57 protein-coding genes, 4 tRNA genes and 1 pseudogene (2 of these 62 cut by a window edge) are annotated in these 56,908 nt (G+C 66.3%); 39 read left to right on the top strand and 23 right to left on the bottom strand.

What is annotated here, in order from left to right:
* From I1A62_RS13830 to I1A62_RS13790, 9 genes are all read left to right on the top strand, one after another.
* Positions 1–429, top strand: the end of a protein-coding gene (locus I1A62_RS13830; protein ID WP_219458916.1) for a P1 family peptidase. The gene continues 642 nt to the left of window position 1, outside the view; the window shows 429 of its 1,071 coding nt (coding positions 643–1,071); its start codon lies off the left edge, out of view; the stop codon is at positions 427–429.
* Positions 430–527: 98 nt separating this feature from the next.
* Positions 528–947, top strand: coding sequence for a Mov34/MPN/PAD-1 family protein (locus tag I1A62_RS13825; RefSeq protein ID WP_225928631.1), 420 nt, complete (start codon positions 528–530; stop codon positions 945–947).
* Between the two features lie 61 nt (positions 948–1,008).
* The gene (locus I1A62_RS13820; protein WP_124390068.1) at positions 1,009–1,281 is read left to right on the top strand and encodes a MoaD family protein; all 273 of its coding nucleotides are present in this window, start codon (positions 1,009–1,011) and stop codon (positions 1,279–1,281) included.
* Between the two features lie 8 nt (positions 1,282–1,289).
* Positions 1,290–2,252, top strand: coding sequence for a PLP-dependent cysteine synthase family protein (locus tag I1A62_RS13815; RefSeq protein ID WP_124390069.1), 963 nt, complete (start codon positions 1,290–1,292; stop codon positions 2,250–2,252).
* Positions 2,253–2,271: 19 nt separating this feature from the next.
* Entirely contained in the window at positions 2,272–2,946 is a 675-nt protein-coding gene (locus tag I1A62_RS13810; RefSeq protein WP_124390070.1) for a rhomboid family intramembrane serine protease, read from the top strand.
* 342 nt (positions 2,947–3,288) lie between these two features.
* Positions 3,289–4,239 (top strand): PLP-dependent cysteine synthase family protein, encoded by a 951-nt coding sequence (locus I1A62_RS13805; protein ID WP_219458915.1) that lies wholly within the window; start codon positions 3,289–3,291, stop codon positions 4,237–4,239.
* Between the two features lie 122 nt (positions 4,240–4,361).
* Complete coding sequence (locus tag I1A62_RS13800) at positions 4,362–5,120, top strand: cyclic nucleotide-degrading phosphodiesterase (protein ID WP_206010574.1); 759 nt, start codon at positions 4,362–4,364, stop codon at positions 5,118–5,120.
* Positions 5,121–5,163: 43 nt separating this feature from the next.
* Positions 5,164–5,952, top strand: a complete 789-nt coding sequence (gene rph, locus I1A62_RS13795) for a ribonuclease PH (RefSeq protein WP_072947017.1) — start codon at positions 5,164–5,166, stop codon at positions 5,950–5,952.
* A gap of 4 nt (positions 5,953–5,956) precedes the next feature.
* Positions 5,957–6,574 (top strand): non-canonical purine NTP pyrophosphatase, encoded by a 618-nt coding sequence (locus tag I1A62_RS13790; RefSeq protein ID WP_124390073.1) that lies wholly within the window; start codon positions 5,957–5,959, stop codon positions 6,572–6,574.
* Positions 6,575–6,664: 90 nt separating this feature from the next.
* On the opposite strand, the gene I1A62_RS13785 is transcribed toward I1A62_RS13790, so the two are convergent.
* The 5 genes from I1A62_RS13785 to I1A62_RS13765 form a co-directional block, all read right to left on the bottom strand.
* The gene (locus I1A62_RS13785) at positions 6,665–7,030 is read right to left on the bottom strand and encodes a DUF3817 domain-containing protein (protein ID WP_124390074.1); all 366 of its coding nucleotides are present in this window, start codon (positions 7,028–7,030) and stop codon (positions 6,665–6,667) included.
* Complete coding sequence (locus tag I1A62_RS13780) at positions 7,027–7,428, bottom strand: transcriptional regulator (protein ID WP_124390075.1); 402 nt, start codon at positions 7,426–7,428, stop codon at positions 7,027–7,029. The genes I1A62_RS13785 and I1A62_RS13780 overlap by 4 nt, the downstream gene beginning before the upstream one ends.
* Positions 7,429–7,557: 129 nt before the next feature.
* Positions 7,558–7,642, bottom strand: a tRNA-Leu gene (locus I1A62_RS13775).
* Positions 7,643–7,689: 47 nt separating this feature from the next.
* Positions 7,690–8,172, bottom strand: a complete 483-nt coding sequence (locus tag I1A62_RS13770) for an HNH endonuclease (RefSeq protein WP_219458914.1) — start codon at positions 8,170–8,172, stop codon at positions 7,690–7,692.
* Positions 8,169–8,828, bottom strand: a complete 660-nt coding sequence (locus I1A62_RS13765; protein WP_219458913.1) for a hypothetical protein — start codon at positions 8,826–8,828, stop codon at positions 8,169–8,171. The genes I1A62_RS13770 and I1A62_RS13765 overlap by 4 nt, the downstream gene beginning before the upstream one ends.
* A gap of 456 nt (positions 8,829–9,284) precedes the next feature.
* On the opposite strand from I1A62_RS13765, the gene I1A62_RS13760 reads away from it, so the two are divergent.
* Together I1A62_RS13760 and I1A62_RS13755 are read left to right on the top strand one after the other, a co-directional pair.
* Positions 9,285–18,608: a type I polyketide synthase gene (locus I1A62_RS13760; RefSeq protein ID WP_219458912.1), complete on the top strand. Its 9,324-nt coding sequence runs from the start codon at positions 9,285–9,287 to the stop codon at positions 18,606–18,608.
* A 9-nt stretch (positions 18,609–18,617) separates the two neighbouring features.
* The gene (locus tag I1A62_RS13755) at positions 18,618–19,010 is read left to right on the top strand and encodes a holo-ACP synthase (RefSeq protein ID WP_009474123.1); all 393 of its coding nucleotides are present in this window, start codon (positions 18,618–18,620) and stop codon (positions 19,008–19,010) included.
* A 68-nt stretch (positions 19,011–19,078) separates the two neighbouring features.
* Here the strand turns inward: I1A62_RS13755 and I1A62_RS13750 are convergent, their stop codons facing one another.
* Both I1A62_RS13750 and bcp read right to left on the bottom strand, forming a co-directional pair.
* On the bottom strand, positions 19,079–19,768 hold the full coding sequence (locus I1A62_RS13750; protein WP_124390079.1) for a TetR family transcriptional regulator: 690 nt from the start codon (positions 19,766–19,768) through the stop codon (positions 19,079–19,081).
* Positions 19,769–19,919: 151 nt separating this feature from the next.
* Positions 19,920–20,393 carry a thioredoxin-dependent thiol peroxidase gene (gene bcp, locus I1A62_RS13745; protein WP_095864958.1) on the bottom strand — a complete coding sequence of 158 codons (474 nt, stop codon included), beginning with the start codon at positions 20,391–20,393 and terminating at the stop codon, positions 19,920–19,922.
* Between the two features lie 161 nt (positions 20,394–20,554).
* Between bcp and I1A62_RS13740 the strand changes: the two genes are divergently transcribed.
* A complete protein-coding gene (locus I1A62_RS13740; RefSeq protein ID WP_037236402.1) occupies positions 20,555–20,776 on the top strand; it encodes a DUF3618 domain-containing protein in 222 nt (73 codons plus the stop codon).
* Between the two features lie 157 nt (positions 20,777–20,933).
* Here the strand turns inward: I1A62_RS13740 and I1A62_RS13735 are convergent.
* Positions 20,934–21,006, bottom strand: a tRNA-Lys gene (locus I1A62_RS13735).
* Between the two features lie 289 nt (positions 21,007–21,295).
* Between I1A62_RS13735 and I1A62_RS13730 the strand changes: the two genes are divergently transcribed.
* Positions 21,296–22,534, top strand: coding sequence for an Ig-like domain-containing protein (locus I1A62_RS13730; protein ID WP_124390080.1), 1,239 nt, complete (start codon positions 21,296–21,298; stop codon positions 22,532–22,534).
* A 61-nt stretch (positions 22,535–22,595) separates the two neighbouring features.
* On the opposite strand, the gene I1A62_RS13725 is transcribed toward I1A62_RS13730, so the two are convergent.
* A tRNA-His gene (locus tag I1A62_RS13725) sits at positions 22,596–22,671 on the bottom strand.
* 86 nt (positions 22,672–22,757) lie between these two features.
* A complete protein-coding gene (orn, locus tag I1A62_RS13720) occupies positions 22,758–23,357 on the bottom strand; it encodes an oligoribonuclease (protein ID WP_219461191.1) in 600 nt (199 codons plus the stop codon).
* A gap of 85 nt (positions 23,358–23,442) precedes the next feature.
* Here orn and I1A62_RS13715 point away from each other — a divergent pair, with 85 nt between their 5' ends.
* Positions 23,443–25,179: a helicase HerA-like domain-containing protein gene (locus tag I1A62_RS13715; RefSeq protein ID WP_219458911.1), complete on the top strand. Its 1,737-nt coding sequence runs from the start codon at positions 23,443–23,445 to the stop codon at positions 25,177–25,179.
* On the opposite strand, the gene cmrA is transcribed toward I1A62_RS13715, so the two are convergent.
* From cmrA to I1A62_RS13700, 3 genes are read right to left on the bottom strand one after another with little or no spacing between them, the layout of a single operon-like run.
* Complete coding sequence (gene cmrA, locus I1A62_RS13710; RefSeq protein WP_219458910.1) at positions 25,180–25,983, bottom strand: mycolate reductase; 804 nt, start codon at positions 25,981–25,983, stop codon at positions 25,180–25,182.
* Positions 25,984–26,001: 18 nt separating this feature from the next.
* Positions 26,002–28,026 carry an NADPH-dependent 2,4-dienoyl-CoA reductase gene (locus tag I1A62_RS13705; RefSeq protein ID WP_219458909.1) on the bottom strand — a complete coding sequence of 675 codons (2,025 nt, stop codon included), beginning with the start codon at positions 28,024–28,026 and terminating at the stop codon, positions 26,002–26,004.
* A 13-nt stretch (positions 28,027–28,039) separates the two neighbouring features.
* A complete protein-coding gene (locus tag I1A62_RS13700) occupies positions 28,040–28,573 on the bottom strand; it encodes a PadR family transcriptional regulator (protein WP_124390084.1) in 534 nt (177 codons plus the stop codon).
* A gap of 125 nt (positions 28,574–28,698) precedes the next feature.
* Here I1A62_RS13700 and I1A62_RS13695 point away from each other — a divergent pair, with 125 nt between their 5' ends.
* The gene (locus tag I1A62_RS13695) at positions 28,699–30,024 is read left to right on the top strand and encodes an MFS transporter (RefSeq protein ID WP_219458908.1); all 1,326 of its coding nucleotides are present in this window, start codon (positions 28,699–28,701) and stop codon (positions 30,022–30,024) included.
* On the opposite strand, the gene I1A62_RS13690 is transcribed toward I1A62_RS13695, so the two are convergent.
* The 3 genes from I1A62_RS13690 to I1A62_RS13680 form a co-directional block, all read right to left on the bottom strand.
* The gene (locus I1A62_RS13690; RefSeq protein ID WP_219458907.1) at positions 30,021–30,599 is read right to left on the bottom strand and encodes a DUF4203 domain-containing protein; all 579 of its coding nucleotides are present in this window, start codon (positions 30,597–30,599) and stop codon (positions 30,021–30,023) included. The genes I1A62_RS13695 and I1A62_RS13690 overlap by 4 nt on opposite strands.
* A 77-nt stretch (positions 30,600–30,676) precedes the next feature.
* Entirely contained in the window at positions 30,677–31,528 is an 852-nt protein-coding gene (locus tag I1A62_RS13685) for an alpha/beta fold hydrolase (protein WP_219458906.1), read from the bottom strand.
* Positions 31,529–31,554: 26 nt separating this feature from the next.
* Positions 31,555–32,262: a TetR family transcriptional regulator gene (locus tag I1A62_RS13680; RefSeq protein ID WP_219458905.1), complete on the bottom strand. Its 708-nt coding sequence runs from the start codon at positions 32,260–32,262 to the stop codon at positions 31,555–31,557.
* Between the two features lie 118 nt (positions 32,263–32,380).
* Between I1A62_RS13680 and I1A62_RS13675 the strand changes: the two genes are divergently transcribed.
* From I1A62_RS13675 to I1A62_RS13660, 4 genes are all read left to right on the top strand, one after another.
* A complete protein-coding gene (locus I1A62_RS13675; RefSeq protein WP_124390089.1) occupies positions 32,381–33,490 on the top strand; it encodes a ferredoxin reductase in 1,110 nt (369 codons plus the stop codon).
* A 32-nt stretch (positions 33,491–33,522) separates the two neighbouring features.
* Entirely contained in the window at positions 33,523–34,695 is a 1,173-nt protein-coding gene (locus tag I1A62_RS13670) for an acyl-CoA desaturase (protein ID WP_219458904.1), read from the top strand.
* A gap of 12 nt (positions 34,696–34,707) precedes the next feature.
* Positions 34,708–34,917 carry a hypothetical protein gene (locus tag I1A62_RS13665; RefSeq protein ID WP_218270211.1) on the top strand — a complete coding sequence of 70 codons (210 nt, stop codon included), beginning with the start codon at positions 34,708–34,710 and terminating at the stop codon, positions 34,915–34,917.
* A 139-nt stretch (positions 34,918–35,056) separates the two neighbouring features.
* Positions 35,057–35,269, top strand: a complete 213-nt coding sequence (locus I1A62_RS13660) for a hypothetical protein (RefSeq protein WP_257890795.1) — start codon at positions 35,057–35,059, stop codon at positions 35,267–35,269.
* A 64-nt stretch (positions 35,270–35,333) separates the two neighbouring features.
* Here the strand turns inward: I1A62_RS13660 and gdhA are convergent, their stop codons facing one another.
* The gene (gdhA, locus tag I1A62_RS13655; RefSeq protein WP_124390092.1) at positions 35,334–36,677 is read right to left on the bottom strand and encodes an NADP-specific glutamate dehydrogenase; all 1,344 of its coding nucleotides are present in this window, start codon (positions 36,675–36,677) and stop codon (positions 35,334–35,336) included.
* A 101-nt stretch (positions 36,678–36,778) separates the two neighbouring features.
* Positions 36,779–37,282: a helix-turn-helix domain-containing protein gene (locus tag I1A62_RS13650; RefSeq protein ID WP_219458902.1), complete on the bottom strand. Its 504-nt coding sequence runs from the start codon at positions 37,280–37,282 to the stop codon at positions 36,779–36,781.
* 88 nt (positions 37,283–37,370) lie between these two features.
* On the opposite strand from I1A62_RS13650, the gene I1A62_RS13645 reads away from it, so the two are divergent.
* The 3 genes from I1A62_RS13645 to I1A62_RS13635 all read left to right on the top strand — a co-directional run bounded on the left by I1A62_RS13645 (position 37,371) and on the right by I1A62_RS13635 (position 39,706).
* Positions 37,371–38,087 carry an SDR family oxidoreductase gene (locus tag I1A62_RS13645; protein WP_219458901.1) on the top strand — a complete coding sequence of 239 codons (717 nt, stop codon included), beginning with the start codon at positions 37,371–37,373 and terminating at the stop codon, positions 38,085–38,087.
* Positions 38,087–38,650: a PaaI family thioesterase gene (locus tag I1A62_RS13640; RefSeq protein WP_219458900.1), complete on the top strand. Its 564-nt coding sequence runs from the start codon at positions 38,087–38,089 to the stop codon at positions 38,648–38,650. Before I1A62_RS13645 ends, I1A62_RS13640 begins: the two co-directional genes overlap by 1 nt.
* Positions 38,651–38,881: 231 nt before the next feature.
* Complete coding sequence (locus I1A62_RS13635; RefSeq protein WP_124390096.1) at positions 38,882–39,706, top strand: alpha/beta fold hydrolase; 825 nt, start codon at positions 38,882–38,884, stop codon at positions 39,704–39,706.
* Between the two features lie 86 nt (positions 39,707–39,792).
* Here I1A62_RS13635 and I1A62_RS13630 read toward each other — a convergent pair.
* Positions 39,793–39,865, bottom strand: a tRNA-Arg gene (locus tag I1A62_RS13630).
* Positions 39,866–39,922: 57 nt separating this feature from the next.
* Positions 39,923–40,301, bottom strand: a pseudogene (locus I1A62_RS13625) (DUF4345 family protein).
* A 104-nt stretch (positions 40,302–40,405) separates the two neighbouring features.
* Here I1A62_RS13625 and I1A62_RS13620 point away from each other — a divergent pair.
* The 3 genes from I1A62_RS13620 to I1A62_RS13610 all read left to right on the top strand — a co-directional run bounded on the left by I1A62_RS13620 (position 40,406) and on the right by I1A62_RS13610 (position 44,450).
* A complete protein-coding gene (locus I1A62_RS13620) occupies positions 40,406–42,436 on the top strand; it encodes a cytochrome c oxidase assembly protein (protein ID WP_124390098.1) in 2,031 nt (676 codons plus the stop codon).
* A gap of 167 nt (positions 42,437–42,603) precedes the next feature.
* Positions 42,604–43,032 (top strand): single-stranded DNA-binding protein, encoded by a 429-nt coding sequence (locus tag I1A62_RS13615; RefSeq protein WP_124390099.1) that lies wholly within the window; start codon positions 42,604–42,606, stop codon positions 43,030–43,032.
* A gap of 335 nt (positions 43,033–43,367) precedes the next feature.
* On the top strand, positions 43,368–44,450 hold the full coding sequence (locus I1A62_RS13610) for a site-specific integrase (protein ID WP_219458899.1): 1,083 nt from the start codon (positions 43,368–43,370) through the stop codon (positions 44,448–44,450).
* Positions 44,451–44,454: 4 nt separating this feature from the next.
* Here the strand turns inward: I1A62_RS13610 and I1A62_RS13605 are convergent, their stop codons facing one another.
* Entirely contained in the window at positions 44,455–44,619 is a 165-nt protein-coding gene (locus I1A62_RS13605) for a hypothetical protein (RefSeq protein ID WP_219458898.1), read from the bottom strand.
* Between the two features lie 32 nt (positions 44,620–44,651).
* Here I1A62_RS13605 and I1A62_RS13600 point away from each other — a divergent pair, with 32 nt between their 5' ends.
* The 11 genes from I1A62_RS13600 (at position 44,652) to I1A62_RS13550 (ending at position 53,066) form a co-directional block, all read left to right on the top strand.
* Positions 44,652–44,927, top strand: coding sequence for a hypothetical protein (locus I1A62_RS13600; protein WP_219458897.1), 276 nt, complete (start codon positions 44,652–44,654; stop codon positions 44,925–44,927).
* A gap of 37 nt (positions 44,928–44,964) precedes the next feature.
* Positions 44,965–45,120: a helix-turn-helix domain-containing protein gene (locus I1A62_RS13595; protein WP_219458896.1), complete on the top strand. Its 156-nt coding sequence runs from the start codon at positions 44,965–44,967 to the stop codon at positions 45,118–45,120.
* 293 nt (positions 45,121–45,413) lie between these two features.
* Entirely contained in the window at positions 45,414–45,617 is a 204-nt protein-coding gene (locus I1A62_RS13590) for a helix-turn-helix domain-containing protein (protein ID WP_219458895.1), read from the top strand.
* A gap of 90 nt (positions 45,618–45,707) precedes the next feature.
* Positions 45,708–46,868: an AAA family ATPase gene (locus I1A62_RS13585; protein ID WP_219458894.1), complete on the top strand. Its 1,161-nt coding sequence runs from the start codon at positions 45,708–45,710 to the stop codon at positions 46,866–46,868.
* 854 nt (positions 46,869–47,722) lie between these two features.
* On the top strand, positions 47,723–47,986 hold the full coding sequence (locus I1A62_RS13580) for a hypothetical protein (RefSeq protein WP_219458893.1): 264 nt from the start codon (positions 47,723–47,725) through the stop codon (positions 47,984–47,986).
* Positions 47,986–48,147 (top strand): hypothetical protein, encoded by a 162-nt coding sequence (locus I1A62_RS13575; RefSeq protein ID WP_219458892.1) that lies wholly within the window; start codon positions 47,986–47,988, stop codon positions 48,145–48,147. The genes I1A62_RS13580 and I1A62_RS13575 overlap by 1 nt, the downstream gene beginning before the upstream one ends.
* A gap of 194 nt (positions 48,148–48,341) precedes the next feature.
* A complete protein-coding gene (locus I1A62_RS13570; RefSeq protein WP_219458891.1) occupies positions 48,342–49,166 on the top strand; it encodes a hypothetical protein in 825 nt (274 codons plus the stop codon).
* On the top strand, positions 49,163–49,558 hold the full coding sequence (locus tag I1A62_RS13565; RefSeq protein WP_219458890.1) for a hypothetical protein: 396 nt from the start codon (positions 49,163–49,165) through the stop codon (positions 49,556–49,558). Before I1A62_RS13570 ends, I1A62_RS13565 begins: the two co-directional genes overlap by 4 nt.
* 129 nt (positions 49,559–49,687) lie before the next feature.
* Positions 49,688–50,311 carry an HNH endonuclease gene (locus I1A62_RS13560; RefSeq protein ID WP_219458889.1) on the top strand — a complete coding sequence of 208 codons (624 nt, stop codon included), beginning with the start codon at positions 49,688–49,690 and terminating at the stop codon, positions 50,309–50,311.
* A gap of 1,811 nt (positions 50,312–52,122) precedes the next feature.
* Positions 52,123–52,698, top strand: a complete 576-nt coding sequence (locus tag I1A62_RS13555) for a Panacea domain-containing protein (RefSeq protein WP_219458888.1) — start codon at positions 52,123–52,125, stop codon at positions 52,696–52,698.
* A 23-nt stretch (positions 52,699–52,721) separates the two neighbouring features.
* A complete protein-coding gene (locus I1A62_RS13550) occupies positions 52,722–53,066 on the top strand; it encodes a type II toxin-antitoxin system death-on-curing family toxin (protein WP_219458887.1) in 345 nt (114 codons plus the stop codon).
* Between the two features lie 62 nt (positions 53,067–53,128).
* On the opposite strand, the gene I1A62_RS13545 is transcribed toward I1A62_RS13550, so the two are convergent.
* On the bottom strand, positions 53,129–53,317 hold the full coding sequence (locus I1A62_RS13545; protein WP_219458886.1) for a hypothetical protein: 189 nt from the start codon (positions 53,315–53,317) through the stop codon (positions 53,129–53,131).
* 395 nt (positions 53,318–53,712) lie between these two features.
* Positions 53,713–53,913, bottom strand: a complete 201-nt coding sequence (locus I1A62_RS13540; RefSeq protein ID WP_219458885.1) for a hypothetical protein — start codon at positions 53,911–53,913, stop codon at positions 53,713–53,715.
* Between the two features lie 313 nt (positions 53,914–54,226).
* Here I1A62_RS13540 and ettA point away from each other — a divergent pair, with 313 nt between their 5' ends.
* The 3 genes from ettA to I1A62_RS13525 form a co-directional block, all read left to right on the top strand.
* Entirely contained in the window at positions 54,227–55,906 is a 1,680-nt protein-coding gene (gene ettA, locus I1A62_RS13535; protein WP_072947065.1) for an energy-dependent translational throttle protein EttA, read from the top strand.
* A 4-nt stretch (positions 55,907–55,910) separates the two neighbouring features.
* Complete coding sequence (locus I1A62_RS13530) at positions 55,911–56,333, top strand: thioesterase family protein (RefSeq protein ID WP_012688336.1); 423 nt, start codon at positions 55,911–55,913, stop codon at positions 56,331–56,333.
* A gap of 108 nt (positions 56,334–56,441) precedes the next feature.
* Positions 56,442–56,908, top strand: the start of a protein-coding gene (locus I1A62_RS13525; protein ID WP_124390100.1) for an NAD-glutamate dehydrogenase. 4,435 nt of this gene lie beyond the right edge of the window; the window shows 467 of its 4,902 coding nt (coding positions 1–467); the start codon lies at positions 56,442–56,444; its stop codon lies beyond the right edge, outside the window.

Raw genomic sequence — 56,908 nt, 5'->3', positions numbered from 1 at the left:
GTGGGCGCAGCCGCGTTCGGGCTCCGACCCCCGGTCGCCGCCGAGGTGTCGGCGGCGCGCGAGCTGATGGCCAAGAGCACCGTGCTCAACACGACCATCGGGGTCGTCGCGACCGACGCCGCCCTCGGCAAGGCGGCGATGCGCCGCGTCGCCGTGGCCGGACACGACGGGCTCGCCCGCGCGATCCGGCCCGCGCATTCGCCGCTAGACGGCGACACGATCTTCGCGCTCGCCACCGGCATCCACCCGGTGCACCACACGGCCGGCGTGCCCGACGCGTTCCCGCCCGATCTGCCCGTCGTCGACGCCGTCTGCACGGCGGCCGCCGAAGTGGTCGAGAAGGCCATCGTCGACGCCGTCCTCAGCGCCACTCCGGTCGCGGGAATTCCCACGTACCGCGAGCTGTTCCCCTCGGCACTGCGTTCCTGACGCGGTCTGTTCGGTGGCCGAGTCGACGGTCCGCACCTAGGATGGCGCTCACGGAGGTGGATGACGTGCTGGTGATTCGATCGGACTTCGTCGAGGCGATGGTCGCACACGCGCGGGCCGACCACCCGGACGAAGCGTGCGGGGTCATCGCCGGGCCCGAGGGCTCCGACCGCCCCGAACGGCACATCCCGATGATCAACGCCGAACGTTCGCCGACGTTCTACCGATTCGACTCCGGTGAGCAGCTGAAGGTGTGGCGGGCGATGGACGACGCCGACGAGGTGCCCGTCGTGATCTACCACTCGCACACCGCCACCGAGGCGTATCCCAGCCGGACCGACATCTCCTTCGCATCCGAACCGGACGCCCACTACGTGCTCATCTCCACCCGCGACCCCGACGCCCACGAACTGCGCAGCTACCGCATCGTCGACGGCGTCGTCACCGAGGAACCCGTCGACGTGGTGCAGAGCTACAAGTTCGCCCACACCTCGGTGGCGGACGTCCCCGACAAGTGACGACGCCGTCCCTCGCGACGGTCCCGCGGCAGAGAGACACCCACATCCCGAGGAGCCGACCATGGCTGTCACAGTTTCGATCCCCACCATCCTCCGTTCCCACACCGGCGGCGAAAAGCGAGTGGAGGCAACAGGTCCCACACTTTCCGCCGTCATCGACGACCTCGACGACAAGTACGGCGGCATCAAGGACCGCCTGATCGACGGCGGCCGGCTGCACCGGTTCGTCAACGTGTACGTCAACGACGAGGACGTCCGATTCTCGGGTGGACTCGACACCGAGGTGGCCGACGGGGATTCCGTGACCATCCTGCCCGCCGTCGCCGGAGGCTGATCGCGGCCGTGGCGCGGTTCGATTCGCTCATCGACACCCTCGGCGACACACCCCTCGTCGGGCTGCCGCGCCTGTCGCCGAGCTGGACCGGCACCTCGCCGGTCCGCCTGTGGGCGAAACTCGAGGACCGCAACCCCACCGGTTCGGTGAAGGACCGGCCCGCCCTCCGCATGATCGAACAGGCCGAGAACGACGGCACCCTGACACCCGGCGCCACGATCCTGGAACCGACCAGCGGGAACACCGGCATCTCCCTGGCGATGGCCGCGAAACTCAAGGGCTACCACCTCATCTGTGTGATGCCCGAGAACACGTCCGTCGAACGCAGGCAACTGCTCACGATGTTCGGCGCCGAGATCATCGACTCACCGGCGCGTGGCGGCTCGAATCAGGCTGTGGCCCTGGCCAAGGAGCTGTCCGCGGAGCACCCCGACTGGGTGATGCTGTACCAGTACGGCAATCCCGCGAACGCGCTGGCGCACTACGAGACGACGGGGCCGGAGATCCTGCGGGACCTGCCCGAGATCACCCACTTCGTGGCCGGGCTCGGCACCACCGGAACCCTCATGGGCGTGGGACGCTACCTCCGCGAACACGTCGACGGCATCGAGATCGTCGCGGCGGAACCCCGCTACGGGGAACTCGTGTACGGCCTCCGCAACATCGACGAGGGCTTCGTCCCCGAACTGTACGACGAGTCCGTCCTCACCTCGCGGTTCTCCGTCGGCCCCGCCGACGCGGTCCGCCGCACCCGGCAACTGATCGACAACGAAGGCATCTTCGCGGGCATTTCCACCGGCGCGATCCTCCACGCCGCGCTGGGAGTCGCGCGCAAGGCGGTCAAGGCCGAACGCGCGGCGGACATCGCGTTCATCGTCGCCGACGGCGGATGGAAATATCTGTCGACCGGCGCCTACGGCGGTACGGTCGAGGAAGCGGAAGAAGCACTGGAAGGGCAGCTGTGGGCATGACGACAAGGGTGTGCGGATCATGACTTCGCCGTTCGACTCCTCGCGATTCGGCCCGCCGGCGCCGAGGGGTGGCGCGTCGCCGGCACCCGCGCGCAAGTCGAAGCCGCTGTGGCTGCAGTCCGCGATCCTCGTCGGCACGTTCACGATGCTGCTGTACGTCATCGAGATCGCCGACGTGGCGTCCGACGAGCGACTCGAAGACAACGGCGTCCAGCCGCGCACGATCGACGGGCTGTGGGGAATTCTGTTCGCCCCGGTCCTCCACGACGACTGGGCGCACCTGTTCGCGAACACCGTCCCACTGCTGGTCCTCGGGTTCCTCGTGCTGCTGTCGGGCATCGCCCGCGGACTCGCCGCCACCGGGATCGTCTGGGTGGTCGGCGGTCTGGGCACCTGGTTGACCGGCGGATCCTATTCCAACCACATCGGCGCCTCCGTCCTGATCTTCGGCTGGCTCGCCTACCTGCTGGTCCGGGGAGTCTTCGCACGCAACCTCGGCCAGATCCTCGTCGGCGTGGTGGTGTTCGTCGTGTACGGAAGTCTGCTGTGGGGTGTGCTGCCGAGCGCGCCCGGTGTGTCCTGGCAGGGGCATCTGTTCGGCGCCGTCGGCGGTGTCCTCGCCGCGTGGCTGCTCTCCGCCGACGCCAGGAAGCAGCGGGCCCGGAAAGCGGTAGGGCCGCAACCGTTCGGATAGTGGCCGGCCACGGCGAACACGTGGTCTACCGGCGTGTACGCCGCATCCGGCGGCCGGGCGAATGGCCTGCTGGTACGCTCCTCGCGAGATCCGGGCACACCAAAACTGCGTAGTTCAGGCCATCGACAGTGTCGTCGCGGAGGGCCGGTCGAGGGGTTCGAACTTGCGGATTCGCGCACACACGCCGTGTTGCCGAGATCCGGACGTCCCCATGGCAGGCCTCCGTCGCCGCACCCCACCGCACCCTCAGGAGTTGATCATGGCTGTCACAGATTCGACCCCCGACGTCGACAGCGAGTGTCCGTCCGCACGCCGTGTAGTCACGGAAGGCTGATCACTGACGTGGCAAGGTTCGATTCGTACATCGACACTCTCGGGAACACTCCACTCGTCGGCCTGCCCCGGCTGTCGCCACGCTGGAACGGCAGCAACCCGGTGCGGTTGTGGGCCAAGCTCGAGGATCACAATCCCACCGGTTCGATCAAGGATCGCCCGGCGCTGCGCATGATCGAGCAGGCCGAACGGGACGGCCGTCTGACCCCGGGGTCGACGATTCTCGAATCGACCAGCGGAAACACCGGCATCTCCCTGGCCATGGCCGCAAAACTGAAGGGCTATCAGCTGATCTGCGTGATGCCCGAGAACACGTCGATGGAACGCCGCCAGCTCCTGACGATGTTCGGCGCCCGGATCATCGACTCCCCGGCCGCCGGTGGTTCCAACGAGGCCGTCGCCGTCGCGATGCGACTGTCGAGCGAGAATCCGGACTGGGTGCTGCTCTACCAGTACGGCAACCCGGCCAACGCGATGGCGCATTACGAGACGACCGGGCCGGAGATCCTGCGGGACCTGCCCGAGATCACCCATTTCGTGGCGGGGCTCGGCACTACCGGAACCCTCATGGGAACGGGTCGGTTCCTCCGCGAACACGTCGACGGCGTCGAGATCGTGGCCGCGGAACCGCGCTTCGGCGAGATGGTCTGCGGTCTCCGCAACATCGAAGAAGGATTCGTACCGGAGTTGTACGACGAGTCGGTACTCACCCGTCGATTCCGGGTGCGTCACGCCGAGGCGATCCAGCGCACCCGCGAGTTGATCGACGTCGAGGGAATCTTCGCAGGCACGTCCACCGGCGCCAATCTCCATGCCGCACTCGATGTGGCGTGGTCCGCCGTCGAGTCGGGGCAGCGCGCCGACATCGCCTTCGTGGTCGCCGACGGCGGATGGAAATACCTCTCGACCGGGACCTACGACCCACAGGTCCAGGTCCTCGAAGAGGCCTGGGAACGGTAACGAGGCCGGATTCACGGTAGATCAGCATGGTCAGGTCACATTTCCCCATCGGTTGTGAGGTCGACGCGCCAATTCCGTCGGAAGCTTTTTCCGAAACGGGTCGTCGTGGCAGCATGGCGGGTATGCGCATTACCGTCCTGGGATGTTCAGGGAGCGTCTCCGGACCAGACTCACCTGCATCGGGTTATCTGTTGACCGCGCCGGACACACCGCCGCTCGTACTCGACTTCGGACCCGGTGTCCTCGGTGCGCTCCAACGGTTCGCCGATCCCGGCGAGGTGTCCGTCCTCCTCAGCCACCTGCACGCCGACCACTGCCTGGACCTCCCCGGACTGCTCGTCTGGCGTCGCTACCATCCGAATCCGCCGACGGGACGCGCCCTCGTCTACGGTCCGTCCGACACCGCCCGCCGGATCGGTGTCGCGTCCGCGGAGTGCGGCGGCGATATCGACGACATCTCCGACACGATCGATCTGCACCACTGGGCCGACGGTGAACAGGTCACGATCGGCGATCTCACTGTCACGGCGCGGCGAGTCAACCACCCGCCCGAGGCGTACGGATTCCGCCTGACCAACGGCGCCGGACGGACCCTCGTCTACACCGGCGACACCGGCATGTGCGAGGAAGTGATCGAACTCGCCCGCGACGCCGACGTGCTGCTCGCCGAGGCGTCGTGGACGCACAGCCCGGACCGGCCCGAAGGAATCCACCTCTCGGGCACCGAGGCCGGCCAGGTCGCACACCGCGCCGGTGTCGCCGAACTGCTGCTGACCCACATCCCGCCGTGGACGTCCCGCGAGGACGTCATCGCCGAGGCCAAGGCCGAATTCTCCGGTCCCGTGCACGCAGTGTCCGCGGGCGGCGTCTACACCGTCTGACGCCGTGTCCGCGCCCCACCCGGGGACGACTAGGCTCTCCGCTGTGACCACACGAGAAGACGGCAGGGCGGACGACGAACTCCGCGAGGTCAAGATCACCCGAGGCTTCACCACTCATCCCGCGGGATCGGTGCTGGTGGAATTCGGAAACACCCGGGTGATGTGCACTGCCAGCGTCGAGGACGGCGTTCCCCGCTGGCGTCAGGGCTCCGGGCTCGGCTGGCTGACCGCCGAATACGCCATGCTGCCCGCCGCCACCCACACCCGCAGCGGCCGAGAGTCCGTCAAGGGCAAGGTCGGGGGACGCACCCAGGAGATCAGCAGGCTCGTCGGACGCTCCCTCCGCGCCTGCATCGATCTGGCCGCCATCGGTGAGAACACCATCGCCCTCGACTGCGATGTCCTGCAGGCCGACGGCGGAACCCGCACCGCCGCCATCACCGGCGCCTACGTGGCACTCGTCGACGCGGTGACCTACCTCCGTGCCGCCGGCCGCCTCGCCGACCCGCAGCCCATCTCCTGCGGCATCGCCGCGGTGAGTGTGGGCGTCGTCGACGGCCGTGTGCGCCTCGACCTGCCGTACGAGGAGGACTCGCGCGCCGAGGTCGACATGAACGTGGTGGCCACCGACACCGGCACCCTCGTCGAGATCCAGGGCACCGGCGAAGGCGCGACCTTCCCGCGGAGCACGCTCGACAAACTGCTGGATTCCGCACTCGCAGGCTGCGAGCAGCTGTTCGAGATCCAGAAGGCGGCACTCGAACTGCCCTATCCCGGTGAGCTTCCCGAGCCGAAGGTCCCGGAGACGTCGAAGAAGAAGTTCGGGAGCTAGACCGGTGCCGGAAACCACACGGGTGCTGGTGGCGAGCCGCAACGCGAAGAAGCTCCGGGAACTGCATCGCGTGCTCGCGGCGGCCGGCGTCGACGGGATCGAACTGGTCGGCCTCGACGCCGTGCCCGAATACCCCGAGGCCCCCGAAACCGGTGCGACGTTCGAGGAGAACGCTCTCGCGAAAGCACGCGACGGCGCCGCCGCCACCGGATTGCCCTGCGTCGCAGACGATTCCGGAATCGAGGTGGACGCCCTGAACGGTATGCCCGGAATCCTGTCCGCCCGCTGGTCGGGCACGCACGGGAACGATCCCGCGAACACCGCACTGGTCCTGGCTCAGCTCGCCGACGTGCCCGAAGACCGCAGGGGAGCGGCGTTCGTCTCGGCGTGTGCGCTCGTGGTACCCGGCGGCGCGGAAACGGTGGTCCGAGGCGAATGGCGGGGCAGCGTCGCCGGTCAGCCGGTCGGCGACGGCGGATTCGGCTACGACCCGGTGTTCGTGCCCGAAGGGGACACCCGATCGGCCGCTCAGCTCTCACCCGAGGAGAAGGATGCCTCCTCGCATCGAGGGCGGGCGCTCGTTCAACTCGTCCCCGCCCTGGCGGCGCTCACCGGGCGCTGATACCGACAGACACCGCTCGACCGGCTGACCTACGTGATCGCGATGATCACCGGTCAGCCGGTCGTCATGTGACGGAGCCGAGCGGTTCGATCAGAGTTCGAAGTCGCGGCGGACCTGCTTGGTCCGCTGATGCTCCACGTAGAACGACAGGAACGGGATGGTGCCCGCGAGGAGCGTTCCGACCGTCCGGCCCGCGGGCCAGCGCACCTTGACCGCCAGGTCCAGGGTCACCAGCAGGTAGACGAAGTACACCCAGCCGTGAACCACCGCGATCCACGTCGGCAGGTCGTCGACCTTGAAGATGTACTTGGCCACGACCTCCGCGGTGAGGACCAGCAGCCACACACCGGTGGCGTAGGCGAGAACTCGGTAGCGCAGCAGCGCGGGAGCAACTTTCTTCTGCTTCGCGGTATCTGCGACCGAACCGGCAGTCGTCTCGTCTTGGCCCGTGCTCACGTGGTGCTCCTATCGGTCTCGCGAGCGGACAGCTCGGCGAGGTACTGGTTGTACTGCGAAATCTGCAGGCTTTCGAGGTCGTCCGGATCGTCGTCCTCGGCTGCAGCGGGGCGAGGGGGCAGGACGTCCGCAGGAATTTCCCGCAGTTCGGCGGGCGCGTCCGGGACATCGGTCGTGTCTGCCGGCTCGGCGTCCTCGAGCTGCACGAATCGCCGGTAGGCGTAGACCAGGAACGCTGCGAACAGTGGCCACTGGAACGCATACCCGAGATTCTGGCCCGTTCCGCCCACCGCCTCGAACCGTTGCCACTGCCACCAGCCGAGTGCGAGGCACCCGACAGCCCCGACGACCACCAACAGGATCAGCGCGGGGCGGCGTTGCTTACGGTTACCGGACACGTAACGACGGTACCTGAATCGCGGAATGCGCTGCTAGGAGAGGTTACCGCTATGGCGGCGGTCACAGGCTCGCCCGCGAATGTCGAGCCGGCCGGGCATACGGCCACCGAATCGGCCGAAGCCGAGAAGTGCGCGAGGGGGGACTCGAACCCCCACGTCCTTTCGGACACCAGGACCTAAACCTGACGCGGCTGCCAAATTACGCCACTCGCGCGCGAAGGACAGACTACGCCATGAGTGCGACACTCCGACGCGCGCACGTCAGCCGGTGCGTTCGCCTCCGTTCCCGATATTTCGCCCCGCCCACGTTGCAGTCTGGCTGTGGCAGTTGGGGCACAGGAATCGAACTTCCTCCAACCGGGAATCGGACGGGTCACCCCGTATGTGGTCCACGTGCAGGATCAGTGGGAGTCCGCACCAATCATCACCGAGTCCGCAGAGAACGCATTTGTACTCGACGCCAGCCTCGATCAGCGCGCGGCGCAACAGATGTGGCTTCACGCGTGCGCTTCCCGGTGGTCGTTCCACGAGAATCTCCTCCCACGACATGCGGTTGCGCGCAGGCTTGCCCTTGGTGTGCGCCTGGCCGGTGAAGTGCGTCGTGTCGATCCCGAGCTTCTTGATCTGACGACTCAGGTGGGTTTGCATTCCTCCGGACTGGCGCCGGCCGAGGTAGCGAATTACGCCGGCGTAACTCGTCGACTCCGCGACCGCCTGTTCGAGGACTTCCCGCGTGTACTTCACCTCGCACCTGCCGCGCGTTGCTGCCGGCGCTGGTATCGCCAGATGGCGTGGGTGAAGGTCGTGGCGGTGACCTCGAGGCGCGCTGCCGCGGCGGCGACGAGGTCTTCCGCCTGTGTTGTGGTTGCGGGTGATTCGAGATCGAGTGCCTCGGCGATGAAGTCACACACCACTGCGCGGGACGCGGTTGTGGGCACGCAGAGTTGCATGGCGAAGCATTCCCAGGTGGCGGCTCCGAATCCGGGCACGGCGACGACGGCGCTCCGCTGCGCGTCGTCGTCGCGGAGATCTGCGGACGTGGTGCAGCCCAGTTCGGTGAGCGAGCGTGCCGCCGTGGCGACGGCCTCGGCCTTGGTGGTGTAGTTCCCCGGTACCCGCTGCCGGTTGTTCAGGACCGTCAGGAGGCCTTCGGGTTCGTCGGCGTACGCGGCGAGTGCGGTGAGGTCGTCGAGTGGTGCGGCGCGGTGATCGCGCCAACGGGCGATGACGGCGCGGACCCCGGTGGTAGGCATGCCGTACGTCGCGCGGGCGGAGAAGGCCGCGTCGAGCAGAGCGGCTTCGATCTCCTGCGGCCAGCCCTCCGTCCAGTGCGGCCACGACTCTCGCGGCAGTTCGGCGTCGATGTGATCGAGTAGGGCGCGGATGTGGGCTGTGCTCATTTCTTCCCCCCGGAGAATGGCTGTCGGGTGTTCCTGGAATCGAACATTAGTGCGAGGGTCCGACAGGTTCGGTTTCTTCGTGCTCCGGGGCCGGTTTCGAGGACGCATACCTGCATGAACCTGGGACTTCGTCAAGGTGGTAACGAATTGATAACGATTAATGTGAGGCTTTCCTCAGGTTCTTGGACGTCCTTGCACCGCCCACGTGCAGCGGAGACGTGATCTACCCGTCGGTCACTTCGCGGTAGGTCTGTGAGGGACATCACGCGATATTTCTCCGATGCACGGCTGTGACACCCCGGCGGCTCGTGAACGTGAGGAAATCCTCATGATTCTGTGTCAACCTTGAGCAGCCCGGAAGAGCTGATCAGAGCCGATACAGCAGGCACACGATGCCGAGGGCAGCAGACAGCAATCCCCACCTCCCCCCAGAGGGGAACAGGAGAGGACATACGCGTGACGATTGACGACACGACACCCGCAGGAAACGGAAGCAACTCGAAGGGTTCGCGGCGCATCGGCGTAGACCGGGACGACACTCGGTCGTCGAGCAAGGGCACCCTGGTGGATCGTCTGCTCGGAGGTGAGCCGTACGCGCTCGCCTTCGGTGGTCAGGGCGCACCCTGGCTGAGCTCGCTCGAGGAACTGAGCCGCGACAACGGACTCGAGCCGGCACTCACCACCCTCGTCAACGACGCGGCCGACTACCTCGCCCCCGTGGCGCAGGAGCTGCTCGTCGTGCGCCCGGTCGGATTCGACCCCATCGCATGGATCCTCGAGCAGGAACTCGCCGACGAAGAGGACGACGCCCAGGCGTCCGGACCTTCCGCGGCAGCGCTGACCTCGGCGGCGGTGTCCCTCCCCGGCGTCTTCCTCACCCAGATCGCAGCGCTGCGTGCGCTGGCGGCTCAGGGCCTCGATCCCGCGGTTACGGCTCCCGTGTCGGTGATCGGCCACTCCCAGGGACTCCTCGCCGCGGAGGCCGTCGCCTCCTCGGGTCGGAAGGACGGCGAACTCCTCGCCCTCGCTCAGCTCATCGGTGCGGCCGCCGGTCTGGTCGGCCGTCGCCGCGGAGTGATCTCCGCCGCCGACTCCACCCCGATGCTTGCTGTCTCCAACGTCGATCCGGAACGGCTCCGTCAGATCGTCGAGGAGCTCGCCGAAGGCCTCGAGCCCGAACGCGCAGCGGTCCTCGGCATCCGCAACGCCCGTCGCCGCGTCGTTCTGTCCGGCCCGCCCGCCCAGCTGGCACGCGTCCAGCAGCGGTGCGAGCAGATCGAGGCCGACGAGGCTCGTGAGCGCGACGCCAAGAAGCGTGGCGGCTCCATCTTCGCGCCCGTCTTCGAGCCCCTCGCGGTCGAGATCGGCTTCCACCACCCCGCACTCGCGGAGACGATCGACATCGTCGGCCAGTGGGCCGTGCGCTGCGGTCTCGACGAGGAGAAGGCCCGCGCCCTCACGAGCGCCTGCCTCGTCGACCCCGTCGACTGGGTCGAGGCCGTCGACGGCACCATCGAAGCCGGTGCCGCATGGATCCTCGATCTCGGACCCGGTGACCTCCTCACCCGCATGACGTCGGCCAGTGTCCGCGGCCAGGGCGTCGGCATCGTCGCCGCCGCGACCCGTGGCGGTCACCGCAACCTGCTCACCCCGGGCGCGACCCCCGAGGTTCCCGCCGCCTGGACCGAGTTCCTCCCGAAGCCGGTGTCGCTGCCGGGCGGACGCATCGGCGTCGAGACCGCCTTCACGAAGCTGACCGGTCGTTCGCCGATCCTGCTCGCGGGCATGACCCCGACCACGGTCGACCCGAAGATCGTCGCCGCGGCCGCCAACGCAGGCCACTGGGCCGAGCTCGCCGGCGGTGGCCAGGTCACCGAGCAGATTTTCGCCGACAACGTCGAGAAGCTCACCGGGCTGCTCGAGCCGGGCCGCGCCGTGCAGTTCAACTCGATGTTCCTCGACCCCTACCTGTGGAAGCTCCACGTCGGTGGCAAGCGCCTCGTCCCGAAGGCCCGCGCCGCGGGTGCTCCCTTCGACGGCGTCGTCGTCACCGCAGGCATCCCCGAGCTCGAGGACGCCGTCTCGATCATCGAGGACCTCGTCGAGGGCGGATTCAGCTACGTCGCGTTCAAGCCGGGCACGGTCGCGCAGATCCGCTCCGTCATCCGCATCGCCAACGAGGTTCCCTCGTTCCCCGTCATCGCCCACATCGAGGGCGGCCGCGCCGGTGGCCACCACTCGTGGGAAGACCTGGACGACCTGCTCCTCGACACCTACGCCGAGCTGCGTACCCGGCCGAACCTGGTCCTGTGCGTCGGTGGCGGCATCGGCACGCCCGAACAGGCTGCCGACTACCTGACCGGCCGCTGGTCCGTCGCGCACGGCTTCCCGGCGATGCCGCTGGACGGCATCCTGGTCGGCACCGCCGCCATGGCCACCCTCGAGGCGACCACGTCTCCCGAGGTCAAGCAGCTCCTCGTCGACACCCCCGGTACCCCGGCGTGGGTCGGTGCGGGCACCGCCGAGGGCGGCATGGCCTCCGGCCGTAGCCAGCTCGGCGCCGACATCCACGAGATCGACAACGCCGCGTCCCGCACCGGCCGCCTGCTCGACGAGGTCGCCGGCGACGCCGACGCCGTCGCCGAGCGTCGCGACGAGATCATCGAGGCCCTGAACGTCACGGCCAAGCCGTTCTTCGGCGACGTCGCGACGATGACGTACGAGCAGTGGCTGCGCCGCTACCTCGAGCTGGCCGTCGGCATCGACGCGGCGAAGGCATTCGACTGCGGCACCGATCTCCAGGACGCCATCATCGAGGCCTCCGAGAGCCCGTGGCTCGACATCACCTGGCGTGCGCGCTTCGGTGAGATGCTGCAGCGCACCGAGTCGCGTCTGCACCCGGTCGACCGCGGACCCATCCCCACCCTGTTCGCCGACGAGGCAATTCTCGAGCGTCCCGAGGCGGCCATCTGCGCCCTGCAGGCTCAGTACCCCGACTACGCGACCACGGTTCTGCACCCCGCGGACGTCTCGTTCTTCGTCTCGCTGTGCAAGACCCCCGGCAAGCCGGTGAACTTCGTTCCCGTCGTCGACGGTGACGTCCGCCGCTGGTGGCGTTCCGACTCGCTGTGGCAGGCGCACGATCCCCGCTACACCGCGGACCAGGTCTGCGTCATCCCCGGCACCGTCGCCGTCGCAGGCATCACGCGCGCCGACGAGCCCGTCGGCGAACTGCTGGACCGCTTCGAGAAGGCCACCTACGACGAGCTGGTCACCGCCGGTGCCGAGCCGCAGTCGCTGCTCGCACGTCGTCACGCGGACATCGCCCGCGGCCTCCTCGACACCGTTCTGTCGGCTCCCGACATCCAGTGGGCCTCGCGCCTGACCCTGAACCCGGTTCGCCGGCTCGGTGACCTCGACAAGTGGTCGGTCGAGTCCGACACCCGCGCGGTCCACGAGACCACCGGTGCCGAGCTGTCCGTGATCGAGGACCGTCAGGTGCTCCTCACCGTCCCGCTGGTCGCAGGCAAGTCGGTCGAGATCACCATCACCGTTCCCGCGTCCGTCGCCGACGGTGGCGCCCCCGTGGTCACCGAGGCCGACGCCGAGAAGTCCATGACGGCTCTCCTCGCGGTCGCGGCCGGCCAGGAACTGCCCGCCGTCAAGAACGGTGTCGCACGGCTCAACCTGGCGTGGACGCCCGACCTGATCGCGGACCACGCCGGTGTCACCGGTTCGGGTCTGCCCACGACGCTGAGCGTGAGCGGTAAGGCCGTTCCGGACGTCGTCGTCGGCGCCTGCTGGCCGGCCGTGTTCGCCGTCCTCGGTGCCGCCAAGACCGAAGACTCGCTCTCCGTCATCGAGGGCATGCTCGACCTGGTCCACCTGGACCACGGCGTCGACTTCGTCGGCGAACTGCCGTCGGAAACCAGCATTCTCGTCGTCAAGGCCGAGGTCGCCTCGGTTCTCGACACCGACCTGGGCCGCGTCGTCGAGGTCAAGGTCGAGGTCGGCGCCATGCTCGGCGAGGGCCTGGACGCGCCTGCCGTCGTCACCCTGTCGGAGCGCTTCGCGATCCGCGGCCGCACCGGCAAGGGCGAACTGTCCGACCCGGCCCGCGCCGGTGGCTCGCTCAGTGACGCTGCTGTCGACACCCCGCGTCGTCGTCGCCGCGACACCAAGATCGTCGCTCCCCGCAACATGGGCTCCTTCGCCCAGGTGTCAGGTGACCACAACCCGATCCACACCTCCGACAACGCGGCACTGCTCGCCGGCCTCGGCAGCCCGATCGTGCACGGCATGTGGCTCTCCGCCGCCGCCCAGCAGGTCGTCACCGCCGTGGACCCCGCCGAGACCAAGACGCCGCCGCGTCGCCTGACCGCGTGGACCGCGCGCTTCCTCGGCATGGTCCGCCCCGGCGCCGAGATCGACGTCCGCGTCGACCGCATCGCCACGGACCGTGGTGCGGAGATCGTCGAGGTCGGCTGCCGCATCGACGGTGACCTCGTGATGGTCGCCACGGGTCGCACCGCCGCCCCGAAGACCGTCTACGCGTTCCCCGGACAGGGCATCCAGCGTCCGGGCATGGGCCTCGACGCCCGCGCCCGCTCCAAGGCTGCCCGCGAGATCTGGGACCGCGCCGACAAGCACACCCGCAAGGCCCTCGGCTTCTCGATCCTCGCCGTGGTCCGCGACAACCCGACGGTCGTCAAGGCGCGTGGCATCGAGCACAAGCACCCGGACGGTGTCCTGCACCTGACCCAGTTCACCCAGGTCGCGATGGCGACTCTCGGTGTGGCTCAGGTCGCCGAGCTCCGTGAGTCCGGCGCATTCGTCGAGGGTGCCCTGCTCGCAGGCCACTCGGTCGGTGAGTACAACGCTCTCGCCGCCGTCGCCGGTGTGCTGCCTCTGGAAGCCGTTCTCGAGGTGGTCTTCCAGCGTGGCTCCGCGATGCACGCACTCGTTCCCCGCGACGAGGCCGGCCGCTCCGACTACCGGATGGCCGCCATCCGCCCGTCGCAGATCGGTCTGGCCGACGACGACGTCGAGGCGTTCGTCGCCGGTGTCGCCGAGGAGACCGGTGAGTTCATGCAGATCGTGAACCTGAACCTGCGTGGCTCGCAGTACGCCATCGCGGGCACGGTCGCCGGGCTCAACGCGCTGGAGACGCAGATCGACATCCGCCGCGAAGCCTTCGGTGGCAAGCGCGCGTACATCATGGTCCCGGGCATCGACGTCCCGTTCCACTCGACGGTGCTGCGTGGCGGCGTCGACGACTTCCGTGGACGTCTCGAGGAACTGCTGCCGCAGGACATCGACCCGGCCATCCTGATCGGGCGCTACATCCCGAACCTGGTCCCGAAGCCGTTCTCCCTGGAGAAGGAGTTCGTGCAGGAGATCGCCGACCTGGTGCCGTCGAAGCCCCTCGACAAGGTGCTGAAGGACTTCGCCTCCTGGGCGAAGAAGCCGGTTGAGCTCACCCGCGTGGTCCTCACCGAGCTCCTGGCCTGGCAGTTCGCCAGCCCGGTGCGCTGGATCGAGACGCAGGACCTGCTGTTCGCCGACGAGTCCGAGGGTGGACTGGGTGTCGAGCGGTTCGTCGAGATCGGTCTGGGCTCCGTCCCGACCGTCGCGAACCTCGCGTCGCAGACCCTCAAGCTGCCGGGCCGCTTCGGCTACCCGGTCGAGGTCCTCAACATCGAGCGTGAAGCAGCGATCGTGTACTCCACCGACGTCGATCCGGCGCCGGTCGAGGACGACGAGCCGGCAGCACCCGCAGCTGCTGCTCCCGCCGCATCGGCTGCACCCGCCGCGGCTCCGGCCCCGGCAGCAGCACCGTCCGGTGGACCGCGTCCCGACGACATCGCGTTCAAGGCCGCCGACGCCACCAAGGTTCTGATCAGCCTGTGGACGAAGCTCCGCCCCGACCAGGTCGGCCCCGTCGACACGATCGAGGCGCTGTGCGACGGCGTGTCCTCGCGGCGTAACCAGCTGCTCGTCGACCTCGGCTCCGAGCTCTCGCTCGGCGCGATCGACGGTGCCGCAGACGCCGACATGGGCTCGCTCGCCGGCACGGTCGACTCCCTGGCCCGCACGTACAAGCCGTTCGGCCCGGTGCTGTCCGACTCGATCAACGACCACCTCCGCAAGGTCTTCGGCCCCTCGGGTCGTCGTCCCGCGGCCATCGCGGACCGTGTGAAGAAGGTCTGGGAACTCGGCGACGGCTGGGCGTACCACGTCACCGCCGAGGTGGCGCTCGGAACCCGCGACGGTTCCAGCATCCGTGGTGGTGACCTCGGCGGTCTGGCCGGCGGCGGTCTCGCCGACGGTGCCGCAGTGGACGCCGTCATCGACAGCGCAGTGGCCGCAGTCGCCTCGCGCCGCGGAATCAGCGTTTCCCTCCCGTCCTCGGGCGGCGGAGCCGGTGGCACCGTCGACGCAGCGGCGCTGGGTGAGTTCACCGAGCACATCACGGGCCGCGACGGCGTGCTGGCCTCGGCCGCCCGCCTGGTGCTCGAGCAGCTCGGCTTCGCCGGCGACACGGCGACCGCAGCGCAGCCGACCGACACCGAACTCGTCGACCTTGTGTCGGCGGAACTCGGCTCCGACTGGCCGCGACTGGTCGCTCCCGCGTTCGACGCCAAGCGTGCGGTGCTCCTCGACGACCGCTGGGCCAGCGCCCGTGAGGACCTGGCTCGTCTGTGGATCGACGCGGCAGGCTCCGAGTCCCTCGAGATCGAAGGCTTCGCCGGTGCAGGCAAGTCCGTTGCGGCGCAGGCCGCATGGTGGCAGGCCCGCGCAACCGACGAAGGTCGCACGGCTCTGGCCGAGAAGTACGGACGCATCGCGGAGGCGGCAGTCGTCGTCACCGACGAGACCCCGGAATGGGCAGACCAGGTCGCCGTCGTCACCGGCGCCAGCAAGGGCTCCATCGCGGCCTCGGTCGCAGGGAAGCTCCTCGAAGGCGGCGCGACGGTCTTCGTGACCACCTCGCGTCTCGACGACAAGCGTCTCGGCTTCTACCGCGACCTGTACCGCCGCACTGCCCGCGCCGGTGCCGCCCTGTGGGTGGTCCCCGCGAACATGGCGTCCTACACGGACATCGACGCACTCATCGAGTGGATCGGTGAAGCCCAGTACGAGACGGCCGGTGGATCGAAGAAGCTGGTCAAGGAAGCGGTCACCCCGACGCTGCTGTTCCCGTTCGCCGCGCCCCGCGTGGCAGGCGACCTCGCCGACGCCGGCGCCCGCGCCGAAATGGAGATGCGTGTCCTCCTGTGGTCGGTGGAGCGCCTGATCGGCGGACTGTCGAAGATCGGTTACGACCGTGACGTCGACACCCACCTGCACGTCGTGCTGCCCGGTTCCCCGAACCGCGGTCTGTTCGGTGGCGACGGTGCGTACGGCGAGGCCAAGGCCGCGCTGGACGCAGTGGTCGGCCGCTGGAAGGCCGAGCGCAACTGGGCCGAGCGCGTCACCCTGGTGCACGCTCTCATCGGCTGGGTCCGCGGAACCGGCCTGATGGGTGGCAACGACCCGCTGGTCGAGGCCGTCGAAGGCGCCGGAGTCCGTACCTGGTCCACCCAGGAAATGGCCACCGAACTGCTGCAGTGGTGCGAGCCCGAGGCCCGTCGCCTCGCCTCCACCGAGCCGCTCGCGGCCGATCTGACCGGTGGGCTCGCCCAGGCGAACCTGGATCTGCCCGCTCTGGCGAAGCAGGCTCAGGACGCTGCGGCTGCCGCCGCCGAGGCCGACGAGATTGCGGACGCTCTCGACACCATCGCGGCCCTGCCCGCCCCGCCGCGGGTCTCCGCGTCGGTGACTCCGGCCTGGTCCGGCGTCACTGCGGCTCCGGAGGACCTCGTCGTCATCGTCGGCGCCGGTGAGCTCGGACCGTTCGGTTCCTCGCGTACCCGCTTCGAGATGGAGGTCGACGAAGAGCTTTCGGCGGCAGGCGTTCTCGAACTCGCCTGGAACACCGGACTCGTCGTGTGGGAGACCACACCGTCCGCAGGCTGGTACGACGCCGAGACCGGGGAACTGGTTCCGGAGGCCGAGATCGCGGACCGGTACCACGACACGGTCGTCGAGAACTGCGGCATCCGTCGCTACGTCGACGACGGCGCCATGATCGAGAACACCGCACCGCTGCTCACGTCGGTCTTCCTCGACAAGGACCTGAGCTTCGTGGTCAGCACCGAAGCGGAGGCACTCGCCTTCGTCGAGGCCGACCCGGAGAACACGGTCGCCGCCCCGGTTCCGGACAGCGGTGACTGGCAGGTCACCCGCCGTGCGGGCACCGAGATCCGCGTCCCCCGCAAGATGAAGCTCACGCGCAGCGTGGGTGGCCAGATCCCGACCGGCTTCGACGTCACCAAGTGGGGTATCCCCGCCGACATGGCCGACTCCGTCGACCGGGTGGGCCTGTGGAACATCGTCGCCACGGTGGACGCGTTCCTCACCGGTGGGTTCACGCCCAGCGAACTGCTGCGGTGGGTGCACCCCTCGCTGGTCGCCAACACCCAGGGCACCGGCATGGGCGGCATGACCTCCATGAGGTCGCTGTACATCGACACGCTGCTCGGCGAGAACCGGCCGAACGACATCCTGCAGGAAGCCCTGCCGAATGTGATTGCGGCGCACGTGGTCCAGTCCTACGTCGGCGGTTACGGCGCCATGGTCCACCCGGTTGCGGCGTGCGCCACGGCCGCGGTCTCCGTCGAAGAGGGCGTCGACAAGATCAAGCTCGGCAAGGCTCAGCTCGTGGTCGCCGGCGGGTTCGACGACCTCAGCGCGGAAGGCATCATCGGATTCGGTGACATGTCCGCCACGGCCAAGACCGACGACATGCGGGCCAAGGGCATCGACGACCGTCGATTCTCGCGGGCCAACGACCGTCGTCGCGGCGGGTTCGTCGAGTCGCAGGGCGGTGGCACCATCCTGCTGGCTCGCGGTGACCTGGCACTCGAGATGGGCCTGCCCGTCCTCGGTGTGGTCGCCTACGCCGGGTCGTTCGCGGACGGTGTCCACACGTCGATCCCGGCTCCCGGAATCGGTGCGCTCGGCGCGGGTCGTGGGGGAGCGGATTCGCAGCTCGCCCAGTCGCTCGGCAAGCTCGGTGTGAGTGCCGACGACATCTCGGTGATCTCCAAGCACGACACCTCCACCGCGGCCAACGATCCCAACGAGGCGGAGCTGCACGAGCGCCTCGCCGGGGCACTCGGCCGCAGCGAAGGTGCACCGCTGTTCGTGGTCTCGCAGAAGAGCCTCACCGGACACGCCAAGGGTGGTGCCGCAGCATTCCAGCTGATCGGTCTCTGCCAGGTGCTGGACCAGGGCATCGTGCCGCCGAACCGCAGCCTCGACTGCGTCGACGAGAAGATGGCCGAGTTCGAACACCTCGTGTGGGCCCGGGAGGCGCTCCGCTTCGGCGAGCAGTTCCCGCTGAAGGCCGGTCTGCTGACCAGCCTCGGCTTCGGGCACGTGTCGGGCATGGTTGCGGTCGTCCACTCGCAGGCGTTCGTCGAGGCCATCCCGGCCGACCGGCGTGAGGCGTACCTCGAGCAGGCACGCAAGCGCACCGTCGAGGGTCAGCGTCGTCTGGCGAAGGCCATGGTCGGCGGCGGCAGCCTGTACGAGCGTCCGGCGGATCGTCGCTTCGGCGGCGACAGCGTCCCGGCCGCCGCGTCCCGTCAGCTCGAGGCGGACGTCCTGCTCACCGAGGCCGCGCGCCTCGGAGCGGACGACGTGTACAGCTCGGGCCTGCCCGGCTGCAAGTAGGAACGACGGATGGGAGTTCTGGGGATCGGCTTCGATCTCGTGACGGTGTCGGAGTTCGCCGAGCAGCTGGACCGGCCAGGGACGGCCATGCTCGACAACTTCACACCGGGCGAGCGTCGGGACGCCGTGACCCGGAGCTCCGATCCGGCTAGACATTTCGCCGCCCGGTGGGCTGCGAAGGAGGCAGTGATCAAGGCCTGGTCCACGTCTCTCTTCGCCAGCCCGCCGGTGCTGCCCGAGATGATCCACCACCTGATCGAGGTGGTGACGGATGCGTGGGGGCGACCGAGTATCCGCTTACGCGGGGACGTCGCCAAGCATCTGACCGACGTGAAGATCCACATCTCGCTCACCCACGACGGAGACATGGCAGGCGCGTTCGCCGTCATCGAATCCGTGTAGGCGCCTCCGGCGCTCGTGCGCCTTTCTGGTAGCCCCGGCAACCGGAAGGGCGCACGAGTGCGTAGCGCCTACGTGGTGCGCGATTCCTTTTCGGCGACCAGTAGGTACGCCACCATCAGCCGTTTCAGCTCGGCGACGGCATCCGCATGGCTCTGATTGTCTTGCACCGAAAAGTTGAGCATCGAGTACACGACGTGGACGAGTACCTCGGCCATCATCGTGCGCCTCTCCCGCGACGTATCCGGGGTGAGCGGTGCCAGCATCCGCGAGACCTGCTCCGCGAACGCCTTCTCGTGGATGGCGCCGGTGGCGCGCGTCGAGGGCGTCGACTGCATCGCCAGCCACACCTCGCGCCTCGACGGATCCGACGTCCACAGGCCTGCCATGTGGTCGACGAACGAATTGAGGAACCGCAGCCAGTCGAGGGACGGGACCTCACCGTTGAACTGGGCGATCTCGTGCTGCACGCCGACGAGGTCCTGCCGGTTGAGCTCGCAGACGATCACGTACTTGTTCGCGAAGAACTGGTAGAGCGTGCCGATCGGGACGTCCGCACGGGCGGCGACCTCCTCGCAGGTGAACGATTCGAATCCCACGTCCACCAGCAACTCCCGCGATGCCGTGAGCAGTGCGTCGAACTTGCGGCGGCTACGTTCCTGGGTCGGACGTCTGCGCGGCAGGAGCTCCTGCGGGTCCGACTGCAGCTCCAACGCCGGATCCACACGGCGCGGCGCTTGCTTGCTGACTGAAGACTCCACCGCCCCAGGCTATCCGTCTTTCGTCCGGATTCCGAAGATCCCTCCCGGTGATGCGTCGGGTTTCACCTGGACGAGGAGACTCGCCGCGCCGTTTTGCGCGCGAACGATGTGATCGGGCGGCTGGACGAGACACCGCCGCCCGACGCAGCGATCAGACGGACAGGTCCCGCCGCAGTTTCGCGACGTGCCCGGTGGCCCGGACGTTGTACTGGGCGACCTCGATCTTCCCGTCCTCGTCGACGAGGAACGTGGAGCGAATGACGCCCTGCACCGTCTTGCCGTACATCTTCTTCTCACCGAACGCGCCCCACGCCTCGAGCGTGGTCTTCTCGGGGTCGGAGAGAAGGGGGAACGTCAGTTCCTCGTTGTCGCGGAACTTGGCGAGCTTCGCCGGCTTGTCGGGGGAGATGCCGATCACGTCCAGGCCTGCGCCGTTGAGGTCGGCGAGATTGTCGCGGAAGTCGCACGCCTGTTTGGTGCAGCCCGGCGTGCTCGCCGCCGGGTAGAAGTACACGACGACCTTGCGGCCGCGGAAGTCGGCGAGCGACACGTCGTTGCCGTCGGCGTCGGGCAGTGTGAAGGCGGGGGCGGTGTCGCCGGGGGCGAGTCTGCTGTTGTCGGTCACGAGAAGTCAGGCTACCGGGCAGGGACGACAGTGGGCCGAAGCGCGATTGGGGGAGACGGAGTCGCAGGTCGGAAGTTCTCGTCTACGGTTGACGCAAGTGTGGGAACGTCGCGGTAGCGTCGCTCTCGCTGATCGAACAAGTCGAACAAGTTGGAGGACACGTGCCCAGGGACACCGAGAGCATCGAGCGTGAGATCGAGAACGCGCGTAATCAGCTCGCGAGCACTCTCGACGAATTGACGGTCCGCACCAACCCGAAGCGTCTCGTGGAGAACACGAAGCGGACGCTGATCGCGAAGCTGAACGAGCCGGCGGTCAAGTACGGACTGATCGCCGTGGGTGCGGTGGCAGGGCTCCTGGTGCTCCGCAAAGCGTTGCGCTGAACGACCCCCCCGTGACAACGGGCCGTCGGAGGTGAAGTTCCCCGTGACTTCACGTTCCGGCGGCCCGTTCGTCATGTGACCGCCCGCACGCTCCGGTGAGATGGTGACAACGAGAAAGGCCCCCATCCTCGTGAGAGGATAGGGGCCTTCGTGCAAGTGCGCCCACAGGGACTCGAACCCCGGACCCAGTGATTAAGAGTCACTTGCTCTACCAACTGAGCTATAGGCGCTCGCTCTTGCGAGACAGAACATTAGCGGGTCGCTTCTCGGGAATGCAAATCGCCTGGTCGCTACTCCCCGTGACGACCCCATCCGCAGGGTGGTGCGTAACAAGAGCGCCGCTGGTCACGATTGATATTCGAACGTTATTGAGCGGCCCGGCGCTTGGTTGGAACCGGTCTCCAGCGGCTGGCATCATTGGAGACCACACGGTCTCGACGTGCCGAATCGTCTTGCGAAGGCGAGGGACGCGCCGGCTTGAACGTGAATTCGGAGCGAGGACGTGAAGTGGGGTTATCCATGGGTGTGGGGCGTGGCGGGCGCATGCGTGCGCAATCGGTGAGTTCCGTCTCGAAGACGGCGACGATTGTGGCGGCATCACTCGTATTCGCATTGTCGATCGCAGGGTGCACCGTCTCCGGTGCCGACAGCGTCACGTCGGAAGGTGAGGCGCCGATCGATTCCAATCCGGTCACCGAACTCATCAAGCCGAAGCTGACGGCGTCGGCAGTCGATGGTGCGGTGGGATTCTCGCCGGGGCAACCGGTGACGGTGACGGTGGCCGACGGCACGCTGGCGAAGGTCACCATGCTCAACCCGGAGGGCGAGCCGGTCGACGGCGCCATCGCCCCCGACGGGTTGTCCTGGGTCAACACGGAGCCGCTGGGCTACGACAAGGAGTACCGGCTCGAGGTGAAGGCGAACGGACTCGGTGGCGGCACCGTCTCGACGTCCGAGTTCACCACCAGCGCGCCCGGAAACGTCACCAAGCCGTACGTGCTGCCGTCCGAGGGCGACGTGGTGGGCATCGGTCAGCCGATCGCCGTCCAGTTCGACGAGAACATCCCCGACCGCAAGGCGGCGGAGTCGGCGATCACGGTGACGACGACTCCGCCCGTCGAGGGCGCGTTCTACTGGGTGAACAATCGCGAGGTGCGGTGGCGTCCCCAGAGCTACTGGGCGCCCGGCACCGCCGTGGACGTGAAGGTCGCCGTGTACGGCCGGGATCTCGGTGACGGCCTGTTCGGTCAGGAGGACGTCCACACCGCCTTCACCATCGGCGACGCCGTCGTCGCGACCGCGGACGACAACACCAAGCAGGTCACGTTCGAGCGCAACGGCGAAGTCATCATGACGATGCCCACGTCGATGGGTAAGGACGACACACCCACCGACAACGGCGTCTACATCATCGGCGACCGGTTCGCGAACCTCGTCATGGATTCGTCCACGTACGGCGTGCCCGTCAACTCGCCGCAGGGATACAAGACTCCCGTCGACTGGGCCACGCGAATGTCGTACAGCGGCATCTTCTTCCACTCGGCGCCGTGGTCGGTGGGGCAGCAGGGCTACTCGAACGCGAGCCACGGCTGCCTGAACCTCAGCCCGTCCAACGCGAAGTGGGTGTACGACAACACGAAGCGCGGCGACATCGTCGTCGTCAAGAACACGCTGGGCGGCACCCTGTCGGGCACGGACGGCCTCGGGGACTGGAACATCCCGTGGGATGTCTGGAAGGCGGGCAACGCCAACGCCTGACGGCGGCGAGAGACCAATTGCAAAGAGGAAAGCCCCCGGCCGAGGCCGGGGGCTTTCCGTGTGGGGTGAGTGACGGGACTCGAACCCGCGACACCCAGGATCACAACCTGGTGCTCTACCAGCTGAACTACACCCACCACTGTGCTTCTGTCACCGCCCGGGGGCAGTAACTTCGGCGAGGAAGATATTAGCGCGTTCGATGCGCAAAACGCCAATCGGTATCTCAGGCGGGTCCGAGTTCCTCGACGACTGCGGCGATGTCGCTGGTAGACGGTCCGGGCTCGGATACGAACGCCGTTTTCCGGTAGTACTTCAACTCCCGGATCGACTCCTTGATGTCGGCCAGGGCGCGGTGGGCGAGACCTTTTTCGGGCTGACCGAAGTAGATCCGCGGGTACCAGCGCCGGGACAGTTCCTTGATGGAGCTGACGTCGATCATGCGGTAGTGCAGGTAGGTGTCGAGGTCCGGCATGTCGCGGGCGATGAATCCGCGGTCGGTGGCGATCGAGTTGCCTGCGAGCGGCGCCGTGCCTGCGACGGGGACGTGCTCGCGGATGTAGGCGAGCACGTGCTGCTCGGCCTCGGCGAGGGTGACCGTGGATTTCCGGACCTCGTCGGTCAGTCCGGAGTTCTCATGCATCTTGGTCACCACGTCGGGCATGGCCGCGAGCGCGTCGTCGTCGGCGTGGATGACGATGTCGACACCTTCACCGAGTACGTTCAACTCGCTGTCCGTGACCAGAGCCGCGATCTCGATCAGCTTGTCGGTACCGAGGCGGAGCCCGGTCATTTCACAATCGATCCACACAAGTTTGTCCTGCACCAGGAACACAGTAGTCACGTGTGTGACGGGATAAGGTCTGCGGTGGACACTTTCTCCCGATGTGTGTGATCCGAGGAGGGCTTGGATGACCCCGCAATCCCAGGACGGCGACGCGACCTCGACCCCGGCGGAAAGGGCGGCGGCCGCGAGGGCGGCAGCCGCCGAGGCGGCCAGGGTCGCGGCGGAGGCAGCGGCAGCAGCGGAGGCGGCCGAGCAGGAGGCCCGGGAGGCAGAGGCTGCGGAGAACCGTGTTCCTGCAGGCGTCGCCGCTCCGTCGGGTGCCGCCGCGGACATCGCGGCCGGGTACTCCTCGGAGGGTGCGGCGCTGGAACTGGGAACCGTGGTTCTGGGCGGCGCCGTCGATCCTGCGGCCCGCGTGCGCATCCCCCTCGCGACGATAAACCGGCACGGACTCGTCGCCGGCGCCACCGGGACGGGAAAGACGAAGACGCTGCAGGGTATTGCCGAGCAGCTGTCGGCTGCAGGAGTTCCCGTGGTGATGGCCGACGTGAAGGGCGACCTGTCGGGTCTGTCACAGCCGGGCGAGGCCACCGGCAAGATCACGGCCCGGGCGGCCGAGACGGGCGACGACCAGTGGCGGCCCGCGGGATCCCCCGTGGAATTCCTCTCGCTGGGAACGGAAGGCCTGGGCATCCCCGTCCGCGCGACCATCACCGCGTTCGGGCCGATCCTGCTCGCCAAGGTGCTCGGGCTCAACGAGACTCAGGAGTCCACGCTGGGGCTGATCTTCCACTGGGCCGACGTCCAGGGGCTTGCGCTGCTCGATCTGAAGGACCTGCGATCGGTCATCGCACACCTCACCAGCGACGAGGGCAAGGCCGATCTGAAGGGCATCGGCGGCGTGTCCCCGGCCACGGCCGGTGTGATCCTCAGGGCCCTCGTCAATCTCGAAGCCGGCGGCGGCGACACGTTCTTCGGGGAACCCGAACTCGAGACCGAGGACCTGCTCCGGGTGATCGACGGCACGGGTGTGATCACGTTGTTCGAGTTGGGCGCCCAGGCCGCGCGCCCCGCACTGTTCTCCACGTTCCTGATGTGGGTGCTGGCGGATCTGTTCCAGACCCTGCCCGAGGAAGGCGATCTCGACAAACCCAAGCTCGTCTTCATCTTCGACGAGGCGCACCTGCTGTTCGCGGACGCGTCGAAGGCGTTCCTGCAGCAGGTCGAACAGACCGTGAAGCTCATCCGCTCGAAGGGCGTGGGGGTGTTCTTCTGCACGCAATTGCCGACGGACGTCCCGAACGCGGTGCTGTCGCAACTCGGTGCCCGAATCCAGCACGCGCTGCGCGCCTTCACGCCGGACGACCAGAAGGCCCTGACCAAAACGGTACGGACGTACCCGACCACCGAGAACTACGACCTCGAGAAGGCCCTCACGTCACTGGGCATCGGCGAGGCGATCGTGACGGTCCTGTCGGAACGGGGCGCGCCGACACCGGTGGCCTGGACGAGGATTCGGCCTCCCCGCTCGCTGATGGACACCATCGGCAACGACGCGATCACGGCTGCGGCGTCGTCGAGCCCGCTTCACGCGAAGTACGGGCAGACCGTCGACCGGGAATCGGCGTACGAGAAGCTGACGGCCAAGGTCGCCGGTGCGCCTGCCGCGGAACCGGGCCTCGACCTGCCCCCGCTGCCCGACCCGCCGCCCCCTGCGCCCGCGCAGCCGGAGGGGCCGAACATGGCCGAGCAGATCCTCGGGAACTCCGCGGTGAAGAGTTTCCTCCGCTCGGCCGCGTCGGCGGCAGGCCGTGAGATCTCCCGCAGCATCTTCGGGACCGGGCGACGTCGCAAGCGGTGACTAACTGCCCAGCTTCTTGTAGAACGTCCCGACGATCGGCGCGACCACCGCGCGCGGGCTGTACTGTCCGGCAACGGACATCGCCTTGCTGATGATGCCGGGCACGACGCGCATCTTGTTGTCGGCCAGGCCGTCGAGCGACACCTTGGCGGTGTATTCGCTGGAGATCCACAGGAAGTCGGGCACCAGCCTGTCCACGATCGACGCATCCGCCGGGTCGGGCTCCCCGGTGCGCACCGGTCCGGGGGCGAGCAGGGTGACGTTCACGCCCGTTCCCTTCAGTTCGCCGCGCAGCGATTCGGAGAACGTGTTGACGAACGCTTTGCTGGCCGCGTAGGTGGCGTTGTGGGGGATGGGCATGTTACCCGCCGCCGAGCCGACCATGAGGATCGCCCCGGACCCGCGTTCGATCATCCCGGGCAGCACCGCGAGGGTGAGGTCGTGCACCGCAACGGCGTTGAGCTCCACCTGGGCCCGCTCGTAGGCGGGGTCGAGTCCGGCGACGGGCCCGAACGTGGCGATGCCGGCGTTGTTGCACAGGACGCTGACCTCACGGCCCGCAAGTTCGGTGACCAGCGCGGCCCGCGCGTCCCGATCCGACAGGTCGCACACGCGCACGTCGACCTCGACGCCGTACTTGTCGCGCAGGGTCCCGGCGAGTGACTCCATCACCTCGCCGCGGCGCGCGACGAGGATCAGGGAGTGGCCCCGGGAGGCCAGGTCGGTGGCCAGCGCCTCGCCGATTCCGGACGAGGCGCCGGTCACGACGGCGCGGGCACTGGGGGTGGGGTTCGGCAAGCTCACGGTCAGCAGCGTAGTGCGTCAGATGCGGGCCGCGAGCCGGGTGCCCTGCTCGATGGCGCGCTTGGCGTCGAGTTCGGCGGCGACGTCGGCGCCCCCGATGACATGGGTGGTGACGCCGGCGACGGTCAGTTCGTCGACGAGGTCACGCACCGATTCCTGGCCCGCGCAGATCACGACGTTGTCGACGGCGAGAGTACGGGGCTTCTCCCGCTTGGCGCCGAACGTGATGTGCAGGCCGGCGTCGTCGATGCGCTCGTAGTTGACCCCGGACAGTTCCTGGACGCCCTTGCTCTTCAGCGCCGCCCGGTGGACCCAGCCGGTGGTCTTGGCGAGTCCCGCGCCGATCCGGCCGCTCTTGCGTTGCAGCAGGTACACCTCGCGCGGCGACGGTTCGGGAATGGGTGTGGTGAGGGCGCCCGCCGCGGCCTCCGGTTCGGTGACACCCCACTCCTGCTTCCATTCCTTCAGATCGAGAGTCGGCGAGTGCTCGTGGGTGAGGAACTCGCTGACGTCGACGCCGATCCCGCCGGCTCCGATCACCGCGACCGACCGTCCGACGGGCCTGCCACCCCGGACGACCTCCGGATACGTGAGCACCTTCGGATGGTCGATCCCCGGAATCGACGGGACGCGGGGCGTCACACCGGTCGCGACGATCACCTCGTCGTACGTGCCGACCAGCTCGGTCGCGGTGACGCGGGTGTCGAGCCGGACGTCGACGCCGGCGAGCGGCAGCTGGCGGTTGTAGTACCGGATGGTCTCCGCGAACTCCTCCTTGCCGGGGATCTTGCGGGCGATGCCGAACTGGCCGCCGATCTCCGAATCCGCCTCGAACAGGGTCACCGCGTGGCCGCGCTGAGCCAGGCCGAGCGCCGCGGACAGCCCCGCGGGGCCGGCTCCGACAACGGCGACCCGCTTCGCGGTCCGGGTGGGGGAGAGCGTCAGTTCCGTCTCCCGGCCTGCCCGCGGATTCAGCAGGCACGACACGTGCTTGCGGACGAAGGCGTGGTCGAGGCAGGCCTGGTTGCACGCGATGCACGTGTTGATCTCGTCGGGTGTGCCCGCCTCCGCCTTCCGCACCCAGTCGGGATCGGCGAGCATCGGGCGTGCCATCGAGATCAGCTGTGCGTCACCGCGGGTCAGGATCTCCTCGGCGACCTCCGGCATGTTGATCCGGTTCGACGCGGCCACGGGGATGGTCACGTGCTTCTCGAGTTTGCCGGTGATGCCGGCGAACGCGGCCCGCGGCACCGACGTCACGATCGTGGGAACACGCGATTCGTGCCAGCCGATGTCGGTGTTGATGATGGTGGCGCCCGCCGCCTCCACTTCCTGTGCCAGCGCGACGATCTCGTCCCATGTCTGACCGCCCTCCACGAGGTCGGCCATCGACAGGCGGAAGATGATGATGAAGTCCGGGCCGACCGCCTTGCGCGTGCGGCGGACGATCTCGACGGCCATCCGGCGGCGGTTCTCGGGAGTCCCACCCCACTCGTCGGTGCGCTTGTTGGTGCGCTCGCACAGGAACTGGTTGACGAAGTAGCCTTCGCCGCCCATGATCTCGACGCCGTCGTAGTTGGCCTGCTGCGCGAGACGCGCGCAGCGAACGAAGTTGCGGATCTGCCAGCGGACGCCGCGGCCGGTGAGTTTGCGGGGCCGGAACGGGTTGATCGGCGCCTTGATCGACGAGGCGGAGACACTGAACGGCTGGTAACTGTACCGGCCTGCGTGCAGGATCTGCAGGGCGATCTTGCCGCCCTCGTCGTGCACCGCCTTCGTGATCGCGCGGTGCCTGCGGGCCTCGACACGGTTGGTGAGCTTCGCGCCGAACGGCAACAGCCAGCCCGTCCGGTTGGGCGCGTAACCGCCGGTGACGATCAGCGCGACCCCTCCGCGGGCGCGCTCGGCGAAGTACTCCGCCAGCCGGGGGACGTCCTTGGCGCGGTCCTCGAGTCCGGTGTGGATGGAACCCATGATCACCCGGTTCTTCAGCGTCGTGAAGCCGAGGTCGAGGGGGGCGAGCAGCTGGGGGAACTGTGTCATTGGCGGCGTGTCCTTAGTGTGAGAGCGCGTCGAGTACTTCTTGACACCAGTCGGCGAACCCCTCCTCGACGCGGATTCCGCCGCGCAGGACGAGGTACTGGTGCAGGGCCGCCCCGGAGAGCTGGTCCGGAGCGGGGAAGTCGCGTTTTTCGATCATGCGGTAGACCTCGAGCCGGGCGGCGTGGCCGTCGCGGTGGCGGGCGACCTCGGCCGTGAGTGCGGCGACGTCACCGTGTCGAGCGGCGCGGATCTTCACGGCCAGCTCGTTGCGCAGGTGGTTGGGCTCGGTGGGTTCGGCGATCCAGCGCGCGAGTTCCGCGCTTCCGGCCGCACTGACCCGGTACACCTTCTTGTCGGGACGGCCGTCCTGCGCCACCACCTCGGCGTCGACCCAGCCGGCCTCGTCCATGCGTTTGAGGACGCGGTAGATCTGCTGGTGGGTGGCGCTCTGGAAGAAGCCGATGGACTTGTCGAACCGGCGCGCCAATTCGTACCCCGAGCCGGAGTGCTCGGTCAGGGAGACGAGGAGCGCATGTTCGAGTGCCACGAACGAAGTATGTATGCAACGAGGTGCCTATGCAACTGAGTGCACACTAGGCTGGTCGACCCGAGCCGGATTCTCGTGACGTCAGACCGCACGCACTCCCCACTCGCTCGCATAGGCTCGCGGGCATGAGCACCGACGTTCGTCCGCCGGCCGGGATCGGCGAGGCCGCGACGCGCAGACAGGTTGTCGCGTGGGGGCTGTGGGACTGGGGTTCGGCGGCCTTCAACGCCGTGATCCTCACGTTCGTCTTCTCCGTGTACCTGACTGACGCAGTGGGGGAGGACCTGCCGGGATCGATCTCCGCGAGCACCTGGCTGGGGTGGTCGCTCGGCATCGCCGGTTTCCTCATCGCCGTGCTCGCCCCCGTCACCGGTCAGCGATTCGACGCCGCGGGACGACGCAAGTGGGCGCTCGGCGTCCTCACCTTCGCGACGGTCGGGTGCATGGCGGCGATGTTCCTCGTCCGCGACTCCTATCAGTACCTGTGGCTCGGGCTGGTACTCCTCGCCGCGGGTTCGGTGATCTTCGAACTGGCCGGCGTCCCGTACAACGCGATGCTCAGGCAGGTGTCCACGCCGTCGAACATCGGCAGGGTGTCCGGGTTCGGCTGGGCGATGGGCTATTTCGGTGGGATCGTGCTCCTGCTGCTGTGCTACTTCGGCTTCATCGCCGGGGACGGCGACAGTCGGGGATTCCTCGGGCTCACCACCGACGGCGGCCTGAACATCCGGACGGTCGCGCTGCTGGCCGCCGTCTGGTTCGCGGTCTTCGCGATCCCCGTGCTGGTGAAGGTCCCCGAGCTGCCCCGCACGCACGCGGATCCGGGTGCGGACAAGGCGGGCTTCGTCGAGTCGTACCGGGTGCTGTGGCGGGATCTGCGCGACCTCTGGTCCGCCGACCGGCGCACCGTCTACTTCCTGGTGGCGAGCGCGCTGTTCCGGGACGGACTGGCCGGTGTCTTCACGTTCGGCGCCGTCCTCGCCGTCAACGTCTACGGCATCAGCGCCGGGGACGTGCTGCTGTTCGGCGTCGCCGCCAACGTCGTCTCCGCACTCGGCGCGCTCACCGCAGGACGGTTCGACGACCGGATCGGCCCGAAAACCGTCATCATGACGTCCCTGATCGCGATGATCGTCGTCGGCATCGTTCTGGTGGGGGTGTCCGGGCCTGCCATGTTCTGGATCTTCGGACTGCTGCTGTGCCTGTTCGTCGGGCCTGCGCAGTCGTCCGCGCGCACGTTCCTGGCCCGGATCACTCCGCCCGGACGGGAGGGTCAGATGTTCGGCCTGTATGCGACCACCGGTCGCGCGGTGTCGTTCCTCTCGCCCACCCTGTTCGGGTTGTTCGCGTGGTGGTTCGCGGCGGATCGGGCGGGGATCCTCGGCCTGGTGATCGTGCTCGCGATCGGGCTGGCCGCGCTGACGGTGGTGAAGGCGCCCGAACGCGACTAGCGCCTCGCGCGACTGTCGTCGATCCGGAGCTTCTCCGGGAACAGCCGCCGCTGCGTCAACCAGCCCGCCGCCGCGATGGCGACCCAGACCAGCGACGCGAAGAACTGCTGCACCCCCTCGTTCGGCTGGTCGAGGAAACTCAGCGAGCCGATGGCCATGCCGAGGCCGGTCAGCACCATGCTGGCGCCGCCGAGCGCGGTGAGCCACAGCAGCGCCCGTGCCCGGTACCGGTCGGCGACGAACCCGCAGGCGACGGCGAGCGCGACGATCACGATTCCGCTGAGGATCCAATTGACGTCCTCGGGTTGCAGCACCCGGCTGAGCTTGGCGCCGACCACCGCACCCGCGATGATCCCGATGAAGAATGCGGCAAACTTGAAGATCAGGGTGGTGGCCACCCACACCACGACCGCACCGGTTGCCGCGAACAGGAACGTCGTCCCGAGCGACAGCGACAGCAGCTCGGCGAGCAGCCAGCCGAGGCCGAACCCCGAGGCGAGAACGGCGACGTGGAGTGAACCGACACCGGCGAAGCACAGAACGGCGCCGACCAGAAGGATTGCGATGCCACTCATGGTGCCCTCCCAGGGTGCACGAGACGAGTAGTGCCATCAAACCAGAACGCACGCCCCGCCGCGGGGAACGGTGGATTTCAGTTCGGTGTGGTTCCGCTGCGCGTGCGGATCGCGTCCGCGAGAGCGTCGGGACGCTGCTCGGGGATCCAGTGGGTGGCGCCGTCGAGCACGACGAATTCGTACGGCGCATCGACGAACTCGCCGCACCGCTCGGCTCCGGCCCGGCCCAGCGCCGTGTCTCCGGTGCTCCAGACGTACGTCGTGGGAACGGTGACGGCGGGTGTCTCCGCGAAGTCGCTCGTCATCGCGCGGTACCAGTTCAGCGCGGCGGTCAGCGCTCCCGGTTCACCGAGCAGCGCGACGTGCTCGTCGACGAGTGCCGGCGGGACGACGTCACCGAACATCGCGCGCAGCGCCTGCGCGTCGTCGCGGAGCAGGACCCGTTCGGCCTTACCCTCCGTTCTCAGGAGACGGATGTAGGAGGAGCGTTCCTTCTGATCGGCGTCCTCGCGCAACGCCCAGCCGAACGCGGCGGGATGGGGCACCGAGACGGCGGTGAGCGAGATGATCCGGTCGGGGTGCCGCGCCGCGACGACCCACGCCACGGCGGCGCCCCAGTCGTGGCCGACGAGATGCGCCCTCTCGAGGCCGAGTGCGTCGAGGAGTCCGACGACGTCCGCGACGAGGTGGTCGATCCCGTAGGCGTCGACGCCGTCGGGTCGCGCACCGGGTGAGTACCCACGCTGGTTCGGTGCGTACGTCCGCAGACCGGACTCGTTCAGCAGCGCGCTGACGGGTGCCCAGGACGCGGCGCTCTCCGGAAACCCGTGCAGCAGAACGACGGGCACCCCGTCGGCCGGACCGCTGATCGTGACGTCGAATGTCAGGTCGCCGAGAGTGACGTGCGCGTGTTCCGAGGTTGACAACATGCCCCCACCGTACGGCGAGAGCGCGGCTACGTTCCCGGATTCCACCCGCTCATGCCGAGCATGATCAGGCGCAGCTGCCGTTCGGCGCGCGCGACGACCTCGGCCTCGGTTCGGCTCCCGGGGCGATCGGTCTCGAGCAGATCGACGACGACCGCGAACATGGTGGACACGATGAGGTCGGCCGCCATCTCCAGGTCGTCGTGGTCCCAGGACTGCAGGCCGTCGATGCGGGACAGATCGACCGTGAGTTCGCTGACGAACAGCTTCATCTCGGTCGCGATCGCACGGCGAATTTCCGGCACCCCGCCGTAACGTTCGCGGCTGAGGAACCGGAACTGCGCCTCGTGGGTGCGGACCTGCCGCACGAGGATGTCGAGCGACGCGCCTGCGCTCTTCGTGCTCGGGGTGCGGCGGGCGTCGCGCAGCATCTGCCGCAGAATCCGCATGCCCTCCTCGACGAGCACCACACCGAGTTCCTCGATGGACGCGAAATGGCGGTAGAACGCGGTGGGCACGATTCCCGCGGTGCGGGCGATCTCGCGCAGGCTCACGCCGGCGAAACTGCGGTCCGCCATCAGTTCGAGCGTGCCGTCGAGGAGGGCCTTCCTCGTGCGCTCCTTCCGCGCTGCCCTGCTCTCGGGTTCGGCGCCGGTCGACTGACTCACGGCAGTGAGTGTATTCGCGGGGGAGAGCACCGCCACCACCTCCGGGTGTTCGCGATCGTCTTCCGGCATGTACATCCGATCCCCGCCTCGAGTGTGCGTGCGGTCACATTGTGATTGACAAGTTCCTGTCTCCCTCTGTCACACTATTGTCAGTGTACAACCGTGCACTCAAATGGAGGAGGCCGACGTGTCAGTTGCCCACACCAGTCGTCCGGCGGAGGGACGCAGGTTCTCGCTGCTGTCGTTGTTCGAGGCGATGGCCACTCCGCACCAGCTCGACCGCTATCTCGAACTCGTCACGCCGATGGTCACCGTGCGCGACCTCCGCGCCGAAGTCGCCCTGGTCCGGCGGTCCACCGCCGACACCGTCACCCTCACGCTGCGCCCCACCCGCCAGTGGCGCGGATTTCGTGCGGGGCAGTTCGTGCAGGTCGGGGTCGTGATCGACGGGGTTCGGCACACCCGCTGCTACTCGCCCGCCAATGCGCAGTCGTCCACCGACGGACACGTCGAGTTGACGATCAAGGCGCATCCCGACGGACTCGTCTCGCAATATCTGCATGCGCAGGCGCGCCCCGGACTCGTGCTCGACCTGACTCAGGCCGCGGGCGAATTCACCCTTCCGTCTCCTCGCCCTCGCCGGCTCCTGCTGGTGAGCGGAGGCAGCGGAATCACCCCGGTTCTGTCGATGCTGCGCACCCTCGTCGACGAGGAGCACGTCGGAAGCATCACTTTTCTGCACTACGCGTACACCGAAAACGACGTCGCGTACCTCGACGAGTTGCGCGCACTCGCGGACGCCAACGCCAACGTCTCACTCGTGCTGGCGTACACCGACCAGGAGGCCGGCGGGCACCTGCACGGGTTCTTCGGTCAGGAGCACCTCGACGCGGTCGCGCCCTGGTACGCCGACGCCGAGACGTTCCTGTGCGGTCCGCCCGGACTGATGCGCGGCGTCCGGGAGGTGTACCGCGAACTCGGCATCGAGGACCGTCTGCACACCGAGGAGTTCGCTCCCGCCGCGACCCCGGCGGAAGGGGAGGCCGGTGGCGCGGTGTCCTTCACCGCCAGCGGCGTCACCGCCGACAACTCCGGTGCGACGCTGCTCGAACAGGCGGAAGCCGCCGGACTCCATCCCGAGTACGGCTGCCGGATGGGCATCTGCTTCTCCTGCACCACGGTGAAGACATCGGGGTGCACCAGGAACGTCCGCACCGGCGACACCGACACAGACCCGGACAAGGCGATTCAGCTGTGCGTCTCGGTCCCGGTGGGCGACGTCGCCCTCGACATCTGACTTTCACCCGACATCAACGTTTGGAGACCGACATGTTTGGACTCTCACTCTCGTTCCTCCCGTTCGTCGGCGGCGCCGACGGTCCCCGCAACGCCGCCCCGGTGGTGCTCAGTCACGACCAGGTCGAAGAGATCGGCAGGGAATTGGACGCCCTCCGCGACCGGACGGTCGCGGACCTCGGCGCCGAGGACCGCGAGTACATCTACAAGATCATCAAGGCGCAGAGGGGATTCGAGGTTGCAGGCCGCGGTCTGATGTACCTCGGCTTCTTCCCGCCGGCCTGGATCGCCGGCGTCGGAGCCCTCGGCGTGTCGAAAATTCTCGACAACATGGAGATCGGCCACAACGTCATGCACGGTCAGTACGACTGGATGCGTGAACCCGGTCTGAACTCGCGCGTGTTCGAATGGGATACCGTCTGCCCGGCCGACCAGTGGAAGCACTCCCACAACTACATGCACCACACGTACACCAACATCCTGGGCCGGGACCGGGACATCGGCTACGGCATCCTGCGGATCGACGAGGCGCAGAAGTGGAACCCCTACTACCTGGGGAACCCGGTCTACGCGTTCTTCCTCATGATGCTGTTCGAGTGGGGCGTCATGATGCACGACCTGGAAGCCGAGAACGTGATCCAGGGCAAGCGGAAGTGGCACGACGTCAAGCCGCTGTTGAAGGGCTGGTGGCGCAAGGCGGGCAGGCAGGTGCTCAAGGACTACGTGATCTTCCCGGCGCTCACCGGGCCGCTGTTCGTCCCGACCCTGCTCGGCAACGTGACCGCCAACCTGATCCGCAACGTGTGGGCGTACTCCATCATCTTCTGCGGCCATTTCCCCACCGGCGTGCAGAGTTTCACCGAGGACGAGACCGCGGAGGAAACCCGCGGCGAATGGTACGTCCGGCAGATGCTCGGCAGCGCGAACATCGAGGGAAGCCCGCTGTTCCACATCATGTCCGGCAACCTGTCCCACCAGATCGAGCACCATCTGTTCCCGGACCTGCCCGCTCACCGGTACCCGGAGATGGCCCCCGTCGTGAAGGCGCTGTGCGAGAAGCACGGCCTGCCCTACAACACCGGCGGCTTCTTCAAGCAGATCGGCTCCGTGTGGGCGAAGATCTTCAAGTTCGCACTGCCGCCCGGTCTCGTCTCGTCCGACACCCCTCCCGGTGTTATCTTCGAGCGGCAGAAGACTGCAGCCTGAGAGGCGAAAAACATGGTGGGGAAGTTCGAGCGGCGCAAGGACACCGTGCAGGAGTTGACGGAGTCGGCGGCCACACACGTGGGCCAGATCGCGACGATCATCGCGGGCGCCGTCCGGGACGTCACCCGGGAGATCGGCGACTGGGTGTCCGACGGCATCGAGATGCGCGAGGCTGCGAAGAAGGCCCGCGAAGACGAGGGCGAGGACGAGACGGCCGACTGAGCAACCGGCCGGGGCGTATCGACCCAGGGTAGAGATGGGGTCGCCGAGGGTGCGTTCACTGCACCCTCGGCGGCCTTTCTGCGGACGAGGCCGAGGCCGATGCTGGTTGCAGCACGAAAACCGCCCCCGAAAGGAACCCATGTCTCCCACCACGATCTCCACCACGGCGCGCATCGCCCTCGCCGGATTTGCGGCCCTTGCCATTTCGTTGACCGGCGCCGCAGGTATGGCCGCGGCCAAGCCGATCTGCGAGACCGGCTGTTCCCAGCCTCTGCCCACCAAGAACCCCAGGCCCGACGTCAAGCAGATGTGCTGGGTCGAATGGGGTCAGACACAGTGCCAGGTGAGCTGACGCGCTCGTGCTGTCGGAGGGTGGGGTGTGGCGTCGACGGCCACGCCCGGACTCTTCGTTGCTGCTAGATGACTCCGAGCGAGATCATGGCGTCGGCGACCTTCACGAAACCGGCGATGTTCGCGCCGTGCACGTAATCGCCCGGCATGCCGTACTCGGCGGCGGTGGCGATGGTGCGTTCGTGGATGCCGCGCATGATCCCGGCCAACCGTTCGTCGGTGTATTCGAAGCCCCACGAGTCACGGGATGCGTTCTGCTGCATCTCGAGAGCCGACGTCGCGACCCCGCCCGCGTTGGCTGCCTTGCCCGGTGCGAATGCCACTGCGGCATCGCGGAACACCTGGACGCCCTGCGGGGTGGTCGGCATGTTCGCGCCCTCCGCCACCGCCTGCACACCATTCGTGACCAGCGTCTTGGCTGCTGCTTCGTCGAGTTCGTTCTGGGTGGCGCAGGGGAGTGCGACGTCGCACGGCACATCCCAGATGGAACCGTTCGGCACGAACCGGGCGTGCGGCACGGTGTCCGCGTACTCGCTGATCCGTCCGCGCCGCACCTCCTTGATCTCTTTCAGGAGTTCGACGTCGATGCCCTTCTCGTCGACGACGTATCCCGCAGAATCGGAGGCCGCGATCGCGATTCCGCCGAGTTGGTGCACCTTCTCGATCGCGTAGATCGCGACGTTTCCGGAACCGGAGACGACGACGGTCTTGCCGTCGAGTGAGCTGTTCGCGGTTTTCAGCATCTCGGCGACGAAATAGGCGACGCCGTACCCGGTGGCCTCGCGGCGCACCTGCGAGCCGCCCCAGGTGAGTCCCTTGCCGGTGAGGACGCCCGACTCGTAGGAGTTGGTGAGGCGCTTGTACTGGCCGAACAGGTAGCCGATCTCGCGTCCGCCGACCCCGATGTCACCGGCGGGCACGTCGGTGTATTCACCGATGTGGCGATGCAGTTCGGTCATGAACGACTGGCAGAAGCGCATGATCTCGGCCTCGGAACGACCCTTGGGGTCGAAGTCGGAGCCGCCTTTGCCGCCGCCGATCGGAAGCCCGGTGAGGGCGTTCTTGAAGATCTGCTCGAACCCGAGGAATTTCACGATTCCCAGGTTCACACTGGGGTGGAACCGCAGCCCACCCTTGTAGGGGCCGAGCACGCTGTTGTACTGCACGCGGAAACCGCGGTTGACGTGCACGTTGCCCGAATCGTCGACCCACGGCACCCGGAAGATGATCTGACGTTCGGGCTCGCACAGCCTCTCGATCAGTCCGGAATCGGCATAGTGCGGACGATGCTCGAGCACGACCTGGAGCGATTCGAAGACCTCCGCGGCGGCCTGGTGGAACTCGGGTTCTCCGGCGTTCCGCAGGCGGACCTGCTCGTAGATCTCTGCTACCCGGTCGCGCGTTGACACAGACCACCCCTGCCTTACGTGTGAGGACTTCTTTACCTGACGTTTACATCGGAAACTATAGACCGGTGTCGGGACGTCCTGTATCGGGCCGTGTCGGGAGGTCAGGGTTCCCGTCGAGGTGTGCGGGAATGCATTGCGACAGTGGTGTTCTCGACCGCCTCGCCGCAGTGCGCGCAACGGTGCTCCAGTTCCAGCGAGTGCCCGCACTCGTGCACGAGCACCGACGGAGCCTCGTCGACGGCCCACTTGCTGCCCCACTGGAACAGGGAGAGCAGTAGTGGTCGCAGATCTTCGCCCGCGGGGGTGAGGTGGTACTCGAAGCGGGGCGGGTGCTCGGAGTACTGCCTGCGTTCGATGACGCCGACCTCCTCCAGTTTGCGCAGTCGCGCGGTGAGGATGTCGCGCGAGACGCCGATGTAGCCCGCGATCCGGTCGAAGCGGTGCACTCCATAGGACAGTTCGCGGATCACCAGCATCGACCAGCGGTCGCCGATCAATTCCATGGTGGCGGCGATGGCGCACGGTCTCGGCGCCAGGGGCATGCGGTCCATGACGATCTCGGGGTTTGCTGGCTGGGTGTCGCCGTTGCTCATGCTCTCCATCATAGAGGGTTGTGTTTTCCAACTGATAGGGATTACTGTCGTCGGCATAGTTAGTTTGAAAATCAGACTTACTCACCTCGAAGGGGTCGTCATGACCACGATTCAAGATCGAACCGTGCTGGTCACCGGGGCCAGTCGCGGGCTCGGGCGGGCTTTCGTCGCCGAGGCGCTCGCACGAGGAGCGCGCACGGTCTACGCGTCGGCGCGCGACACGTCCACGATCGACGGGCACCCGCGGGTCGTGCCCATTCAGCTGGATGTCACGAACCCCGAGTCGGTCTATGCCGCAGCCGAACTCGTCGGGGATCTCGGCGTACTGATCAACAACGCCGGAATCCTCGTCGGCGAGTCGCCGCTCACGGGCGATCTGGACGGGATGCGCCGCGAACTCGAAACCAATCTCTACGGGCCGCTCAACGTGACGCGCGCGCTCGCGCCGATCATCGCCGCCAACGGCGGTGGCGCGATCCTCAACGTGCACTCCGTGCTGTCGTGGCTGGCGATCGGCGGCTCCTACAGCGTCTCGAAAGCCGCCCTGTGGAGCGCCACCAACGCCATGCGCGCCGAACTCGCGGCGCAGAACATTCAGGTGGTCGGGCTGCATCTCGGATACATGGACACCGACATGACCAGTGGTCTGGACGTGGAGAAGATCTCCGCGGCCGACGTCGCGCGACTGGCCTTCGACGGCATCGAGTCCGGCGCGCACGAGGTGCTCGCCGACGACACCACCCGCACCGTCAAGGCGGCGCTGTCCGGCGACCTCGACGTCCTCTATCCGCAGCCGGCGCAGAGGGGAGCCGCATAGTGAACGCGTTCGGAAACGGCAAAGTGTCGACGGTCGAGAGCCTGCCGGACGCCGACGAGTGGGGCGAGACACGGTCGAAGATCGTGGAATGGCACGACCCGGCACGTCCGGCGCGCAAGGCCCGGGAACTCGACGGCCTCACCTACCTGCGGTCGATTCTCGACGGCAGCATTCCGGCGCCGCCCATCGCCAGCCTGATGAACCTGCGGTTCCTCGAGGCCGAACCCGGGAGGGTGGCCTTCGCGCTCGATCCCGACGAATCGCAGTACAACCCGATCGGTGCCATCCACGGCGGCGCCGTGTGCACGCTGCTCGATTCGGTCGCCGGCTGCGCTGTGCACACCACGTTGCCCGCAGGGTGGGGGTACACGTCCGTCGAGATCAAGGTCAACTACATCCGCGGGGCGACCCGCGACTCCGGGGCGCTCAGCGCCACCGGTGTCGTGAAGAAGGCGGGCCGCCGCATCGCCTTCGCGGAAGGGGAGGTCACCGACTCGCAGGGCCGCCTCGTGGCCACCGCCACCAGCACGCTGCTGGTGTTCGAGGTTCCCCCGCCGAGCTGACGCCGGACGGTCGGGAAACCCGCCACTCGCGGAGGAAAGTGGCGGGTCCCGATGCACCGTTGCCCCGTCGGGTTGGGGCGATGCGCGAACAAGACTAATCAGTCGGTTTGCTACGCGCGAGTACGCGAGCACCGCCGCCGGTCGAAGCAGCCCTACGGCATACCGAAGTTTGATGTACTGAATTCCGTCCTCATCAGCGTCATTCCCGGAGCGGTCAAGGAAGGCACATTCATGGGCACGATCACCACGCAGGACGGCACGGAGATCTTCTACAAGGACTGGGGAACCGGTCAGCCCATCGTGTTCAGCCACGGCTGGCCGCTGTCGGCCGACGACTGGGACGCCCAGATGCTGTTCTTCCTCCAGCACGGTTATCGAGTGATCGCCCACGACCGGCGCGGGCATGGACGCTCCACGCAGACCGGCGACGGCCACGACATGGACCACTACGCCGACGACCTCGCGGAGTTGACCGCACATCTCGACCTCCAGAACGCCATCCACGTCGGCCACTCGACCGGCGGCGGCGAGGTCGCGCACTACCTCGCGCGACACGGCGAGAGTCGGGTGTCGAAGGCCGCACTGATCAGTGCGGTGCCGCCGCTGATGGTGCAGACGGACGCGAACCCGGGCGGCCTTCCCAAGGCCGTGTTCGACGACCTGCAGGCGCAACTCGCGGCCAACCGTTCCGTCTTCTACCGCGACCTGCCGTCGGGGCCGTTCTACGGATTCAACCGGCCGGGAGTCGAGTCCTCGGAGGCGATCATCGAGAATTGGTGGCGGCAAGGGATGATGGGCGGGGCCAAGGCCCACTACGACGGCATCGTCGCCTTCTCGCAGACCGATTTCACCGAGGACCTGAAGAAGATCACAGTGCCGGTGCTCGTGATGCACAGCGAGGACGACCAGATCGTTCCCTACGCCGACGCCGGACCCCTGTCCGCGAAGCTCCTCGCCAACGGGACGTTGAAGACGTACAAGGACTTCCCCCACGGCATGCCCACCACTCAGGCGGAGACGATCAACGCCGACCTGCTGGCGTTCCTGAAGGAGTGACCCGAGGTCCCGCTGCCGGCACCCCCGATTCCCTGACTGTGCAGGTGATCGGGGGTTTTCGCCGTCCCAGGACTTGGTCGAATGAGTGCCCCCGGCAGGATTCGAACCTGCGACCAAGAGATTAGAAGGCTCTTGCTCTATCCCCTGAGCTACGGAGGCGCGCAGCAAATATTACCTGCCGCCCCGAGTGCTCCGACCGGGGCTGGGGTGTGGGCGTCACGAGCTCGAGGCCGCCGCGCAGAGCAGCAGTCCCGCCAGAACGAGTTCGACGACGAAGTAGAACCACACGGGGTAGAAGCGCGTCGGCCGGTCGGTGAGGGCGGCGACGATCCGGCCGAACGCCATCCCCAGCAGGGCGACGGCCACCGTCACGACGGCGACCGATCGGATGCCGTGGGGCGTCGAAGGCCGCGAAGAAGAGCAGGCCCGCCACCGCGACACCGAAGCCGCCGTAGACCGCGCGCACCTCGGCGCGGGCAGTCGCCGAATCCGCGGTCAGACCGAACGGTGCGACCAGGCGGGCGGGCAGGGCGAGCCCGTAGACGCCCATGCCTGCGAAGAACAGCGCCACCACGATGATCAGAAACTCCGCCATCTCAGCCTCTCGTTCTCACGGGACACGTCCTCGTCGACGGTAGCCGCAAACGGCGACCGACCCTCGCGTCTCCGACGGCCTGTCGTAGGTCCTACCCTTGATGTATGGCTACACCCCAGCTCGCGGCGTCCGACCCGGCTTCGAAACCCCCGAATCGTGCCGATTCGACCGCCCTGTTCGTCGTCGGCGGTCTCATCGCCGGCCTGGTTGCGGCAATCGTCGTCGGACTTTCCGCTGCTCAGGCGCTCGTGCTGCTGGGAATTCCGGATCCCGGACCGATCACCACCTACGGATTGCCCGCCATGCGGGCCGTGTCGGAGATCGCTGCCGTCATCACGATCGGATCTCTGCTGCTCGCGGCGTTCTTCGTGCCGCCGCAGAAATCCGGCGTCCTGGACGTGGACGGCTACCGCGCGGTCCGCACCGCGTCGTACGCCGCGATCGTGTGGGCGGCGACCGCCCTCGTCCTCGTCCCGCTGACGCTGTCGGACACGTCCGGGCAACCCTTCGGCGAAGCGGTCAAACCGGCCAACATCTTCAATTCGATCGATCAGGTCGAACTCGCAGGCGCCTGGCGCTGGACCGCGATCATCGCCATCGTCCTCGCGATCGCTTCCCGGCTCGTGCTGCGCTGGTGGTGGACGCCGATCCTGCTGGTCGTCGGCGTCCTCGGTCTGATGCCGCTCGCGTTGACCGGGCACTCGTCCTCGGGTGGTTCGCACGACATGGCGACGAACAGCCTGATCCTGCACCTCGTGGCAGCCTCGCTGTGGGCGGGCGGTCTGTTCGCGCTCCTCGCCCACGCCCGCAGGCGCGGCGCCTACACGGACGTCGCGGCGCGCAGGTTCTCCGCGGTCGCGACCGTCTGCTTCGTCGTCATGGCGGTCAGCGGTGTGGTGAACGCGCTCGTTCGCGTCCAGATCGGTGACCTGGTCGACACCACGTACGGACGCCTGGTGGTCGCGAAGATCGTGGCCCTCGTCGTCCTCGGCGTCTTCGGGTGGGCGCAGCGCCGACGGGCGCTGCCTGCACTGCAGAAGGACCCGACGAAACGCGGCAACCTGATCCGCTTCGCCGGTGCGGAGGTCATGGTCTTCGCCGCGACGATCGGTCTCGCCGTCGGACTCGGCCGCACGCCCCCGCCGCCCCCGACCGCGGCGCCCACCCTCACCGAGGTGGAACTCGGTTACAACCTGGCGGGGCCGCCCACGTTCGCCCGGTTGATGCTGGACTGGCGATTCGACCTCCTCTACGGCACCGCCGCGATCGTGCTGGCCGTCGTGTACGCGATCGGGCTGCGCAAACTGCGGCGGCGCGGCGACAGTTGGCCCGTCGGCCGGACCGTCGCCTGGATGTGCGGGTGCGTGGTGCTGCTGATCGCGACGTCGTCGGGTGTGGGCCGCTACTCGCCGGCCGTGTTCAGCGTGCACATGGGCGCCCACATGGCGCTGTCCATGCTGGCGCCGGTACTCCTGGTGCTCGGTGCCCCGATCACGCTCGCGCTCCGGGCCCTCGATCCCGCGGGCAAGAACGGTGTGCCGGGACTGCGCGAATGGATTCTGACCGCGCTGCACAGCCCGTTCTCGCGGTTCATCACCCACCCCGTCGTCGCGGCGGTGCTGTTCGTGGGCGGTTTCTACGCCCTGTACCTCGGCGGGATCTTCGCGGCCGCCGTCGACTCCCACTCCGCGCACGTCCTGATGAACCTGCACTTCCTGCTGAGCGGCTACCTCTTCTACTGGGTCGCGATCGGCATCGACCCGTCGCCGCGCAAGCTGCAACCGGTGACGAAGCTCGCGATGGTGTTCGGCTCCCTGCCGTTCCACGCCTTCTTCGGCGTCGCGCTGATGAGCATGGGCGCCGTGATGGGCGAGTGGTACTACCGATCGCTCGGACTCGGCTGGAACGCCGACCTGGTGGGGGACCAGCAACTGGGCGGCAGCATCGCATGGGCCACTGGAGAGATCCCGCTGGTGCTGGTGATGATGGCGCTGCTCATCCAGTGGTCCCGCAGCGACGGCCGCACGGCGAAGCGGGTCGACCGGGCCGCGGACCGGAACGACGACGCGGATCTGGCAGCGCACAACAGAATGTTCGCGGAGCTGGCGCGACGGGACCGCGAAGCCGGACGCTGACCGCTAGCACGCCGCCCCGACACGTTCGGGGCTCCGAGGCCGATTTCGCGGTTCCATCCACAACCGCTCGATTTCTCCACAGATGTCCGATGCGGGCCGAAAACGACGCCGCCGGACGGCACGCTGTGAGTGAAGGCACCTTGCCGCACTCACAGGGGGTAGACGTCATGTACGAAACACACGGCACCGTCGTCGGAACGGTCATCACCAGCCCGGTCACCCGGTCGAACGCCGCCGGTGACGAGTTCCTCAGTTTCCGGATGGCGAGCACGGTCCGGCGCCGCGACCACGCGACGGGGGAGTGGCGTGACGGGAGCACGCTCTATCTCACGGTGACCTGCAGGCGGCGGCTGATGGCCGGGGTCGTCGCCTCGATCACGAAGGGCGATCCCGTCCTCGTGACGGGCGAGTTGCGCACCACCGAATACACCACCCGGGACGGCATTGCCCGCTCCGACCTGGAGTTGAGCGCCACCGCGATCGGACCGGATCTGGCCCGGTGCACGGTCGTGCTCGAGCGCGCGCCGAGAACGACCGACGGAGGTGTGGGGAACCCGGCGACCGAAGAGGTGGCCACCCGGTCCCTCGTCGCGTAGCGCACCTGCGGGTATCGGCGCCGACCTCTGCGTTCCCGGCGCCGGTGCCCGCAGCATCTTCCCGGGAAGCCCCCGATCACGTCCCCGACCCTCCGCGATGTGGGTTCGTCGCGCCTCACCATTAGGCTGGCCCCATGGCTGAGTTCATTTACACGATGTTGTCGTGAACGATATACATGCTTCTGTCGGATTGTCAATGGTAAACGCTATTTTCACAGCTCAAAGTGTAAAACTTAGCGCGTGCGGTAAGTGCGTTTCCGCCACCTACGCCACTGATGTTAGATGACGCGCGGGGGATATGCGGGAGTCCCCCGCATCCCGATAGACTCTCCCGCATGGGCTCGATTCAGAAGCGCACGTACACAGAGGGGAAAGCGCCCCGGTATGTCGCGCGTGTCCGCGTCGGTGGCCGTGAGGTGTCTAAGAGCTTCGCCAAGCAAGGCGATGCCCGTGACTGGATTCGCGAACGCGAAGGGCTCAACCCGACCGGCAAGCGTGTTGATAACCGGATGCTCAGCGCGGTTCTCAAGGAAGCGATCCCGCATGCGGCCACTGAGTCCACCCGCGCGGGGCGTGCCCACCTTGCGGCGAATCTGGGTGACCTTGCTTACATGAAGTTGGGTGACGTGACGGCTGGCGACATCCGCGACTGGAAACACACCCTCGAGGATGGGCGACCGTGGGCCGGCGGGAAGCCGTTGGCGAACTCAAGCATCAAGACGCTGTTCGGCATCCTGTCGGCTTTGTTCAACGATGCCGTTGCTCAGGGGCAGATACCGCGTAACCCTGTGACTTCGGTCCGTCGCGGTGGGGAAACGAATCAGGCTGTGGAGCCGCATCAGATTCTGAAGCTGGAGCAGCTGCGCGCGCTGATCGATGCCGCATCTGAGCCATTCGCCACCATGATCGAGTTCGGCGCTACAACCGGGTTGCGTGCGGGTGAGATGGGCGGGTTGCGGGTCTACTCGGTGGATGCCACCCGGAAGGTGGTGGATGTCATAGAACAAGCTGACGGGCATCACACCGCGTTCGGATGGCGTGAGCTGAAGTCGCGGAAATCTCGGCGCACTATCCCGCTGCCCGACTCGACGTTGCGGGCTGTCGAGGCACACCTCGAGGCGCACCCGGACTACGAACCGCATTCACCTCTGTTCCGTGCTGCGCAGGGTGGCCAGTGGTCGTCTGCGCACATCGCGAAGATGTGGAGGGCGACAGCTGAGGATGCTGGCGTTGAGGGGCACTCATGGCACAGCCTGAGGCACTTCTACGCGAGTGCCCTCATTGCATCCGGGGCGTCCGTTACGACTGTGCAGAACCGTCTAGGGCACGCGTCTCCGATGGTGACGCTTCAGGTGTACTCGCATCTGTGGCCCGGTGAGGACGACAAGACACGCGCGGTGTTCGACGGGCTGCTCTAGAGTTCTACAACGCCGACGACTGCCACAACGCGCCCTCCTCAAGTTTGACGTGTTCTACCACGTCCGTGAGAAGAAGAACGACGTTGGTCGGGCCGCGCTCGAGTCCCTGACGACGTTCGGGCATGTTGATGTCCGCGTGGCGTAGAAGACCATCGACGTTGGCGCGCACCGCGTACGTTTCCTGTCCTCACCTACGGGAACGTGGAGAACATCGAGAATGTCGGTGTGCAGGTGCACGCGTTGGAGGATTCCATCGACCAGAATCCCCGAAACCTGGGCAAAAGGCCGTTTCCACTGGTCAGCCCGTATCTGACAGCACCGTCGATGTCTTCGGCTGTGTCCATTGAAGCCTGGCGCACCTGGCGCAAATGTCGGTTCCGGGCGGTAACTTTCATCCAAGCAAGTTCGCGGCCCCTCGCCGCCTTTCCTTTTGAGCATGTCGGTTGGTTTCGGCATGCCCGCAAGAGGGGTTCGTGATCGAGAGGGCGCACGGGTGACTGGAGCAACAGTGTTCATGACGGCGAAGAATCTGGCGGATCGGTGGGTTGTCAGCGAACAGCAGGTTCGCGCGATGGCTGCGGCGCAAGAGATTCCCGCGATGAAGGTGGGGAAGATGTGGCGCTTTCCGGTGGAACGCATCGCGGCATGGGAACGCGCAAATACGCGGTAACTCTTTCCCCCGAAAGGGATTCACCGACCCCGCGCTGATAGAGCCGGAGAATCGAACTGAGCCCCTAATTGGGGCTATTCTGGCGCGCCTATCGAGTCGCGTCAATTCCATCAATTTAACTGCCCGTTTCTGAGCGTGTTCTTCGATAATTCAAGAGTGACTATTTCCTGTACGGTCGTACCGGAACACGTATGGACCACTGCTGCTCACTGTGTCTGTTCGTGGTAAAGATCGCACTATCTACTTTCTTATGCTTTTTCATAGTTTTGACGATCAGGTTGGAGGTGAAACGAATGGCATTGATTAGTGCCCGCGAGGCAGGTTCTCGCACAGGCTATACAGCCGTCACGATTAAGAAGAAGATCCGTGAAGGCGTCTTGCCTGGAGTTAAGCGCGGCAACAGGTACTTCGTAGATGAACGTGACCTGACCAAGCTCTATGAGCCGGTGAGTCGCACACCGCTTTATGTCGATATGCGCGCTGCGCTGGACGTGTGACGCGCGCTGTTGTGACGTTTGTTCTTACTTCTACGAAAACGAGTGCCGCGACTGTGCGGACGATGAGTCCCGAAAGATGGGGTGGGCGGTATGCCCGAATTCGACTTCTCTCAGTGGTCTGACGATAGTTTGGAGGCGCGGTTCATGTCTGGCTCGACACTGGCACAGGCCCAGTACAAACCGCCGACGTGGGCCGTTCCTGGTGTGATTCCCGAAGGTCTGGTGATCTTCAGTGGCCCGCCCAAGGTTGGCAAATCGTTCTTCATGGCTGGTCTGGCTACCGCGTGTGCGGCCGGCGGGACCGCCCTCAACGGCATTCCGGTGGACCAGCGCCCAGTGCTGTACTTGTCTCTCGAGGATTCGTTTCGACGCCTCCAGGGCCGCTACGTCGGCGTACACGGTGAGATCCCCGACGACCTCGATTCGGTGGTACATGCGGCGTCTGATGAAGTGCCTAGTGCAATCAAGCACTGGCTTTCGAAGCATTATGCGCAGGCACCGATGGTCATCCTGGACACTCTGGGCAAAGCGATGTCGGCTAAGCGGTCGGGGGAATCCGACTACGCGCGGGACTACCGCGTCACGGGGGAACTGAAGTCGATTATTGACTTGGTGCCGGGTGGGACGCTTATTGCCGTTCACCACACGCGCAAGATGGAGTCTGAGGACTTCCTCGAGTCGGTGTCTGGCACAAACGGAATTGCCGGTGCTGCCGACACGATCATCGTTCTACGGCGGTCACGGAACGAGTCAGTAGGCACCGTGGCGATCACGGGCCGCGACGTGGAAGAGGTCGAGTTCAATGTGACCTTCGATGGGTCTCGGTGGTTGCTGACTGGCGAGGACCTTACGCAAGCGCAACGCGCGGCCGAACTGGCGAACGCAAAGGCTGGACTCGGTGAGCGAAAGTCTCAGGTGCTCGATTTCGTGTCTGCGTTGTCGGGGCCGATGAAGGTCGCGGATATTTCGGACATCCTCGGTTTCCAGTGCCGCCGCTACCTGAATGAGCTGGCGAAAGACGAGAAGATCGCGAATTTCTCCCGTGGTATGTACGGACCCCGGACGTTCCCGACATTGAGCGTTTCTACTGTTCAGAGCCCTGTTCCGAATGTCCGTGCAATGTCCGACGTTCAGGACATCCCCGACATTGAAGAGTCCGGGGGCCTTCAATGCCCTGCGTGTTCCGAGCCGGTGGAGTCACTCACCGACGTTGCCTGCGCTGAATGCATGAAGGATGAGGTGGTCTCGTGAAGACCGACAACGGACAGACGCCAATCCGCGTTCGCCCACGTCGTCATGGTGGAGCGATTGTCGCTCAGGGAAAGTCGTGGATTCGACTTTCGCCTACTGAGGCCCGTGAACTTGCGCTTGAGTTGCTCGGTCTCACTGACTCTCCACAGTGAATGTCGGGAATGTCTTACGGCCCGGACATTGCCCGGACATTTAGAAACAGGACTTCACCAGCGAGAATGGTGAATGTCTGGAATGTCGGGGAGATGTACGTACATCGCGATGAACATCAACCGCTGCGCGTACTTCGCAGTGGGTGTGCCTCCCCGGGCGAGGGGGAAAAGATGACCGCGCTGGCGCGCTATCACTCACGCTGCGCGCGAGCGATGGATCTCTTTTTTCAAAGACCTGAACCGCCACGCGTGGTGACCATCGGCACCCGGCCCCGCTGTGACGCAGGGCGACAGCCCTGCCTCCTCCCCAGCTTCTTTTGATCTTTTCGCTGTCGAGCCTGTACGCCCAACAGGGCTGCACCCCCACTTAACCACACCAGGGCTGACGAGTTAGGCCCCGAGAATCGCTCTGAGGGGGTGAATTTGGCTACGACACCCGATGCCTCACTCCCTCAGCCGTTCTCGGCGTACGAAACCCACTGCCCGACCTGTCATGTGCCGCCACGGCGACCGTGCCTTACGCGGGACGCCTCGATGCACCGACAGCGCCTTTACCGATGGTCTGCTATTCGGATGCACCCAACGCGGTACCGCAACAAGCGCATCTGACTTTTTCATGGGGTCGGCACAACCTGCCTCCCCTCAACCACTCCCACGCCTTCGGGCGGTTTATCCGCAGGTGCGGAGAAGGAGCACCATGACATGCCATCCTCACCGAAAATCTCAGTACCCGTGTCGGGAAACTTCTCCGACCTGATCGTTCGCACATCCACCCGCGAAGGCGTTGACGGCGTACTCATCCGCCAGGGCGAAAACTGGGTCTGGGTTGATGTCGAATCGTTCGACCGGCTCGTATCCATCGCTGATGCGTTGATCGAAGACGACCAGGACGAGTTAGGCCGACTAGGACGACTGTTCGTCCACCAGCTGCCGCCACTGACCACGCCCGCGAAGCGTGGCCGCTGATGGGGGATGAGCAGTTCCCGGTCTGGGTTGAACCGTCGATACGCCTCAGAGGCGCTGGCAGAGTCGTGAAAGGCAACTTCTTCATTGATGTGCCGCCGTGGTCGCTCCGTGAGGTCGCGGACGCCCTACACGATCTGGCAGACGAGAACGAGGCGACGTGACCGCCCTGGACGACCTCGAGCGACGGGATAGCCCGTGAGGTTGCAAGTCCGCGACTTCCTGCCGATCGCGAAACGCTCTGGTCTGCGGACTGTCGAGCTGAACCTCGCAGGTCAGCGCTACCGACTGACCGACTCCGAAGCCCGCACGCTAGCTACCGAACTACTGAAACTTGTTGAACCACAGAAGGACTCTCATGGCTAATGACCAATTCACCATTTCCAATGCGGGCCGCGTGAAACGGCGTCGCGTCGAAACGATCGCCGAAGACCTACGCCTCTTCGACCTGCTCAGCTCAAAGGAGGCAGGCGAAGTTGAGGCTGTTTTGGTGCGCATCGCCGCCACCGAAGCAGCTGGCAGCAACGTCAGCCGGCGAATCGAGGCAACCCGCGCGAACATCGCCGAAAAGTTGCTGACGAGGGTGCTCGCTGGGGACTTCGAAATGGAACTCGACACGCTCGATAGCGAAGTTTCGCAGACAATCCCCACCGCCGAGCACGTTCTCCGAATCACCGAAACGGTTGCTGAACGACTCATCCGCGAACTCGAGAAGTTGGCCTTCCAGCACGCCGGCAAGGCCCCGAAAGTCCTCAACGACGAACTCGAACGCATCGGTGCCCACGGCATTGAGTTGGCGAGTCAGCTCTCCGGTATCACCAGCGCGGAGCAGGCGTTGAATGCTGGTCGTGGCGATGCGTGGCTCGAGGTCGGTAACCTCATCGAAAGCCGTGGACGGGTATACCGGCTCGCATCGGAACTGCGTGAGGCTGGCGTGGTCCCGAAGCCCGATCGGATTTCCGCGTGGGGGCCGTGGTGGAAGTTCAAGACACCCGTTGCTCTGGGTAAACGTCGCCCCGCCGATGAAGACCCCCGGCTGAAGTTCCTGGATGAGTGCGCAGCAGGTCTGTACCTGCCCGCGTCAGAGGAAGTGGCCGAGTCGGTACGCAGGGTGCATGAGGCAGCCGAGGACGAGTTCTGGCAGAAACTCGAGGACGAGAAACCCCACGGTGCGACTCGATGAGCTGGGACTACGAACGCGTGGCAGCGGCTGTTGCTGACGCTGAAGGTGGCGACCAGGACCACCAGCCGCAACCTGGACCGCTACCCGGCTCCATCCGTGAACGCGTAGAAAGTGCCGTTGCCGAGGTGGACGCACGGGCAGCCATCGACGCAGCAAACCAGCCGACACGGGCGGAAGTCGTCGCTGAAGTCGCCGCCGAGATGGAAGCCGAGCGGCGAGCAAGGCTTGACCGGGAACTCGCGGAACGTGCTACGCCGGCGCCAACTGGCTACGTCAATCCCGCTACCAGGGGCGCGACCGGAAGCGTTGACAAAGTGCGAGGTGAGGACTGGGGCGCTGACTACACCGTGGAGCGTCAGTGGGCCGAAGGTTCGGAAACGGTCTGGTTTTGATCGAACGCTGCTCGGCACCCAATTACCCGCACTGACCCCCTGACTGAGTGCCCCTGTGCGCTTCGAGCCCCCGGCACCCTGCCCCCTCTCGCGGTGTCGGGGGTTTCGTCTACCTGAAAGGAGCTATGAATGGCCACCGACAGAGAACGCGGATACCGATGGAAGAAGCTATCCGAGGCGGTCGTGCGCCGGGAGAAGGCCAAGCATGGCGGCAAGGTGTTCTGTCACCTGTGCGACCGGGAAATCGACCTCACGCTCAAGGCTGGGCCGTGGAGACTCGAGATTGACCACATAGTCCCAAGATCGCAGTCACCAGCCCTGGCAATGATCATCGAGAATCTCGCTCCCAGCTGCCGAACCTGCAATCGACTTCGCGGTGACCGCAGCGTGGACGAGTGCGTGGGTACCCCTCAGCTCAAGGCACAGTTCGCAATCCTCAGCCAGTCGAACGCCGATTCCTGGGAGGCGAAGCAGCGAGCAGCGGCAATCGCCCCGAACGCACCGAAGACAAAGCTGTGGTCAGAGACGGCTGCCACGACAGCGCCGGATGTCAGGAAGGTCTATCGGCGGGGCATCGACTACCCGCCGTTCTGCCCGATGACGGGTATGCGCAACCCCGAGGCCACGAAGGTGCGCCCGTACTTCAATCCGGCATTTGCGCCGTGGGGAGATGAGCCCCCGTATGACGAGAACACAGGCCAGCGTCGGCCCGGTGTCGAGTGGCCCATCGGAAGCGGCAACTACGGACTCTGAGAAACCGCGACACGCCGATGCGACCTGCGGAAATGCGGATACGAATCGGGTATCACAGATCGTGACACCCGCTAGCGGCCAGCCCAAACACTCATTGAGCCCTGAGGAGCCCCCTTAGCCGTCAGAATCGAACACGCGTGCGAACACCTAGACCGCACCATGAACGGCCTTCACAGCCGTCCTGAGCAGCGGGAACCGGGTATTTTGCAGCGCTGAATCCCCGGGGAGAGAAACCGGGCTAGGTGGTTGGAAACCCGCGTGGGCGCTCGAGGGGGTCACCCCCCACCCTTCCGGGTTGTGCATCGCCAGTGGGGGTGCCCGGTGCTGCTCTGCTGGACCGTACTCCTGGGGTGCTCGTTGAATGAGTGCCCATCGTGTCCGCTGCCGGCGGCTAGCCGGGGGTTGCGGGACCCGTGACCAGCAATTTTGTCGGCGCTGGCAGTAAAGTCGGGTGTTGCCGGTACACCTCTACGGTGTCATCGGATACGTGCTGACCTGCGTGTTCTGTGGTCCGCTAGGGGTGACGATTTCTGTCACCCCCTCTGTGACTCGAGGCTGCCCCCTCTGTCGCTTTCGCTGCGAAGCTGACTGACCTGCTGCGTTGCGTTCGTTGCCGGTCTCATTGCGCCCGTTGCGTTGCGTGTTGCGCTGCATTGCGTCGTTGCGTCGTTGCGCCGATGCCGTTGCGGGCCGTATGTGCTGGCCCGTGTGCCACCCGTGGCCCTCCCTGTGGGGCTGGCCTGCCTATGGAGTTGATCGTTGTTGTTGAACTGGAGTTCGTACAAGCGCGGTGTGGTGACGCGTGCTCTGCTCGATGAGTGGATGAACCGCAGGTTCCCGTTGGATGCATACCCAGCTGCGTGGTGGGTTGAGCGGTTCCGCGCGCTGGGCTACTCGAGCGATGGCGTGGCCGATGAAACGTTGAGGCCGGTGGATGGTCTGGTGTTGTGCAGGGGCGCTGTCGAGTCGGCCCGTGATGGGTTGTCGTGGACCCCGGATATTGAGTTGGCCCGGTGGTTCGCTGAACGCTGCGGGGGAGCGCTGTGGGTCTGTTGGTTTCCACCGACTGCGCTGCTGGCTCACATGGGGCCGCGATACGGGGATGTGCACGTACCTGGGTGCAGCGAGTTCGTTGCTGACCCGGATGGACTAGCGATTGAGAGGTATTGAGATGGGAAGTCAGTGCTATGAACCGGGGGAGGACCCACGAGCCGCGATCATGCTTCAGGGCGGCACGTGGTTCCACTGTGACGGCGGTCCGGGCTGCACGCTCAATCACGGTGGTGAGAAGCCGGGTGGGGATGTGCCGAAGCTCAGGGATGGTGGTCCGGTGACGCGGACGCTGTTCAATGGTGCGACGAAACCGCTGTGGGAGGTGGCGTCGCGGACTGTGCCCGAGGTGCTGTTGCCGACTGTCACGGCTGCGACCCTCGGTGACGGGTTGGCAGAAGGCTAGAGGTGGGGTGTGAAGTGCATTGTGGACAGCGTCGGTTCACAGCCTCGCGTAACTTGCAATGCTGCTGACCAGCGAAAACCCGGGGGCGGTGTGAGTGCGCGAGAACGGCGGCTACCTAGCCCCCCTCATTACGGTTGCATTCCTAGTTTCCGCCAGTCGGTATATGTCCTGCGAGCGACCGGTTTTTGGACTACAATCGAAAGTGTGTTCGACTATGGGCGAACTTGCGAAACGTTACTGGGTGTGGATGCACCTAGGAATCAAGTTGTGCCGTAGCATGTTGACAAAGCCGCACGGATGTGTGGATGAACCTGTGGATAACCTGTGGGTGGACCCGATGCGAAAGGAGCGACCAATGGTTACAGCTCTCGACGTGGCGGGATACGTCTACAAGCACTTGGGTTGGGTGGATGCGTGGAAGCTGGAAAAGCTCACGTACTTCGCTCAGGCGTGGCATCTGGCGTGGGATGGCCGTCCTCTGTTCGATGACGAGATTCAGGCTTGGGCGGATGGCCCGGTTATTCCCAAGGTGCATCGGGTCAATAAGTTCCATCGCATGGGTGCGTACGACACGGAGTTGCCCGGTTCCCACCCGGAAGCGGTCGTGGGAAGCGCTGAGCGCGTCATCCAAGCCGTTTTGGACTTCTACGGCGGCATGGATAAGCACACGCTCATCGAACTCACACATGGCGATTCCCCATGGCTGGAAGCGCGAGGCGACCTTGCCGAAGGGGAGATGGGGAACGAAACCATTTCCGTGAAGGAAATGAGGCGCTGCTACTCAAGGAAAGCTCTTGAGGGCGAACAATGCGCTCCCCGTCCGCCATCGATGATTCCGGCGCACGTGCAGGGTGGCCCGCGCTATCAGCAAGCTATAGACCATGAGATGGAACGCTGGGCGGAAACGTTGGCGTTGCTCGCTGAGCGGTGAGCCTCTGTCTGCCTTGTGCGGACGTGATCGAGACCAACAGGAAACTGACAAAGTCGAATCACGCTGTGCTGGATCACGGGAAGCTCGAGGGTGCCCTCGGTCGTCCAATGCATACTTTTGGTGGGGACTTGCTCTATCCCACGTTGCTTGGACGGGCGGGGGCGTTGCTTGATGCCCTTGTTTCCGCACACGCCTTTCGGGACGGTAATAAGCGCACCGCGTGGCTATCAGCGAACATCTATCTCAATGCGTTCGGTTCTCGCATTGAGGTGGCGAGACCGGAGGCGGCTGACTTCGTGGAAGCGGTTGCGTTGCATGAATATGACGTGCCGAAGATTGCCCTGTGGTTTTCGGATCGATTGGTCTGAGTTAACGTGAGCGGCCCCTGTTCCCAATATGGGTTCAGGGGCCGCTTTTCGTGTATCTGGGGTCAGTTGGTGCCGAGCAGACGCTCGAGCGCACCCGACTCGAGAAGTTCCCGCAAGCTGTCCACGCTGAGCTGGAGTTCGGTCTGACCCTCTGCGGAGTCGGTGCCCGCCACGGTAATGCCGATCAAGTCGTTGTCACGCTCGAGGGTGACGGCGGTTCCGTTGGCGGTGGTGGTGGTCGTGCTGGTCAACTTGCGTCTCTTCTCTGGGATGGCCCGTGTGGGCGGTTGCGTGAACATATCGGTGGACTGTTGTGGTCTGTTTCGGTGCGAGTGTCACGTCCAGGGCCAGCGGACACCCTGCGGGTGGCAGAAGCTGTAACCCCACCCCGGAAATTTCCCACGAACCACGTCCCCGTATCGCGTCAGGCCAGCACGAATAGCCCGCCCTCGATTGAGTGCGAGCTTGTACCGGACCCTCACAAGGCCAGGCCTGACATCGATGTGAGAGCGCCCCCGCCGGTTCGGGGGATGAAGTGCACCGGGCTGTCTCGGTTTGCGTCTGAGACGACGGGAGCGACGTGCAGAGGACACGGAACGTGGCGTGCAAAGCGCGGGCCGGTACTAGACCGACCCGACTCAGCAGGTCAAGGTCGGTCGAGTCTGGCCGTGATCACGTCGACTTCATGCTCGGTGAGCACAGAGACATCGCGGTAGTTAGTGGCGCAGAAGCCGTGCTGTTCGGCTGCGTGCTCGAGTTCACCGAGTGTGAGCCCTGCGGCGTCGATGACAGCATCAGCAGTGACCCCGAGGCGGTCGGCAACCTGATTCACCGAGTAGAGGCTCATGCTGCCCACCCGAGTGCGATGAGGAGGCGGGCGAGGAGAATGCAACCGCCGTAGGTGCCGATCAGTACGGTCAGTGTCAGGGCGTAGGCGAGTAGAGACTCGAGCCTGTCCCTGGATGCAGATATACTGCGGGAACGGTTCATGACGGGTCCTGTCCGTTGTGTTCCGAGGCTCCGCAAGGTGTTGGTAGCACCGGGCGGGGCCGTTCTGTTATTCCGATAGCATCGTCAAGAGAAGCCCAGATGACACACGGGGGATCTGCGAGAGATTCCCGAGGTCATACGCAAGAAACCCCAGCTAGGAGACTCAGAGCGTGGCCGAGTTCATTTACACGATGAAGAAGGTGCGCAAGGCGCACGGTGACAAGGTCATCCTCGATGACGTCACGATGAGCTTCTACCCCGGCGCCAAGATCGGTGTGGTCGGCCCGAACGGCGCGGGTAAGTCCAGCATCCTCAAGATCATGGCGGGGCTGGATCAGCCGGGCAACGGTGAAGCGTTCATCGCTCCCGGTGCCACCGTCGGGATCCTCATGCAGGAACCGCATCTGGACGAGACGAAGACCGTTCGCGAGAACGTCGAAGAGGGCATGGGTGAAACCATGGTCCAGCTCAAGCGGTACAACGAGATCGCCGAGCTGATGGCCACCGACTACTCCGACGAGCTGATGGAGGAGATGGGCGAGCTCCAGGAGAAGCTCGACCACGCCGACGCGTGGGAGATCGATTCCCAGCTCGAGCAGGCGATGGACGCCCTGCGTTGTCCGCCGCCGGAGGACATGGTCACGCACCTCTCCGGTGGTGAGAAGCGCCGCGTCGCCCTCTGCAAGCTGCTGCTCAGCAAGCCCGACCTGCTGCTGCTCGACGAGCCGACCAACCACCTCGACGCGGAGAGCGTCCTGTGGCTGGAGCAGCACCTCGCGGCCTACCCGGGTGCGATCCTGGCCGTCACCCACGACCGGTACTTCCTCGACCACGTGGCCCAGTGGATCTGTGAGGTCGACCGCGGCCGCCTGTACCCGTACGAAGGCAACTACTCCACCTACCTGGAGCAGAAGGCCGCCCGGCTCGAGGTCCAGGGCAAGAAGGACCAGAAGCTGCAGAAGCGCCTCAAGGAGGAGCTGGCCTGGGTCCGTTCGGGAGCGAAGGCCCGTCAGGCCAAGAACAAGGCCCGCCTCGACCGCTACGAGGAGATGGCCAACGAGGCCGAGAAGACCCGCAAGCTCGACTTCGACGAGATCCAGATCCCCGCGCCGCCGCGCCTCGGCGACGTGGTGGTGGAGGTGTCGAACCTCGACAAGGGCTTCGACGGCCGGGTCCTGATCAAGGACCTGTCGTTCACCCTGCCGCGTAACGGCATCGTCGGCGTGATCGGCCCCAACGGTGTCGGTAAGACGACGCTGTTCAAGACCGTCGTCGGGCTCGAGGAGCCGGACGCGGGCGAGGTGAAGATCGGTCAGACCGTCAAGCTCAGCTACGTCGACCAGAACCGCACCGGCATCGACCCCGACAAGACGGTGTGGGAGGTCGTGTCCGACGGTCTCGATCACATCGTGGTCGGCCAGACGGAGATGCCGTCGCGCGCCTACATCAGCTCGTTCGGGTTCAAGGGCCACGATCAGCAGAAGCCGGCGGGCGTGCTGTCCGGTGGTGAGCGCAACCGCCTGAACCTCGCGATGACGCTCAAGCAGGGCGGAAACCTGATCCTGCTCGACGAACCGACCAACGACCTCGACGTCGAAACCCTCGGTTCGCTGGAGAACGCGCTCGAACAGTTCCCCGGCTGCGCCGTCGTGATCTCCCACGACCGCTGGTTCCTCGACCGCACCTGCACGCACATCCTCGCGTGGGAGGGCGGCTTCGGCGACAACGAGGCTGCCTGGTATTGGTACGAGGGCAACTTCGAGGGCTACGAAGCCAACAAGGTCGAGCGGCTCGGACCGGATGCGGCACGTCCGCATCGCGTCACGCACCGCAAGCTGACGAGGGACTGACCTGGTGGGGCAGCAGGCCTTCACGTACGAGATCCAGGTCCGGTGGGGTGACTCCGACCGCCTGGGTCACGTCAACAACACCCGCTTCATGGAGTACATGCAGGAAGCGCGGATCGCATTCCTGACCACCGAACTGCGCGCCGCCGGCGCGCAGCCCGGTGCGATGGTGGTGCGCAAGATGGACGTGGAATTCCTGCGTCCCGTCACCGACGCCTCCGGTCCGCTGACGATCGACGTGTCGGTGCTCCACGTCGGCAATTCGTCGTACACGATCCGGCACGTCGTCACGAACCGCGACGGCGTCCACTGCGCGACGGGCGACGCCCTGCTGGTGGCGTTCGACGTGAAGACCGAACGGTCGCGTCCGCTGTCCGAGGCGGAACGCGACGGGCTCGAGAAGTACCTCGCGCCAGTGACCACCGGCTGACAAATCCGGCACGCGGGGTGCCCGAAGTTCACCCTCTGTTCCCATCGCCGCGGGCTAGTCTCGAGAGAGTTGCCCGCGGCGATCGGAACGAAGAGGAAGTGAGCCCCGATGACGGAATCGGCAGCACTGAAAGATGCGGAGTGGGCGCGGAATCTGCCCGAAGGTCTCCGGTCTCAGGTGCCGACTCTCGCAGCCGTGTACTTCCGGCACGTCGATCGCGGTGACAGCGAGAGCGCCGTCAACGGCGCCTCCGACGCCGTGCTCGGCGCGCATCTGACGCTGGCCCTGCATCGGCCCCCGGAGCGCGCGATCACCCGGGTCTACCGGCCGGGCGACGGGCGCGAACTCGGTGCGTCCCTGCAGATCGTCACGGACGACATGCCGCTGCTCGTCGAATCGATCACCGCGCTGCTGAACCGGCTCGGCATCGGGATCAGCGAATTCGTGCACCCGATCGTGTCGGTGCGGCGTGATCCGATCGGCGCACTGCGCGGAATCCTTATGGGAGACAAGGTCAAGGATGCCGACGAGGACGGTGTGTCCGAGTCGTGGATCCACGTCCAGCTCGATCCGCG

The sequence above is a fragment of the Rhodococcus sp. USK10 genome (genome assembly GCF_019378875.1).
GTDB classification, from domain to species: domain Bacteria; phylum Actinomycetota; class Actinomycetes; order Mycobacteriales; family Mycobacteriaceae; genus Rhodococcus_F; species Rhodococcus_F pseudokoreensis.
Note: the sequence above shows the minus strand (reverse complement) of the source record. Positions and strands in the feature narration are given on the sequence as shown.

Excerpts from the sequence above, each read along its gene's own strand:
- I1A62_RS13825 (WP_225928631.1), top strand. The coding sequence starts at position 528 with ATGGTCGCACACGCGCGGGCCGACCACCCGGACGAAGCGTGCGGGGTC.
- I1A62_RS13820 (WP_124390068.1), top strand. The coding sequence starts at position 1,009 with ATGGCTGTCACAGTTTCGATCCCCACCATCCTCCGTTCCCACACCGGC.
- I1A62_RS13810 (WP_124390070.1), top strand. The coding sequence starts at position 2,272 with ATGACTTCGCCGTTCGACTCCTCGCGATTCGGCCCGCCGGCGCCGAGG.
- I1A62_RS13800 (WP_206010574.1), top strand. The coding sequence starts at position 4,362 with ATGCGCATTACCGTCCTGGGATGTTCAGGGAGCGTCTCCGGACCAGAC.
- I1A62_RS13765 (WP_219458913.1), bottom strand. The coding sequence starts at position 8,828 with ATGAGCACAGCCCACATCCGCGCCCTACTCGATCACATCGACGCCGAA.
- I1A62_RS13755 (WP_009474123.1), top strand. The coding sequence starts at position 18,618 with ATGGGAGTTCTGGGGATCGGCTTCGATCTCGTGACGGTGTCGGAGTTC.
- I1A62_RS13730 (WP_124390080.1), top strand. The coding sequence starts at position 21,296 with ATGGGTGTGGGGCGTGGCGGGCGCATGCGTGCGCAATCGGTGAGTTCC.
- I1A62_RS13715 (WP_219458911.1), top strand. The coding sequence starts at position 23,443 with ATGACCCCGCAATCCCAGGACGGCGACGCGACCTCGACCCCGGCGGAA.
- I1A62_RS13705 (WP_219458909.1), bottom strand. The coding sequence starts at position 28,026 with ATGACACAGTTCCCCCAGCTGCTCGCCCCCCTCGACCTCGGCTTCACG.
- I1A62_RS13695 (WP_219458908.1), top strand. The coding sequence starts at position 28,699 with ATGAGCACCGACGTTCGTCCGCCGGCCGGGATCGGCGAGGCCGCGACG.
- I1A62_RS13690 (WP_219458907.1), bottom strand. The coding sequence starts at position 30,599 with ATGAGTGGCATCGCAATCCTTCTGGTCGGCGCCGTTCTGTGCTTCGCC.
- I1A62_RS13685 (WP_219458906.1), bottom strand. The coding sequence starts at position 31,528 with ATGTTGTCAACCTCGGAACACGCGCACGTCACTCTCGGCGACCTGACA.
- I1A62_RS13680 (WP_219458905.1), bottom strand. The coding sequence starts at position 32,262 with ATGCCGGAAGACGATCGCGAACACCCGGAGGTGGTGGCGGTGCTCTCC.
- I1A62_RS13670 (WP_219458904.1), top strand. The coding sequence starts at position 33,523 with ATGTTTGGACTCTCACTCTCGTTCCTCCCGTTCGTCGGCGGCGCCGAC.
- I1A62_RS13665 (WP_218270211.1), top strand. The coding sequence starts at position 34,708 with ATGGTGGGGAAGTTCGAGCGGCGCAAGGACACCGTGCAGGAGTTGACG.
- I1A62_RS13660 (WP_257890795.1), top strand. The coding sequence starts at position 35,057 with ATGTCTCCCACCACGATCTCCACCACGGCGCGCATCGCCCTCGCCGGA.
- I1A62_RS13650 (WP_219458902.1), bottom strand. The coding sequence starts at position 37,282 with ATGATGGAGAGCATGAGCAACGGCGACACCCAGCCAGCAAACCCCGAG.
- I1A62_RS13645 (WP_219458901.1), top strand. The coding sequence starts at position 37,371 with ATGACCACGATTCAAGATCGAACCGTGCTGGTCACCGGGGCCAGTCGC.
- I1A62_RS13635 (WP_124390096.1), top strand. The coding sequence starts at position 38,882 with ATGGGCACGATCACCACGCAGGACGGCACGGAGATCTTCTACAAGGAC.
- I1A62_RS13620 (WP_124390098.1), top strand. The coding sequence starts at position 40,406 with ATGGCTACACCCCAGCTCGCGGCGTCCGACCCGGCTTCGAAACCCCCG.
- I1A62_RS13615 (WP_124390099.1), top strand. The coding sequence starts at position 42,604 with ATGTACGAAACACACGGCACCGTCGTCGGAACGGTCATCACCAGCCCG.
- I1A62_RS13610 (WP_219458899.1), top strand. The coding sequence starts at position 43,368 with ATGGGCTCGATTCAGAAGCGCACGTACACAGAGGGGAAAGCGCCCCGG.
- I1A62_RS13595 (WP_219458896.1), top strand. The coding sequence starts at position 44,965 with ATGACGGCGAAGAATCTGGCGGATCGGTGGGTTGTCAGCGAACAGCAG.
- I1A62_RS13590 (WP_219458895.1), top strand. The coding sequence starts at position 45,414 with ATGGCATTGATTAGTGCCCGCGAGGCAGGTTCTCGCACAGGCTATACA.
- I1A62_RS13585 (WP_219458894.1), top strand. The coding sequence starts at position 45,708 with ATGCCCGAATTCGACTTCTCTCAGTGGTCTGACGATAGTTTGGAGGCG.
- I1A62_RS13580 (WP_219458893.1), top strand. The coding sequence starts at position 47,723 with ATGCCATCCTCACCGAAAATCTCAGTACCCGTGTCGGGAAACTTCTCC.
- I1A62_RS13575 (WP_219458892.1), top strand. The coding sequence starts at position 47,986 with ATGGGGGATGAGCAGTTCCCGGTCTGGGTTGAACCGTCGATACGCCTC.
- I1A62_RS13570 (WP_219458891.1), top strand. The coding sequence starts at position 48,342 with ATGGCTAATGACCAATTCACCATTTCCAATGCGGGCCGCGTGAAACGG.
- I1A62_RS13565 (WP_219458890.1), top strand. The coding sequence starts at position 49,163 with ATGAGCTGGGACTACGAACGCGTGGCAGCGGCTGTTGCTGACGCTGAA.
- I1A62_RS13560 (WP_219458889.1), top strand. The coding sequence starts at position 49,688 with ATGGCCACCGACAGAGAACGCGGATACCGATGGAAGAAGCTATCCGAG.
- I1A62_RS13555 (WP_219458888.1), top strand. The coding sequence starts at position 52,123 with ATGGTTACAGCTCTCGACGTGGCGGGATACGTCTACAAGCACTTGGGT.
- I1A62_RS13540 (WP_219458885.1), bottom strand. The coding sequence starts at position 53,913 with ATGAGCCTCTACTCGGTGAATCAGGTTGCCGACCGCCTCGGGGTCACT.